53 protein-coding genes (1 of these 53 running past the window's edge) are annotated in these 57,671 nt (G+C 46.1%); 45 read left to right on the top strand and 8 right to left on the bottom strand.

Translation table 11 applies throughout. The annotated features are described in order from the left end of the window. The 5 genes from ACMN7X_RS08715 to holA all read left to right on the top strand — a co-directional run. Window positions 1-475 carry the 3' portion of a response regulator transcription factor gene (locus ACMN7X_RS08715; RefSeq protein WP_418747078.1) on the top strand. 215 nt of this gene lie to the left of the window's left edge, so 475 of the gene's 690 nt are visible here — the last part of the coding sequence; its start codon lies off the left edge, out of view; it ends in the stop codon at window positions 473-475. Beyond that, window positions 420-1,940, top strand: a complete 1,521-nt coding sequence (locus ACMN7X_RS08710; protein ID WP_418747077.1) for a sensor histidine kinase — start codon at window positions 420-422, stop codon at window positions 1,938-1,940. Before ACMN7X_RS08715 ends, ACMN7X_RS08710 begins: the two co-directional genes overlap by 56 nt. After that, window positions 1,927-3,048, top strand: a complete 1,122-nt coding sequence (locus ACMN7X_RS08705; RefSeq protein WP_418747076.1) for a GerMN domain-containing protein — start codon at window positions 1,927-1,929, stop codon at window positions 3,046-3,048. Before ACMN7X_RS08710 ends, ACMN7X_RS08705 begins: the two co-directional genes overlap by 14 nt. Before the next feature lie 3 nt (window positions 3,049-3,051). Further along, window positions 3,052-5,331: a DNA internalization-related competence protein ComEC/Rec2 gene (locus ACMN7X_RS08700; RefSeq protein WP_418747075.1), complete on the top strand. Its 2,280-nt coding sequence runs from the start codon at window positions 3,052-3,054 to the stop codon at window positions 5,329-5,331. 132 nt (window positions 5,332-5,463) lie between these two features. Next, a complete protein-coding gene (gene holA / locus ACMN7X_RS08695) occupies window positions 5,464-6,438 on the top strand; it encodes a DNA polymerase III subunit delta (RefSeq protein ID WP_418747074.1) in 975 nt (324 codons plus the stop codon). 13 nt (window positions 6,439-6,451) lie between these two features. On the opposite strand, the gene ACMN7X_RS08690 is transcribed toward holA, so the two are convergent. After that, window positions 6,452-6,979: a TetR/AcrR family transcriptional regulator gene (locus tag ACMN7X_RS08690; RefSeq protein ID WP_418747073.1), complete on the bottom strand. Its 528-nt coding sequence runs from the start codon at window positions 6,977-6,979 to the stop codon at window positions 6,452-6,454. A 72-nt stretch (window positions 6,980-7,051) separates the two neighbouring features. Here ACMN7X_RS08690 and ACMN7X_RS08685 point away from each other — a divergent pair, with 72 nt between their 5' ends. The 4 genes from ACMN7X_RS08685 (at window position 7,052) to ACMN7X_RS08670 (ending at window position 10,498) form a co-directional block, all read left to right on the top strand. Next, window positions 7,052-7,735, top strand: a complete 684-nt coding sequence (locus ACMN7X_RS08685) for a response regulator transcription factor (protein WP_418747072.1) — start codon at window positions 7,052-7,054, stop codon at window positions 7,733-7,735. 121 nt (window positions 7,736-7,856) lie between these two features. Continuing rightward, complete coding sequence (locus ACMN7X_RS08680; protein WP_418747071.1) at window positions 7,857-8,780, top strand: ABC transporter ATP-binding protein; 924 nt, start codon at window positions 7,857-7,859, stop codon at window positions 8,778-8,780. After that, a complete protein-coding gene (locus tag ACMN7X_RS08675) occupies window positions 8,777-9,553 on the top strand; it encodes an ABC transporter permease (protein ID WP_418747070.1) in 777 nt (258 codons plus the stop codon). The genes ACMN7X_RS08680 and ACMN7X_RS08675 overlap by 4 nt, the downstream gene beginning before the upstream one ends. A gap of 27 nt (window positions 9,554-9,580) precedes the next feature. Then, the gene (locus tag ACMN7X_RS08670) at window positions 9,581-10,498 is read left to right on the top strand and encodes a sensor histidine kinase (RefSeq protein ID WP_418747069.1); all 918 of its coding nucleotides are present in this window, start codon (window positions 9,581-9,583) and stop codon (window positions 10,496-10,498) included. A gap of 108 nt (window positions 10,499-10,606) precedes the next feature. Here the strand turns inward: ACMN7X_RS08670 and rpsT are convergent, their stop codons facing one another. Then, entirely contained in the window at window positions 10,607-10,870 is a 264-nt protein-coding gene (rpsT, locus tag ACMN7X_RS08665; protein WP_418747068.1) for a 30S ribosomal protein S20, read from the bottom strand. A gap of 177 nt (window positions 10,871-11,047) precedes the next feature. Here rpsT and gpr point away from each other — a divergent pair, with 177 nt between their 5' ends. The 5 genes from gpr (at window position 11,048) to lepA (ending at window position 17,782) form a co-directional block, all read left to right on the top strand. Then, on the top strand, window positions 11,048-12,004 hold the full coding sequence (gene gpr / locus ACMN7X_RS08660; protein WP_418747067.1) for a GPR endopeptidase: 957 nt from the start codon (window positions 11,048-11,050) through the stop codon (window positions 12,002-12,004). Between the two features lie 85 nt (window positions 12,005-12,089). Then, on the top strand, window positions 12,090-13,283 hold the full coding sequence (locus ACMN7X_RS08655) for a stage II sporulation protein P (RefSeq protein ID WP_418747066.1): 1,194 nt from the start codon (window positions 12,090-12,092) through the stop codon (window positions 13,281-13,283). Window positions 13,284-13,439: 156 nt separating this feature from the next. Next, entirely contained in the window at window positions 13,440-14,144 is a 705-nt protein-coding gene (locus ACMN7X_RS08650) for a response regulator transcription factor (protein ID WP_418747065.1), read from the top strand. Further along, window positions 14,119-15,795, top strand: a complete 1,677-nt coding sequence (locus ACMN7X_RS08645) for a sensor histidine kinase (RefSeq protein WP_418747064.1) — start codon at window positions 14,119-14,121, stop codon at window positions 15,793-15,795. Before ACMN7X_RS08650 ends, ACMN7X_RS08645 begins: the two co-directional genes overlap by 26 nt. A 175-nt stretch (window positions 15,796-15,970) precedes the next feature. After that, window positions 15,971-17,782 carry a translation elongation factor 4 gene (gene lepA / locus ACMN7X_RS08640; protein WP_418747063.1) on the top strand — a complete coding sequence of 604 codons (1,812 nt, stop codon included), beginning with the start codon at window positions 15,971-15,973 and terminating at the stop codon, window positions 17,780-17,782. Window positions 17,783-17,798: 16 nt separating this feature from the next. Here lepA and ACMN7X_RS08635 read toward each other — a convergent pair whose 3' ends face one another. Further along, entirely contained in the window at window positions 17,799-19,220 is a 1,422-nt protein-coding gene (locus ACMN7X_RS08635) for a sigma-54 interaction domain-containing protein (protein WP_418747062.1), read from the bottom strand. A 251-nt stretch (window positions 19,221-19,471) separates the two neighbouring features. Here ACMN7X_RS08635 and ACMN7X_RS08630 point away from each other — a divergent pair, with 251 nt between their 5' ends. The 4 genes from ACMN7X_RS08630 (at window position 19,472) to ACMN7X_RS08615 (ending at window position 24,177) form a co-directional block, all read left to right on the top strand. Next, complete coding sequence (locus ACMN7X_RS08630; protein WP_418747061.1) at window positions 19,472-20,356, top strand: MaoC/PaaZ C-terminal domain-containing protein; 885 nt, start codon at window positions 19,472-19,474, stop codon at window positions 20,354-20,356. Window positions 20,357-20,458: 102 nt separating this feature from the next. Beyond that, the gene (gene hemW, locus ACMN7X_RS08625; protein WP_418747060.1) at window positions 20,459-21,670 is read left to right on the top strand and encodes a radical SAM family heme chaperone HemW; all 1,212 of its coding nucleotides are present in this window, start codon (window positions 20,459-20,461) and stop codon (window positions 21,668-21,670) included. A gap of 44 nt (window positions 21,671-21,714) precedes the next feature. Beyond that, window positions 21,715-22,788: a mandelate racemase/muconate lactonizing enzyme family protein gene (locus ACMN7X_RS08620; protein ID WP_418747059.1), complete on the top strand. Its 1,074-nt coding sequence runs from the start codon at window positions 21,715-21,717 to the stop codon at window positions 22,786-22,788. 15 nt (window positions 22,789-22,803) lie between these two features. Next, entirely contained in the window at window positions 22,804-24,177 is a 1,374-nt protein-coding gene (locus tag ACMN7X_RS08615) for a transglutaminase-like domain-containing protein (RefSeq protein WP_418747058.1), read from the top strand. Between the two features lie 143 nt (window positions 24,178-24,320). Here ACMN7X_RS08615 and ACMN7X_RS08610 read toward each other — a convergent pair whose 3' ends face one another. Beyond that, window positions 24,321-27,971 (bottom strand): response regulator, encoded by a 3,651-nt coding sequence (locus ACMN7X_RS08610; protein WP_418747057.1) that lies wholly within the window; start codon window positions 27,969-27,971, stop codon window positions 24,321-24,323. 214 nt (window positions 27,972-28,185) lie between these two features. Here ACMN7X_RS08610 and ACMN7X_RS08605 point away from each other — a divergent pair, with 214 nt between their 5' ends. From ACMN7X_RS08605 to ACMN7X_RS08565, 9 genes are all read left to right on the top strand, one after another. Further along, window positions 28,186-28,977: a hypothetical protein gene (locus ACMN7X_RS08605; protein WP_418747056.1), complete on the top strand. Its 792-nt coding sequence runs from the start codon at window positions 28,186-28,188 to the stop codon at window positions 28,975-28,977. Between the two features lie 29 nt (window positions 28,978-29,006). Continuing rightward, the gene (locus ACMN7X_RS08600; protein WP_418747055.1) at window positions 29,007-29,669 is read left to right on the top strand and encodes a response regulator transcription factor; all 663 of its coding nucleotides are present in this window, start codon (window positions 29,007-29,009) and stop codon (window positions 29,667-29,669) included. Window positions 29,670-29,671: 2 nt separating this feature from the next. Beyond that, a complete protein-coding gene (locus tag ACMN7X_RS08595) occupies window positions 29,672-31,090 on the top strand; it encodes a sensor histidine kinase (protein WP_418747054.1) in 1,419 nt (472 codons plus the stop codon). Window positions 31,091-31,521: 431 nt separating this feature from the next. After that, window positions 31,522-33,093: a DUF6034 family protein gene (locus ACMN7X_RS08590; RefSeq protein ID WP_418747053.1), complete on the top strand. Its 1,572-nt coding sequence runs from the start codon at window positions 31,522-31,524 to the stop codon at window positions 33,091-33,093. A 2-nt stretch (window positions 33,094-33,095) separates the two neighbouring features. Next, window positions 33,096-33,722, top strand: coding sequence for a hypothetical protein (locus ACMN7X_RS08585; protein WP_418747052.1), 627 nt, complete (start codon window positions 33,096-33,098; stop codon window positions 33,720-33,722). After that, a complete protein-coding gene (locus tag ACMN7X_RS08580; protein ID WP_418747051.1) occupies window positions 33,715-34,608 on the top strand; it encodes a hypothetical protein in 894 nt (297 codons plus the stop codon). Before ACMN7X_RS08585 ends, ACMN7X_RS08580 begins: the two co-directional genes overlap by 8 nt. Before the next feature lie 16 nt (window positions 34,609-34,624). After that, the gene (locus ACMN7X_RS08575; protein WP_418747050.1) at window positions 34,625-35,260 is read left to right on the top strand and encodes an ABC transporter ATP-binding protein; all 636 of its coding nucleotides are present in this window, start codon (window positions 34,625-34,627) and stop codon (window positions 35,258-35,260) included. Continuing rightward, entirely contained in the window at window positions 35,251-36,834 is a 1,584-nt protein-coding gene (locus tag ACMN7X_RS08570) for a COG1361 S-layer family protein (protein ID WP_418747049.1), read from the top strand. The genes ACMN7X_RS08575 and ACMN7X_RS08570 overlap by 10 nt, the downstream gene beginning before the upstream one ends. Then, on the top strand, window positions 36,831-37,619 hold the full coding sequence (locus tag ACMN7X_RS08565; protein ID WP_418747048.1) for a hypothetical protein: 789 nt from the start codon (window positions 36,831-36,833) through the stop codon (window positions 37,617-37,619). Before ACMN7X_RS08570 ends, ACMN7X_RS08565 begins: the two co-directional genes overlap by 4 nt. Before the next feature lie 96 nt (window positions 37,620-37,715). On the opposite strand, the gene ACMN7X_RS08560 is transcribed toward ACMN7X_RS08565, so the two are convergent. The 3 genes from ACMN7X_RS08560 to ACMN7X_RS08550 form a co-directional block, all read right to left on the bottom strand. Beyond that, window positions 37,716-38,240, bottom strand: coding sequence for a hypothetical protein (locus ACMN7X_RS08560; protein WP_418747047.1), 525 nt, complete (start codon window positions 38,238-38,240; stop codon window positions 37,716-37,718). Window positions 38,241-38,900: 660 nt separating this feature from the next. After that, window positions 38,901-39,290, bottom strand: coding sequence for a hypothetical protein (locus tag ACMN7X_RS08555; RefSeq protein ID WP_418747046.1), 390 nt, complete (start codon window positions 39,288-39,290; stop codon window positions 38,901-38,903). A 59-nt stretch (window positions 39,291-39,349) separates the two neighbouring features. Further along, on the bottom strand, window positions 39,350-39,817 hold the full coding sequence (locus ACMN7X_RS08550; protein ID WP_418747045.1) for a YbaK/EbsC family protein: 468 nt from the start codon (window positions 39,815-39,817) through the stop codon (window positions 39,350-39,352). Window positions 39,818-40,014: 197 nt separating this feature from the next. Between ACMN7X_RS08550 and hrcA the strand changes: the two genes are divergently transcribed. From hrcA to thiI, 8 genes are all read left to right on the top strand, one after another. Beyond that, a complete protein-coding gene (hrcA, locus tag ACMN7X_RS08545; RefSeq protein ID WP_418747044.1) occupies window positions 40,015-41,049 on the top strand; it encodes a heat-inducible transcriptional repressor HrcA in 1,035 nt (344 codons plus the stop codon). Between the two features lie 13 nt (window positions 41,050-41,062). Then, window positions 41,063-41,716, top strand: coding sequence for a nucleotide exchange factor GrpE (gene grpE / locus ACMN7X_RS08540; protein ID WP_418747043.1), 654 nt, complete (start codon window positions 41,063-41,065; stop codon window positions 41,714-41,716). Window positions 41,717-41,771: 55 nt separating this feature from the next. Next, window positions 41,772-43,634, top strand: a complete 1,863-nt coding sequence (gene dnaK, locus ACMN7X_RS08535; protein ID WP_418747042.1) for a molecular chaperone DnaK — start codon at window positions 41,772-41,774, stop codon at window positions 43,632-43,634. A 114-nt stretch (window positions 43,635-43,748) separates the two neighbouring features. Continuing rightward, entirely contained in the window at window positions 43,749-44,960 is a 1,212-nt protein-coding gene (gene dnaJ, locus ACMN7X_RS08530) for a molecular chaperone DnaJ (protein ID WP_418747041.1), read from the top strand. Between the two features lie 19 nt (window positions 44,961-44,979). Beyond that, a complete protein-coding gene (gene prmA / locus ACMN7X_RS08525; RefSeq protein ID WP_418747040.1) occupies window positions 44,980-45,933 on the top strand; it encodes a 50S ribosomal protein L11 methyltransferase in 954 nt (317 codons plus the stop codon). A gap of 14 nt (window positions 45,934-45,947) precedes the next feature. Then, complete coding sequence (locus ACMN7X_RS08520) at window positions 45,948-46,688, top strand: 16S rRNA (uracil(1498)-N(3))-methyltransferase (RefSeq protein ID WP_418747039.1); 741 nt, start codon at window positions 45,948-45,950, stop codon at window positions 46,686-46,688. 1 nt (window position 46,689) lies between these two features. Continuing rightward, window positions 46,690-47,910, top strand: a complete 1,221-nt coding sequence (locus ACMN7X_RS08515; RefSeq protein WP_418747038.1) for a cysteine desulfurase family protein — start codon at window positions 46,690-46,692, stop codon at window positions 47,908-47,910. After that, entirely contained in the window at window positions 47,910-49,094 is a 1,185-nt protein-coding gene (gene thiI / locus ACMN7X_RS08510) for a tRNA uracil 4-sulfurtransferase ThiI (protein ID WP_418747037.1), read from the top strand. The genes ACMN7X_RS08515 and thiI overlap by 1 nt, the downstream gene beginning before the upstream one ends. Before the next feature lie 72 nt (window positions 49,095-49,166). Here the strand turns inward: thiI and ACMN7X_RS08505 are convergent, their stop codons facing one another. Next, complete coding sequence (locus tag ACMN7X_RS08505) at window positions 49,167-49,397, bottom strand: HPr family phosphocarrier protein (RefSeq protein WP_418747036.1); 231 nt, start codon at window positions 49,395-49,397, stop codon at window positions 49,167-49,169. Between the two features lie 198 nt (window positions 49,398-49,595). Between ACMN7X_RS08505 and mtaB the strand changes: the two genes are divergently transcribed. From mtaB to ACMN7X_RS08455, 10 genes are all read left to right on the top strand, one after another. Then, window positions 49,596-50,966, top strand: coding sequence for a tRNA (N(6)-L-threonylcarbamoyladenosine(37)-C(2))-methylthiotransferase MtaB (gene mtaB / locus ACMN7X_RS08500; protein ID WP_418747035.1), 1,371 nt, complete (start codon window positions 49,596-49,598; stop codon window positions 50,964-50,966). A 52-nt stretch (window positions 50,967-51,018) separates the two neighbouring features. Further along, entirely contained in the window at window positions 51,019-51,279 is a 261-nt protein-coding gene (locus ACMN7X_RS08495; RefSeq protein ID WP_132088519.1) for an IreB family regulatory phosphoprotein, read from the top strand. Window positions 51,280-51,283: 4 nt separating this feature from the next. Next, a complete protein-coding gene (gene ruvX, locus ACMN7X_RS08490) occupies window positions 51,284-51,727 on the top strand; it encodes a Holliday junction resolvase RuvX (protein WP_418747034.1) in 444 nt (147 codons plus the stop codon). Beyond that, window positions 51,728-51,997, top strand: a complete 270-nt coding sequence (locus ACMN7X_RS08485) for a DUF1292 domain-containing protein (protein ID WP_418747033.1) — start codon at window positions 51,728-51,730, stop codon at window positions 51,995-51,997. Between the two features lie 106 nt (window positions 51,998-52,103). Further along, window positions 52,104-53,786: a ribonuclease J gene (locus tag ACMN7X_RS08480; protein ID WP_418747032.1), complete on the top strand. Its 1,683-nt coding sequence runs from the start codon at window positions 52,104-52,106 to the stop codon at window positions 53,784-53,786. A 96-nt stretch (window positions 53,787-53,882) separates the two neighbouring features. Next, window positions 53,883-54,227 carry a YlbF family regulator gene (locus ACMN7X_RS08475; RefSeq protein ID WP_418747031.1) on the top strand — a complete coding sequence of 115 codons (345 nt, stop codon included), beginning with the start codon at window positions 53,883-53,885 and terminating at the stop codon, window positions 54,225-54,227. 14 nt (window positions 54,228-54,241) lie between these two features. Then, window positions 54,242-54,718 carry an endolytic transglycosylase MltG gene (locus ACMN7X_RS08470; protein WP_418747030.1) on the top strand — a complete coding sequence of 159 codons (477 nt, stop codon included), beginning with the start codon at window positions 54,242-54,244 and terminating at the stop codon, window positions 54,716-54,718. Next, window positions 54,715-55,356: an O-methyltransferase gene (locus ACMN7X_RS08465; protein ID WP_418747029.1), complete on the top strand. Its 642-nt coding sequence runs from the start codon at window positions 54,715-54,717 to the stop codon at window positions 55,354-55,356. The genes ACMN7X_RS08470 and ACMN7X_RS08465 overlap by 4 nt, the downstream gene beginning before the upstream one ends. 37 nt (window positions 55,357-55,393) lie before the next feature. Next, on the top strand, window positions 55,394-56,617 hold the full coding sequence (locus tag ACMN7X_RS08460; RefSeq protein ID WP_418747028.1) for a peptidase U32 family protein: 1,224 nt from the start codon (window positions 55,394-55,396) through the stop codon (window positions 56,615-56,617). 36 nt (window positions 56,618-56,653) lie between these two features. Further along, on the top strand, window positions 56,654-57,547 hold the full coding sequence (locus ACMN7X_RS08455) for an MBL fold metallo-hydrolase (protein ID WP_418747027.1): 894 nt from the start codon (window positions 56,654-56,656) through the stop codon (window positions 57,545-57,547). Window positions 57,548-57,671: the final 124 nt, after the last annotated feature.

Below are 57,671 nucleotides of genomic sequence, written 5' to 3'. Positions count from 1 at the left end.
GGATGTTCCGATTATTATGTTAACGGCTAAAGGTGACGATATGGATAAGATACTTGGGCTGGAATACGGGGCGGATGATTATATTACAAAGCCGTTTAATATTCTGGAGGTGAAGGCGCGGATTAAAGCCATCATGCGCCGGACCCGGGTGAAAGAACCGGAAGTAGTGAATCCGCGGATGATCACATCAGGGGATATGCGGATCGATCTGGACAGCCGGCGGGTATTTATTTCGGATAAAGAGGTGAATCTGACGGCCAAAGAATTTGATCTGCTTGAGCTGTTGATCACCAATCCGAATAAAGTTTACAACCGGGAGAATTTATTGAATCTTGTCTGGGGATATGATTATCCGGGGGATGTGCGGACCGTGGATGTCCATGTGCGGCGTCTCAGAGAAAAAGTGGAAGTAAATCCGAGTGAGCCACGTTATATACATACAAAATGGGGTGTTGGTTATTTCTTCCAAAGCTAAAAAGTCCAGAAAAAAGAAAAACGGTTTTTTTTACAGCATGCGTTTATGGTTGGTAGTTGCCCTGATTGCGGTAACTATCAGCCCTTTATTTATTATGCGGCTGGTTGCTTTGAATAATATTGAGGTTCAACTCCGTACTCGGCGGGGAAATGAACTGTCAAATTATGCATTGATCCTTTCAAATCAGATTGTGCGGAGCAATTATTTTCGCGGTGAAAACATGGATATTGTTCATTCAGATATGAATCAGAGTGCATCCATGTATAACGGGCGGATTCTGATCATAGATAATCAATATAAGATCATCAAGGATACCTATTCTACGCTGGATGGTCTGACTTCGATTTCTCAGGAAACCGTACAGGCCATGAGCGGCGAAAGTGTTCGGAATTATAACAGGGATGATGGAATGTTGGAGCTGGCGGTGCCAATCACCACGGAGGATAAGAAAGAAGTGCTTGGCGTTATTCTTTTTTATTCATCGCTTCAGGATATTCAGAAAACCTGTGATTCCATCGGGCGCTCTTATAATGGCATTACGACGGCTTTGGTGGGACTTTGTATTTTACTTTCCCTGATCATCGCCAATCTTTTTACCAAGCCGCTGAAACGGGTGGCGAATTCCATTGACAGAATGGCGGAGGGGCATTTTGATGAGGAGATTCATCTCCGGGGATTTTCCGAGATAAAACTGATTTCGGATTCCTTTAACACAATGCTCGGAAAGATGCAGAAGGTGGAGAATTCCCGGCAGGAGTTTGTTTCAAATGTATCCCATGAGTTAAAGACGCCGATCACTTCGATAAAGGTACTGGCTGATTCTTTAAATATGCAGGAAAATGTGCCGACGGAAGTGTATAAAGAATTTATGCAGGATATTGTTGTGGAAATCGACCGGGAGAATCAGATCATTAACGACCTGCTCTCGCTGGTTAAAATGGATAAGGCAGTGGCTGAGATGAATATTTCACTTGTCAACGTCAATGACACGCTGGAGATGATTCTGAAACGGCTGCGGCCGATCGCGGCGAAACGCAATATTGAACTTGTATTTGAGAGCTTCCGCCCGGTGACTGCGGAATGTGATGAGGTAAAATTGAATCTGGCGTTTACGAATCTGGTGGAAAACGGCATTAAATATAATGTAGCCGGCGGATGGGTCAAGGTATCTCTGGATGCGGACCATAAATATTTTTATGTGAAGGTGGCGGATTCGGGAATCGGTATTCCAAAGGAATATCAGGATCAGATTTTTGAACGTTTTTATCGCGTGGATAAAGCCCGTTCGAGAGAAACCGGCGGTACAGGCCTGGGTCTGGCGATTACGAAAAATATTGTATTGATGCATGATGGTGCGATCAAAGTGTTGAGCAAAGAGGATGAAGGGTCTACCTTTGTTGTGCGGATCCCTTTGAAACATATTCAGGAAGACTCGAATGGAGGGGTGAAAAATGAGAAAAAGTAAATTTTTTGCCGTTCTGATTTTAAGTCTCCTCATGGTGATCCCGCTGGCCGGATGCGATTTGATCGAAGATATTCTCTGGCATTGGAGCCGCAATAAAAATGTGGAGGTTACGACCACGGAGGCCTCCCATGGCGTTTATCAGATGAATCTCAATGAGACCCGGCTTATAAAAGCGGCGTATGATCTGACGACGGATTCGCCGGATGAATTGATTTCAGCCTGCATAGAAGGAATGAAGCAGGCGCCTTCCGATAATGCGTATAAGTGCCTTATCTGCGGTGATGTCCAGGTGACCGATTATACTTATGACAGCGACAGCCGCCTGGTCACCCTCTATTTTGACCCGGCTTACAATAAGCTTCCGGCGTCCAGGGAAATATTAACGCGGGCGGGGATTGTTAAGACGCTGACTCAGTTTAGTGACGAGATTCAGTATGTTTCTTTTGTTATTGGCAGTGAGCCGATGACAGCGGAGGACGGCACGTCTTTACTGATGCGGGGAAAAGATTTTGTTGACAGTATCAGCGGTAATATGGAATATGTCCGGGAGGACTATGTAACGATGTATTTTGTCAGCGGGGATGGAACAAAGCTTCAGGCTGAAGATGTCATAGTGAAATATCTGAGCAAAATTAATCTGGAAACAGCTTTGGTAAACAGCCTTGTTTCCGGGCCGATCACAGAAGGACTGAAGCCTTCCCTGTCGCCGGATACGACAGTGAATAAGGTCAGTATTCGGGAGGGAATCTGTTATGTCGATGTGGATAAGACCTTTCTTGAAAGGGTAGACGGTCAGAGCTTTGAACTGAATATTTATTCGGTGGTGAATACGTTAACCCAGATGACGGGAGTCAGCCGCGTCCAGTTTTTAATTGACGGGTCCATCTTTACAGGGACTGTGGAAGGGGTGCATATTGACGGAATGTTTGAGAAAAATATGTCCCTTGTGTATCGGCCGGAAAAGGAGGGAACGGTTCCGCCGTCCCAACCCGCAGAAAATGGCGACGCGCTGAAAAAAGATATTGAACAGCAGGTGAAGGAGAATCAGATGAGTTCTGAGGAAACCGGACCGGGTGAAACGGAAACAGATGAAAGTACAGGAGAATAACGCATGAAACGTCCACTGATGGGTGCAGGTATCGCCTTGGTGGCAGGAACGGCGGCAGCTTTATCCGGAATATCTTGTGTGTGGATAGCTGTGACGGCTGTGGTGTGCGGTGTATGTGTATTGAAATGGACAGAAAGTTCCTTAACTTATGTTTTGGGACTTTCTGTCTTTTTGATTGTCGGATTTTGTCGTGTTTTGTCAATAGATGATGCGGGGGAGATTGTTCCGGCAAAACAGGAAATCCGGGGTGAGATATATAAAATCCAGGAAAAGGAAAACAGCCGATGGATTTATCTGAGGACCGAAGATAATTTCAGGGTGCTGGTTCTCATTACCGATTCGGCGGAAAGGGAAAAGAGCTATTATAAGGGCCAGATTTTAAAGGTTTCAGGGGAGGCGGAAGCTTTCAGACATTCTGCCAATCCGGGACAGTTTGATGAAAAGAATTATTACGCCTCGCAGGGGGTGTCCTATCGGTTCTGGGCAAAAGAGATCTATTGTGTCAGTGAAGGACGCTGGTTTTATCGTAAATTGCGTATTCTGGAAAAGCTAAGGCAGAGACTGGCGTTGTTCTACAGGGGGACAATGAGTGAATCCGGGGCAGGTGTGGTCATGGCGGCGGTGCTGGGCGACCGCTCCGGGTTTCAGGCGGATCTGCGCCGGTATTATCAGGAAAATGGATGGATTCATCTGGTGACGACTTCCGGACTGCATTTATCATTTATTGCTATGGGATTTTATCGGCGGCTTCGAAAATCTACTTTTTCCATACTTCCGTCCACGGCGGCGGCATTGATCGTCATGGCGGCTTACGGTTATATGACAGATTTTGGGGATTCCATGCTGAGGGCTATGGGAATGATGATGCTTTTGCTTATCGGCAGGCTTCTGGGCCGAAAAACGGATGCGCCGACAGTAATTGTTCTTGTTGCGGATATACTGCTTATGCTTCGGCCGGAACGACTGATGTCGGCGGGATTCCAATTGTCTTTTGGAGCGGTTATCGGTGTGGAAACGGGAAAATCCATGTATCGCCGGTGGAAAATTCCGATGGGAAAAGGGTTTCGGGAAAAACTTCAGGAAACATTTTGGATACAGACTGGTATTTTTATAGTGACCCTGCCGGTGATATTGTGGCATATGTATGAGGTTTCCGTGTTTGGATTTTTTTACAATTTTTTTATGATTCCGCTTATTTCTTTGATCGTCCCGGCGGCCTTTATAACCGGCCTGCTTGGGATCAGCCCTTTGGGCCTGCTGACGGGTCCGGCATCAAAAGTGATGTGGGGGATCGATATGCTTTTAACATGGGTGCATAAGCTGCCGTCCAAAACATTTATATGCGGACGGCCCCAATGGCGGCAGATTTGTTTCTTTCTTTTGATCTGCGGACTTGCTGTTCTTTTAGAAAGACTTCATTTTGCGTTCTCAAGATCATTCGGCCCGGTTTTGATCGTTCTGGCCTGCTTTCTGCTGATGGCTGTGCGGGTGCGGGAGGATCGGATCCTATGTGTGGATGTGGGGCAGGGAGACAGTATCTGTATTTTGAGCAAAGACGGCCATGCCATACTGGTGGATGGCGGAAGCTCGGATGTGAAAAAGGTTTATTCCTATCGGATTGAACCGATGCTTAAATATTATGGCGTCCGAAAAATCGATGCCTGGTTTTTAACTCATGGAGATTCGGACCATGTATCCGGGATTGAAGAGGCCCTTGGCGGAGGCTCCATTTCGATAAAACAGGTTATCCTGCCGGATATTTCCGGGGATGAAACGCTGGAGGAGATTCGTACATTGGCAGAGGAAAGAAAAATAACCGTTCAGAAAATACATCCGGGGGACCGGCTGACGGCCGGAAATTTCAGGCTGGATTGTCTTTACCCGGAAAATGGGAACTGTGCGGGGAATAAAAACAATGCTTCTCTTGTATTATCTTTGACACGAAGGATGAAGATCGGAAATTTTGTGATGCTTCTGATGGGGGATTTGGAGAAGGAGGGAGAAGATGTGCTGCTCCGGGAGGGAACATTGCCGGATTGCGATGTACTGAAGGTTGGGCATCACGGCTCCTCCGGGGCAACTTCAGATGCTTTTCTGGCGGCAGTTTTGCCGGAGTGGGCATTTATATCCTGCGGGGAGGATAATCGCTATGGGCATCCCCATGATGAGACGCTGGAGCGTCTTAACAGCATCGGCTGCAGGTATCTTACCACAGCCGGGCAGGGGGCTCTGGGAATTATCTTTTCATCCGAGATCTATCAGGTGTATGCATGGCAAAAATAATGGCATGACGCCTTAAGGTATGTTATAATGTGAACAGTTAGCGAGGTATTCCATGAGCTTCGTTGACATGGTATCATCCGTATATATCGGAGAATCTGAAAAAGTATTGAGCTGCAAAAAGGAGAGACAGCCGTGAAAATATTAAGTCAGCATATAAAATCCGGAGAGTTCAAATCGGTGTATTTGATTTATGGATCTGAAGATTATCTGCGAAAGCAATATAGAGATAAAATGAAACTGGCGATGGTCGGCGAGGATACGATGAATTACAGTTATTTCGAGGGAAAAGGAATTTCTGTGAAAGAGCTGATCGATTTGGGGGAAACTCTGCCCTTTTTCAGCGAGAGACGTTTGATCATCGTGGAAAACAGCGGTTTCTTTTCGTCTTCTCAGGATGAATTGGCATCTTATCTGAAGGAAATGCCGGAGACTACGTGTTTTATCTTTATTGAAAAAGAGGTGGATAAGCGGAATAAATTGTTTAAAACGATTTCTTCTCTGGGGTATGCGGCAAATATGTCGCCGCCGGATGATCGGACATTAATGCGTTGGATCGCCGGACTTTTAAAGGGGGAACGGCGACAGATGTCGGAGAGTACCCTGCGTTATTTTTTGGAGCGGATAGATACGGATATGGAAAATATCCGTCGGGAATTGGACAAGCTGGTCGTCTATACGGATGGGCGAAATGAAATTGTACGGGAAGATATCGACGCAGTCTGTACTATTCATACGGAAAGCAGAGTGTTTGATATGATAGAAGCCGTCGCGGAAAAAAAGCAGGCAAAGGCGCTGCAGCTTTATTATGAGCTGATCGGGCAGAAAGAGGCGCCGATGCGGATCCTTTATTGGATCACCCGGCAGTTTAATCAGCTTTATCAGATAAAGGATTTACAGGGAAAGGGATACCCCGGACATGTCATTGCGGAACGTTTGGGGGTGCGGGATTTTGTGGTACGCAAGAATGAAAAGTTATGCGAACAGTTTTCCCTGGCAGAACTCCGGCGGGCGGTGGAAATCTGCGTGGAACGGGAAGAAGATGTAAAAACCGGGCGGTTAAACGAACGTATGGCTGTGGAATTATTAATTGTGCGTTTTTCTGTTTAGAAACGGGTTTGTTTCAGAGCAGTCCGTCCATATACTGGCAGAAAATATTGGAGAGTTCGCTGTCGTTTTCAGTCATACCGCCCGCGTACCAGCGGATCAGAAGGCGGAAAAGGGCCCCGGAAAACAGATAGGCCGGATAGGTGCGGCGGCGGTCCAGGGACGGAAAATGAGAACAGGAAAGAATCAACTGGTCAAGGCCGTCCTGAATCTGACTGTCCATACCCGCCTGATGAAGAAGATTGAATATGGCGGCATTTTCTCTGGCAGTATGGAAGAAGACCGTCATCACACGGCGTGTCGGCGTGTGGCCCGGAACGGCGTTGATCTCCTCGGTGAATCTGGCCATCAGATCGTTAAGACTCCCGATAAGGATATCCTCTTTGCTGTCGAAATTCCGATAGTAAGAAACGCGGGAAACCCCGGCGCGGGCAGTGATTTCGGAAACTGAGATAGCATCAAAACTTTTTTCTTTCATTAAATCAATAAGGGCATTGATAATACTTGTTTTGACGTGTAGATTTGCTTCTTTCCTCTTATCCATATCCATTTCTCCTTTGTATAAATATGATACAAGTGTAGCATTAAAAAAGAGGAAAGTCAAGGAGGCGGTTGTGTGCAGTATAAAATATTTGTTGTAGAGGACGAACCGGATATCAGCGGATTGCTGGTTAAAATACTGGAAGAAGCGGATTACCGGGCAGTGCAGGCTTTTTCGGGGACGGAAGCCGGTCTCTTGCTGGAGAGGGAAATGCCGGATTTGATTTTGCTTGATTTGATGCTCCCGGGAATGTCGGGGGAAGAATTGCTGGCAGATATCCGCGAAAATAGACAGAGCAATGTACCGGTTTTAATTATTTCGGCAAAGGATGCGCTGAGTGACAAAGTGGCGCTTCTGCAGGGCGGCGCGGATGATTATATTACAAAGCCCTTTGAGCCGGAGGAAGTTCTGGCGCGGATTCAGGCCGCTTTAAGGCGTGTCGGAAAAGGACCCGCCGGTGAGAAAATTCTTACATATAAAAATTTAAAAGTTTATATGGATTCCCGAAAAGTGACGGTGGGCGGAAAGGAAGTCGGCCTGACTGCCCATGAATATGACATTCTTTGCCTGCTCATGCAGAATCCGGGAAAGGTATATTCCAGAGAAACTCTTTATGAAATGATCTGGCACGGCGGTTATTACGGTGAAAATAACACAGTGAATGTCCATGTGAGCAATCTGAGAAAAAAGCTGAAGGAGAAGGATGAGGGAGAGGAATATATTCAAACCGTGTACGGCATTGGTTTTAAACTTCAGTAAAAATCTTTATAACTTCTTTAAAAGTTCTTTATGACTTATTAAAGACTGAAATGTTAGAATACGTTTGTCAATGAAAGATACAGAAAATTGGCAGACGTATTTTCGTAATGGAGGTAGACAGATGAATGAATATGTCATAGAGACAAAGCAGATCACAAAGTCTTATGGTTCTTTTATTGCGCTGGACCATGTGAATCTGCATGTGCGGCGGGGAGAGATATACGGACTTATTGGCGATAACGGCGCGGGGAAAAGTACTCTTTTGAAGATACTTGCCGGACATAGTTATGCGTCGGAGGGCGAATTAAGTCTTTTTGGAAAGTATGAAGAAAAGGAACTGGCGAATTCAAGAAAGAAAATTGGCTTTATGGTCGAACAGCCGGGTTTCTTTCCAAATATGACCGTGGAGCAGACATTGACTTATTACTGCATCCAAAAAGGAATTCCCGACAGAAAAAAGGTGGATGCTATGCTGAAACTGACGGATATCGCCGGAAAGCGGCGGAGCAGATGCAAGGAACTTTCCCTTGGACAAAAGCAGCGGCTTGGCCTGGCCATTGCAATGATGGGAGAACCGCAGGTCTTAATTCTTGATGAACCGATCAACGGTTTGGATCCGAGCGGTATTCTGGAATTCCGAAGTCTGCTGCATCGCCTGAATGAAGAAAAAAATATAACCATCCTGTTGTCAAGCCATATATTGTCAGAATTACAACAGATTGCAACCATGTATGGTTTTTTAAATAAGGGTATTTTGATCGAGGAAATTTCGGCTCATGAGCTGCAGGAAAAATGCTCGGACTGTATTGAGATTATCCTGTCGGATGTGGAAAAATATGCGGTTTTGATGGAAAAGAATTTTCCGAAGGAGACCTATAAAGTGCTTCCCGAAAATCATATCCGCATTTATAAGCCGGGCTTTCAGGCGGAAGCCTACAGTAAGCTTGCCTCTGAAAACAGCATTTATATTACCGGGATGCAGACAATACAGACATCTTTGGAGGACTATTATATGGAGTTAAAGAAACGGGGTGGCGCGCAATGATGAACTATATAAAAAGTGAACTTTATCGGGTATTTCATGGCAGAGAAATTTATGGTTTTACGGGAATTCTGGCGGCTCTGGCTGTTTTGTTTAATGTGGTTTCCCATATATTTCAGATAATTGATGTGCAGTTCCTTTACGGAAATACGTCGTTTTCATATTCAAATATCGTTGCTTCTCCGATGCTTTTCGGTATGATGGGGGCTATTGTTGCGATGTCTTTATATGAGGGGAACCGGAGAAACGGTAATTTAAAAAACACGGTGGCCTTTGGAATTTCCAGAACAGAAATATTTATTGGTGAATGTGTGGTAAGTTTGTTGGCCTCGATTTTTGCAATGATCTTTATTGTTGCCCTGTATATTTTGAGCGCCGAGACCCTTCTGGAGCACGCCGGGCCGGTGGAGCTGAAAGATCTGCTCACAGAGATTCCAGCAGTTTTTCTGGTCGCTGCAGCCTGTGTGATCTCAGCGATCGTCTGTATTGAAATGTTTGCAAAAAGTACAACAGGAATCATTGCGTGGGTGGCAATATGGTTTTTTATTCCGAGCATTTTCTTTTATCTGGGGTTACGCTTTGATGCGGTTTATAAACTGGCTATGTGGCTGCCGCATAATTTTCTGAGCAGTCGGGGGATGATCGTCAATATGCGGCAGTGTATTACAGCCTGGGGAACGGCTCAGGGGATGATAAAATGTTTAATTACGGGCGGAGTAAATACATTGTTCTTTTTGATCGCCGGGACTGTGTTGTTAAGAAAAAGGGAATTGTGATCGTAAAAATTGTTTTGGAGGGGTAAAATGAAAGATTTAATTTTGATCATTCTGGCTGTCATCGGACTTTACTGCACCTTTCGTTATTTATTCTTGCTCTATGCTTTTCATAAGCTCACAAAGGAAGTAAAGGAAGTGCGGCAGGACCTCACTCAGAATCAAATACTTCATTTGCCTCTTCCAAACCGGCACCTGGCGGGGCTGATCAGTGAATTTAATTACACTCTGGAGGATATTCAAAAGGAGCGGCAGAAATATGAAAAAAGAGAAAAGGAATTCCAAAAGCAGATTGAAAATATAAGTCATGATCTGCGTACACCGCTGACGGTCATTCTGGGATATCTGAAATTCGTTAAAAATAAAAATTATGCGGCGCAGGATGAGGAATTAAGAGAGATATTAGATATTATCGAACTTAAGGGGGAGACCATGAAAAACCTTGTCTCACAATTTTATGAATTTTCCAGGTTAAATGCAGGGGACTATACGATAAAACCGGATAGGGTGGATGTGTCCAGAATTTTGAGGGAATCCCTTCTGGGAAACTGTCAGATTTTAGAAGGCACCAGTCTGGATATAAATATAGACCTTCCGGAGCATCCTGTCTGGGCTGTGGCGGATGCGGCGGCGCTGGAGAGAATCTTTTTGAATCTGCTGCAAAATGCCGGACGGTATGCCCATACTTATCTGAACATTCGGCTGAGCGAGACAGAAAAAGATATTGCCGTTTTCTTTGATAATGATGCGGAAGAATTATCTCAGGAGGCATTTTCCCGTTTATTTGACAGATTTTATACACAGGATATTTCAAGAAATCAGGGCGGTACAGGCCTGGGATTGACCGTGGCAAAATCTTTGGCAGAATCGATGGGCGGGACCTTGGAAGCCCATCTGGGAGAGGGACGTATTTCCTTTGAACTCAGAATGTGCGGCATAAATAACTGATCGGGAGCAGGCGAAACACCAAAAGAGGTATAAAAAAAGAACTGAGATGTGAGGGTGTATATCTCAGTTCTTTTAAATTCCATTTTCCGTTTTCGCAATGTTCGTTGCTTACGCCATTTTGTTGACAGCGATGTTTAAACGGCTGATTTTTCTGGAAGCAGTATTCTTATGGTAAACGCCTTTGGAAGCTGCTTTATCTATAGCGCTGGTAGCTTTTAATAATTCAGCTTTAGCCAGCTCTTTATCATTCGCTGCGATAGCTGCGTCTACTTTTTTGACAGCAGTTTTAACAGCGGATTTTGTCATCTTATTTCTTAAAGCCTTTGTCTGAGTTACAAGGATTCTTTTTTTTGCAGATTTGATGTTAGCCAATCTGGACACCTCCCTTTACTGAATATTTTTCATGTGTATATTCATTAAAGCCGGACACGGACGTTCTAATGTAAACATACTCTTATATAATAAGAGAATCTTTTATAGTTGTCAATACATATTCTGAAAAGTTTTGGAAAAAATTCATAGTAAAATGCAGAGAAAAGGGGCGGTTTTATGAATCCGGCGGTACGTACAGATTTAGCTATAGAGAACGCGGAAATGTTTCAGGAAACAGAGGAACTTCAGGGGATTCGAATCGAGGAAGAGGTCGGCCGGACATCGGGGATCCGGGTTACCTGGGTGACAGTGGAAAATGAGCAGGGAGCGAAAAAACTGGGGAAAGCGATTGGCGATTATGTGACCCTTGAGGTTCCCATGCTGGATGAAACGGATGTGAGTTATCACCGGGAGATTACAAGCGAGGTTGCCGGGCAAATCCGGCGGCTCATTCCCGATATGAAGCGCAAAAAGATTTTGGTTGCCGGTATCGGGAATCGGGAGATGGCACCGGATGCCCTGGGACCGATGGTGGTGGATAATCTTTTTATTACCCGGCATCTTATTCAGGAATATGGGACCCATTCGGAGGTCACGCGGGGCATGGGATGTGTCAGCGCTCTGGCGCCGGGAGTGATGGCTCAGACGGGAATCGAGACTCGGGAAATTTTGCTTGGTACTGTCCGGGAGACCCGGCCGGATGTGCTGGTTGTCATTGATGCGCTGGCTGCCCGGAGTGTCCGGCGGTTAAATAAGACGATTCAGATCACGAATACAGGGATAGCGCCGGGGGCCGGCGTGGGAAACCGGCGTTTTGGCATTGACGCGGAAGCAATGGGAATTCCGGTGATCGCCATCGGGATTCCGACAGTGATCGATGCGGCGACGATCGTCAATGATACGGTGGGGAATCTTTTGACGATCATGGATGAAACCCGGAACCGCTTATCCGAAAGAATCCGGGAGGGTGTGGCCTCATTTGATGAGCAGGAGCGGTATCAGCTGGTGCGGGAATTGATGGCCCCGGAAATGATGAATATGTTTGTCACGCCGAAGAATATCGACGAAATTGTCCGCCAGATGAGTTACACCCTTTCAGAAGCCCTGAACAGTATCTGCCATTCAATGGTGTAGCTTTTCATGGTATAGCTTTTTTTTCGTCACATATAATAGTGATGGTACTTAAAGGACAAAACGAAAATAAAGGCGGTCGATGCGGTTGGGCAAAAAAATTTTTTATTTGTTTGAATTGGTGTGCGGAATTCTTTTCCTTTGGCTGACAGGGCTTCTAACCGGTAAAAATGTATGGCTAAACAGTATGAGCCCGGTTGTCTATGGGAGGAATACTTATATATCGTTTTCCGGAATTGCGGGCAGTGTTTCTGATGGACTGATCGGAAGCTGGATACCGCTATGGCTTGTGGAAAGGGACAGGGCGATGTATGCCGGAAATGATATCTGCGAGCTTTATCCTTCGGATAGTGTGCTCGCGGCGGTTTATGCGGAGAATAATCAGAATTCGGGAAATGATGGGGCCGAAAATTCGGGGACAGGCACCGCCGGTGAAAATGCCGGGTCAGACTCTCAGGAGAATACAGCGGTTCAGCCGGCCAGCGCCCCGGTGGCCAGCAGCGAAGGCATTGTATATACGGTGGATATGCTGAAAGATTATAATTATTTTGTCAATCAGTTTTATGCCATCGACAGCACAACCTATGCGCCGGATGGACTTTTGGATGCGGAGAATTTTATGAATATGGATCTGAGTATTGACTTGCAGGGGGATTCCCCGAAGGTATTGATCTATCATACCCATTCTCAGGAGGCATTTGCGGACAGCCGCCCGGGAGAATGGCAGGATACGGTCGTTGGTTTGGGAGAAACGCTGAAAAACAATCTGGAGAGCCGTTATGGCGTGTCTGTGCTTCATTTGACCGATACCTTCGATGTGATCGATGGGGTAACTGACCGCAGCGCCGCCTACACCTATGCCGAAGAAAAAATATGGGAGGTGCTTGAAGAATATCCGTCCATCAAGGTGGTGATCGATCTGCACAGGGACGGAGTGGCGGATGGGACCCGGCTGGTGACTAATATCGGCGGGAAAGACACGGCCCAGCTGATGTTTTTAAACGGCCTCTGCCGGACAGCGGCCAACGGTCCGATCGAATATCTTCAAAATCCTTATCTGGCAGAAAATCTGGCTTTCAGTTTTAAACTGCAGGCCAAGGCAGCCCAGTATTATCCGAATCTGATGCGGAGGATTTATCTGCGTTCTTATCAGTATAATTTACATATTCTTCCAAGGAGCCTGCTTGTGGAATGCGGCGCTCAGACGAACACGGTGGAGGAGGTTCAGAATGCCATGCCCCTTCTCGCCGATCTGCTTTATCTTGTTTTGTCGGGAAATTAAGCGATATACGGTGGAATTCTCAGAAAAAATAGGCTATACTGAAAAGGCAGATGCGGGCTGTATGAAATGATGTAAGAAAAATGAAAGAAATCCATAAATTTAATTTTTATAAATACCTGATACAATGAATGCACAGGATAGATAAAGGAGAAAACCATGAAGAAACAGATAATACTTGTAGTGGATGATGACAGAGAAATTGTTCGGGCAATCTCGAAACTTCTGGAACTGGAGGGGTATGAGACGCTGAAGGCATATGACGGGCTGGAGGCGCTGGATATTCTGATGGATCATACGGTGCATTTGATTATTATGGATGTGATGATGCCGAGATTGAACGGCCTGTCCGCCGTGATGAAGATTCGTGAAACAAAAAACATACCGATCATTATTTTATCGGCCAAGACGGAGGAGAGCGATAAAATCATCGGTTTATCCATGGGAGCCGACGATTATGTCAGCAAACCATTCAGTACGGAAGAACTTGTAGCCAGAGTGAAGGCACAGCTGCGCAGATATATGACGTTGGGCTCTGCCTATGATTCGGAACCGGGAAGTGAAGAAATTCATCTGGGAGATCTGGTGCTGAATAAGGATCAGAAGCAGATGTATGTCAATGGCGAGGAAGTCCGATTGACGGCAACAGAATATCGGATCGTTGAACTTCTTATGTCCTATCCGGGACGCGTTTTTTCTTCGGAGGAAATTTACAGCCGGGTTTGGAATGAAGATGCCTATGCGGTGGAAAATACGGTGATGGTGCATATACGCCGGATTCGCGAGAAGATTGAGATCGACCCGAAAAATCCAAAATATTTAAAGGTGGTGTGGGGTATTGGCTATAAGATGGAAAAAGTATGAAATGTACGGCCCGAAAAAACCGGGATTGATTAAAAAGTGTTTTTGGTTTTGCAAAGAAAAATGTACAACTATGACCGGGCTTTACTGTGTATCGGTCATTTTACTGATGATTTTTATGAATATATTTATTGAATGGGTTTGTTATAGAGATTATACGCTGACTCTGCCTTTATATTTGTTTGGGATCATCAATGTGGTTTTCTGGATCTATATGTTGAAACGGATTGACCGGAAAACATCCAGGCCGTTTTTTATGGAGTGGCTGAAACACTGGGATTGTGACATTTTAATATTGCTGTATGTCGCACTGCTGTTTTTTTCGATGGCTGTTATGGCTGCCAGTTATGAGAATTTCCGGATACCGGAATTTGACTGGCATGGAGAATATGTGGGATATTATTTCTCGTCAGGCATGTTTATGGTTGCTTTCTTTCCGATTGCCCTGGTAAATAACGCATATATGATGATGGTCATACGGCATTTAAAAACCCCGGAACTGCGGAAGGCGACATTTTGCAAAAAGACTTATCAGAAAATCCGGAGTTGGGTGCGGGAGAGAAATTTGCGCTATCAGAAAAAATATCCTTTTGAGCGGAAAATGCAGCTGGAGATGACGGTGATGTCGGGAATTTTAATTGCCATTGGAGTTATCAGCCTGCTTGGGCTTAACGCCTGGGGATTTTCAAGGCTTGTGACAGCAATGCTTATTCTGATGGGAGCGGCGGTTTTGTTTATATGGCTTCATCAGCACAAAATTTTTTTGACGGATGTCGGCACCCTGGTGGAAGAGATTCATGAAGTTTCCGAGGGCAATACGCTGAAGATCAGCGCCATTCCGGAGGATTCCATGATTTATGACGCGGGAGAGGATCTGACCCATGTTTTTGAAAATCTGAGTGACAGCGTGGAGAAACAAGTAAAAAGTGAGAAGATGAAGATCGATCTGATCACGAATGTATCCCACGATTTGAAAACGCCCCTCACATCGATCATCGGTTATATCGATCTGCTCAAAAAAACCGAATTAACGGATGAGGCCAGAGATTATGTGGATGTTTTATCAAGAAAATCCGAGCATTTAAAACATATGATCCAGGAAGTATTTGAGGTGTCTAAGGCCACCAGCGGGAATATGGAACTTCATATTGAAACCGTAGATATCTGCACCCTGATCCTGCAGACGCTGGGCGATATGGAGGAACAGATTGAAGATTCCCATCGGGTTATTCGGAAAACACTGGCAGCGGAGCCGCTGTATGTGCTCAGCGACGGACAGCGCCTTTATCGGATATATCAGAATCTTATTGAAAATGCGCTGAAATATTCACTGGAGGGCAGCCGCATTTTTATTGACGCCTTTGGCGATGAGAAAACGGTAACGACTATTATTAAGAATACATCTTCTTATGAAATGGATTTCACGGAGGAAACGATCACAGAAAGATTTACCCGTGGAGATATCAGCCGTACAACAGAGGGACACGGCCTCGGGCTGGCGATCGTCAAAAGCTTTGCCGAAGCCTGCGGCGGGAAATTCCATATAGATATCGATGGCGATTTATTTAAAGCTACGGTTTGCTTTCCGCGTCATATCCCGGGGCCAGATGAACTTTTAGCCCTTGAACCTTTGGATACTCAGGAAGCCTCCTGAAAAAACATATGACAAACCCCAACCTTCATGGTATACTGTGAACAGTTAGCGAGATGTTTTCGAGCTTACTGAGAACGCATACCTGGAAACTTAGCGAGGTCTTCCACGAGCTTAGTTGACATGGTATACTTCTATATGGATAAAATATGGTATATGGAATGGAGGTAAGACCAGGATGGCAGCAGACCAGAGTAAAATCCGTAATTTCTGCATCATTGCCCATATCGATCACGGAAAATCCACCCTGGCAGACCGTATTATTGAGATGACGGGTACCCTGACAAGCCGGGAAATGCAGGCCCAGGTCCTGGACAATATGGATCTGGAGCGGGAGCGGGGGATCACGATCAAATCTCAGGCGGTGCGGATCGTATATAAATCGCAAGATGGTAATGAATATATTTTTAATCTGATCGACACACCGGGACATGTGGATTTCAACTATGAGGTATCCCGAAGTCTGGCGGCCTGTGACGGCGCGATTCTTGTTGTGGATGCGGCCCAGGGCATTGAGGCTCAGACGCTGGCAAACGTATATCTGGCTTTGGACCATAATCTGGATGTAATGCCGGTGATCAATAAGATTGATCTGCCGAGCGCGGAGCCGGAGCGGGTAAAAAGTGAGATCGAGGATGTGATCGGGATTGAGGCGGAAGATGCGCCGCTGATCTCAGCGAAAAACGGTATTAATATCGAACAGGTGCTGGAGCAGGTAATCGAGAAGATCCCGGCGCCGGAAGGCGACCCGGAGGCCCCGCTGAAAGCGCTCATTTTCGATTCGGTTTATGATTCTTATAAAGGAGTTATCGTATTTTTCCGCGTCAAGGAAGGAACGATCCGCAAGGGGACCCGGGCTAAAATGATGGCGACGGGCGCAGAGTTTGAAACGGTGGAAGTGGGCTATTTTGGCGCGGGCCAGTTTATCCCATGTGATGAATTATCCGCCGGGATGGTCGGCTATATGACAGCCAGTATTAAAAACCTGAAAGATACCCGTGTGGGCGATACGATCACAGATGCGGATAATCCGTGTGACGAAGCTCTTCCGGGATATAAAAAGGTCAATCCGATGGTTTACTGCGGTATGTATCCGGCGGATGGCGCCAAATATCCGGATTTGAGAGATGCACTGGAAAAGCTGCAGCTGAATGATGCTTCCCTTCAATTTGAGGCGGAAACCTCGGTTGCCCTTGGTTTTGGCTTTCGATGCGGTTTTCTCGGACTGCTTCATCTGGAGATTATTCAGGAACGGCTGGAGAGGGAGTATAATCTGGATCTGGTGACGACAGCGCCTTCGGTTATCTATAAAGTGCATAAAACTAATGGTGATGTCATTGATCTGACGAATCCAACGAACCTGCCGGATCCGTCAGAAATTGAATATATGGAAGAGCCGATCGTGGCTGCCGAGATCATGGTGACCACAGAGTTTATCGGGCAGATCATGGAGCTGTGCCAGGAGCGGCGCGGGACCTATCTCGGCATGGAATATATGGAAGAAACCCGTGCCCTGCTGAAATATGACCTGCCTTTGAATGAGATCATTTATGATTTCTTTGATGCTCTGAAATCCCGATCCAGGGGTTATGCGTCCTTTGACTATGAGATGAAGGGATATGTCCGCTCAGAACTTTGTAAGCTGGACATCCTCATCAATCGGGAGGAAGTGGATGCACTGTCCTTTATCGTGCATAAGGATTCGGCCTATGAGCGGGGACGCAAAATGTGCGAACGGCTGAAAGAGGAAATTCCGAGACATTTGTTTGAGATTCCGATTCAGGCGGCCATCGGCAGCAAGATTATCGCCCGGGAGACCGTTAAAGCGATGCGTAAGGATGTTTTGGCAAAATGTTACGGCGGCGATATTTCCCGTAAGCGTAAGCTTCTGGAAAAACAGAAAGAGGGAAAGAAGCGGATGCGCCAGGTGGGCAATGTGGAAGTGCCGCAGAAGGCGTTTATGGCTGTATTGAAGCTGGATGATAAATAATATAGGATGGAGTGTGTCAAAAATGACACACTCCTTTTTTGATAGAGATATTAAATTTTTTCATCTTTTTATAGAGGAGGCTCCGTTCGATGCCGAGATGTCTGGCTGCGGCGGTAATGTTGTAGTCATATTTTTTCAGAGTTTCCCGGATAATGTCTGCTTCATATTGGTTGACCAGGGATTTCAGGGTTTCCTGGTTTTCTTCCGCCGGGATTTCATGGCGGACCGCATCGGAAATCTTTGACGGCAGATCGGACAGGTCGATCATCATCTGATCGCTGGAGATAAAGGCGCTGGAAATGACATTGTCCAGTTCCCGGACATTTCCGGGCCAGCTGTATTTTAGAAGACAGCGGCCGGCATTTTTAGAGAAGAGGACATTTGTTTTAAATTTATGATTGAGCTGCTGGAGGAACACATTGGCGTAGAGCATGATATCCTCCGGGTGTTCGCGGAGGGGAATCGTATCGATGGTGACGACCGCCAGGCGGTAATATAAATCGGCCCGAAAAGTGCCCTCCTCCATCATTTGCTGAAGGTTTTTACGGGTGGCGGCAATGATGCGCACGTCGACAGGGATGGGCTTGGTGCCGCCGACCTTTTCAATTTCGTGTTCCTGCAGGACCCGCAGCAGTTTTACCTGCAGGGGAAGGGGCAGATCACCGATCTCATCCAGAAAAAGAGTACCATGGTTCGCCAGCTGGAATTTGCCGATCTTGCCGCCCTTGCGCGCACTTGTAAAAGCGCCTTCTTCATAGCCGAACATTTCAGATTCCATCAATTCCATGGGAATAGCGCCGCAATTGACGCACACCATCGGCTCATTGGCCCTGTCACTTTCGATATGGATGGATTTTGCGATCAATTCTTTGCCCGTACCTGTCTCGCCGGTGATCAATACGGAAAAATCGGTTTTCGCCACCTTCAGGCCCATTTGGCGCAGGGCATTTATCTTGGAGTCGTTGCCCAGGTATTTATCAAAGCCGCTTGTGTTCAGCATTTGATTCTGATACTCGGATTTATAATAGGCATGTTCTGCCTTCAACACCTCATGGGCGATATCCAGAGAACGCTCCTTAAATTTCATCTGGGCCATGGCGCCGATCAGCTGCTCATTTTCGTCGAATATGCAGAAGCGGTTGGCGATGGCATAAGTATGGCGGGAGCCTTTTGTTTCGCTGGCAATATAGGGGTGCATATAGATGCTGCCCTGATCGTCTCCCCGCTGGCGGCGGTTCATAACATCGTACATGGATGTGGTGGAAATAATCTGCTCAATGGGATGTCCGAGGATATTTTCTTTTCTGCGGCCGAGAAAGTCGCAGTATTTGTCATTGATATCCGTGATAACGCCGTGGGAATCGATGACAATAAATCCATCCTCGCTCTTATCCATCAGTTCTTCAAAAATCAGCTTATATCTGTGGTCTTCTGACATAAATAGTTTCCTCCCAATGAAATTGTTTGCTATAATCATATCATAAACACATGAATAAAGCGAATCAAATTTGGAAAAAATGACACACTTTTGGATTAAATGACACGAAAATCATTGGACTTTTTTCGGGAAAATGAGTAAGAAAAAATTTTTTTCTCTGAGTTTTTAGGCATTTTCAGAAAACGGCAGAAAAGTTGGTATGAAAAATGCTGTTATATAATTAACAAAACTAAGGAAAGGACGATGCGACTATGACAAAAGTAAATTTGGAAGAGTTGTTAGTTGGAAAGAAAATGGAGCCGCGTTATCTGGAGTATAATTGGAGAGACGTAGCCCTGTATGCGCTGGCTGTCGGCGCCCACAGAGAAGATCTGCAGTATACTTATGAGAAGTATCTGAAAGCAATTCCAACCTATGGCACGATTCCATACTGGGGCACAGTCAATGTAAAACCATATCAATGGATGCCGTTGCCTGCTTCTATGCTGGCGGATGAGATCATCAAGCCGACGGTAGCCTTCCTGAATATGGATCACGAAATTATCTGGTATCGGCCGATCGACCCTATCAAGGGAACATTTCAGTGGCAGGACCAGATTACGGATGTTTACGACAGAGGAGAGGGCAAAGGTGCTGTTGTAAAAACAAAAGTAGATGTTCGTGATGAAGCGGGAAATCTCGTATGTACGAATTATTCTACAACATTTTTCCATGAAGCCGGCGGTTTTGGCGGAAAACCAATGCCGAAGAATCCGATCGTTATTCCGGACAGAGCGCCGGATGCGGTGGTGGAGGATTATATTTCTCCTGTTCAGAACCTGCTTTATCGGCTGACGGGTGATACGAATCTGATCCATGTAGACCCGGAATATGCAAAAGATCATAAATTTGACCAGCCGATCATTCAGGGACTCTGCTCCTTCGGATTCTCATGCCGTATGGCGATTGACGCTTTAATTCCGGGTGAGCCGGAGCGCGTAACACGGATGGCCGCTCAGATGCGTAATGTACTTCTTCCGGATACGCCGGTGGCTCTGCACATCTGGAAGGAAGAAGAGGGTAAAGCCCTGTTCCAGTTTATTGACACAAAGAATAACCGGCCGGTGCTTGACCGCGGTGTATTTGAGTGGAAATAAGCTCTTAATCTAAATCGTTTGCAGGATATTTTTTGTTGAATACTTTGTGAAAACAGACCTTCCATGGTATAATATGATATGTTATTGATGGGAGGTCTTTTTTTGCGTTCAGATATTAAGAGTGCGAGACGGCGGGAACTGGAACTTTACATACATATTCCTTTTTGCGTAAAAAAATGTAATTATTGTGATTTCCTTTCTTTTGGCATGGAGGACGCGCGGTTGTCGGGGACACCGTGTCATCCGACAAGGCAGCTTCCGGTGCCGGAAATCTATGTGGACAGGCTGTGCCGGGAAATCCGATGGTATGGACAAAAAGAGGAATTTTGTCATCGGCCGGTGGTTTCCGTATTTTTTGGCGGCGGAACGCCGAGTCTTCTCTCGGAAACCCAGATTTTCCGGGTGATGGCGGAGCTTCGGGCCGGTTTTTTGATACAGCGGGATGCGGAGATTACGATGGAGGCCAACCCGGGGACATTGACACCGGGAAAGTTAAAGCAAATGCGTTTCTGCGGCGTCAATCGTCTCAGCCTGGGACTTCAGTCAACGGCAGATAAGGAATTAAAAGTGTTGGGGCGGATCCACAGCTACGGTGCATTTTTGCAGAGCTTTAAATGGGCCAGGGAGGCCGGGTTTAAAAATATCAATGTGGATTTAATGACGGCCCTGCCGGAGCAGACGATGCCGTCCTATCAAAAAAGTCTGGAGCAGGTGACGGCTCTCGGGCCGGAACATATATCGGCCTACAGTCTGATCATAGAGCCGGGAACGCCCTTTGAGGCGATGGAGACTCAGGGAAAACTGGCATTGCCCGATGAAGATGAGGAGCGGGAAATGTATCATTTGACCCGGAAATTTCTGTCAGAGATGGGATATGAGCGGTACGAAATATCGAATTATGCCCGGCAGGGATATGAGTGCCGGCATAACATCGGTTATTGGCGTGGAAGGGATTATCTCGGATTGGGACTCGGAGCATCCAGCCTCATCAATGGACGCCGTTTTTCAAATAAAACGGAGATCGGGGCGTATATGGCAATGGCAACGGGGACTGAGGACTGGTATGAAGCGGCGGAAACGCTCACTTCGTCCGCTAAAATGGAAGAATTTATGTTTTTGGGTCTGCGGATGGTACGCGGAGTTTCGGAAAAGGATTTTTATCGAAAATTTGGCGTAAAAATAATGTCCGTTTATGGCGAAGCTGTTCGGAAAAACGAAGCGGAGGGTCTTTTACTTCGAAAAAACGGGCGGCTGCGGCTCACCGAATTGGGCATGGATCTGGCCAATAGGGTGATGGCCGACTTCATTTTATAGTATTTTTATGTTATAAAATAAATATTTTCACGGGGGAATTGAAAATGAAGATTACAGGAATTAAAGTAAAGCAGGTTGAGGTACCGTTAATCGAGCCGTTTCGCATTTCACTTGGTGTGATCACCCATTCCCGAAGCGCTGTTGTTGCGATTGAGACCGATGAGGGGCTTGTGGGTTATGGCGAGGGTGCGCCGGCAATTTTGATCACCGGAGAAAGCCTGTCGGGAACGGCTGATGTGATTCGCGCGTTTGAAGATGAGTTGATCGGCGTGGATCCGACAGATTTGGAAAAAGTGTATTGGATCATGGATCGCACAGCCGCCCATTCCGGCTGCGCGAAGGCGGCAGTTGATATTGCGTGTTATGATCTGCTCGGAAAGAAAGCGGGACTCCCCGTATATAAACTTTTAGGCGGTCATCAGAATCATATCGACACAGATATGACTGTGGGCATTGACAGGCCTGAAATTATGGCCGCTAAGGCAAAGAAACATGTGGAAGCAGGTTTTGATACCATTAAGACGAAGGTGGGAACAACTTTTTCGGAAGATCTGGCCCGCATCAAAGCGATTCGAGAAGCTGTCGGTGATGATGTGAAGATCCGTGTGGATGCAAATCAGGCATGGCATGCCAAAGAGGCGGTTCGCCTGATCGAGCGCTTAAATGAATATGATATTGAATTGGTAGAGCAGCCGGTGCCGTATCATGATATCGCCGGACTGGAATATGTCACCAAACATTCAATGGTTCCGATCATGTCGGATGAGAGCTGCTTTAACTCAAAGGACGCCCTACGCCTTGCAGAGCGGCGCGCTGTGGACTATTTGAATATTAAGCTGATGAAATGCGGAGGTATTCGCGAAGCCCTGAAAATCAATGCCATTTGTGAGGCGGCCGGCATTGAATGTATGCTCGGATGTATGGTAGAGGAAAGCAATTTGGGAATTACTGCTGCGGCCAGTCTTGGAGCCGCAGTGAAGAATATTACCCGTGCGGATCTGGATGCAACCTTTTCCTTAACGGATTTTCCTTTCAAGGGCGGTATGCGTGTTGAAAATACAAAAAGGCTTGTATTGTCAGAGGAACCGGGTTTCGGTTTTATAGGATTTGAAAAATAATGGAGGAATAGACAAATGTATCAGGATTTATCATATATGAGAATACCTCTGCCGGAGGATGTATTAAAGCTGAAAAATTTTGGCGATTTTGAGGGTGCTTTGAAAATGATCGATCATTTCCTGAGTAAAGATATTCCAAAGGCTCTTCGCAAACGATTGGAGATTGAGAAAGAGATTATCCGGGTGGTGAGCAATGATGAGTACCCATATACCTATGAAGAAGCTTTGAAGATTATGGCCGGTCATATAAAGGATTTCAAAGAAGAAGAAATGCGATATCTGAAGGAGATCAGTGCGGCTGACTGGATTTATATCGATGGAACGGTGCATTTTCAACGCCGTTTTTATGAGAATCTTATTAAGACCCGGCCGGATCTGGCAGCGCGGGTGATGGTTGAGGATGCGGAGGATGCTCAGGCTAATGAGCTGAACCGGAAACTTTTGAATGATAATATAAAATATATGAAAGAGCATGGAGGCCGCAGTGTGCGTACTCAGATCCGCGCGACCATCAAAGCAAAAAAAGAATTTGAAGAAATCGGGCGTAAAGTTCGCGTCCACCTGCCTGTTCCAAAAAAATGTCAGCAGGTTTCCAATATTCAAATTCTTGCCGCATCACCGGAAATTACCTATATTGCGCCGGAGGATGCACCTCAGCGGACCGTATATTTTGAGACAGAACTTCAGCCGGATCAGGAATTTATGGTAGAATATGCCTATGATTATCATATAGATTATGTGGAATTGGACCCGGCAAAAGCAATCGGGGAGCGGCCGGATTTCTGCCTGGAGGAACAGGCACCCCATATTATGTTTACGCCTTATCTCAGAGAACTCAGAGATGAACTGGCAGGAGATGAGACAAATCCGATCATTCTTGCGCGGAGATTCTATGATTTTGTGACGACAAAGGTGATGTATTCCTATATGCGTGAATATTTTACCCTTGAATGTATTCCGGAATACTGCGCTGTAAATCAGAAAGGCGATTGCGGCGTACAGGCATTGCTTTTTATCACACTTTGCCGGATGTCGGGTATTCCGGCCCGGTGGCAGTCCGGACTTTATGCGACCGAATATGATACCGGCTGCCATGACTGGGCACAGTTTTATGCGGCGCCTTACGGGTGGGTATATGCGGACCTGTCCTTTGGAGGCAGCGCATGGCGTTCCGGCAGCATCGAACGCTGGAATTACTATTTTGGCAATTTGGATATCTTTCGTATGCCGGCCAACTCCGAAATTCAGATGGAATTTATGCCGGAGAAAAAATGGCTGCGCGGTGACCCGATTGACAATCAGCGCGGTGAATTTGAATATGAGGATCATGGTCTTCTCTATTCCCAACTGGATGTCCATCAGAAACTTATATCCATGGAAGAAATTTAAAAAAATGTGGGGAACAAGATGATTTTCTTCACGGAAAGCTGCCGTTTTTATACGGCTGCAGGAGGACCGTCATGAGAAAATATCTCTCTTGACACGTCCTCCTGTATTTTTTTAGTTGCTTTTTGCGGCAGCTTCAAAATGTTTTACAGATATTTTTTCAGAACCGAGCCGAGCGCATCAAAGTCGATAGGTTTGGCCAGATGTTCGTTCATCCCGGCGGCCTTGGCGGCTTGAATGTCCTCTACAAAGGCATTGGCAGTCATAGCGAGGATAGGAATCTGCTGTGCATCCGGGCGCTTCAGCGCACGGATAGCCGTCGCGGCGTCATAACCATTCATGACAGGCATTTGAATATCCATCAGAATCAGGCTGTAATAGCCGGCTTCGGAGGCGGAGAACATGTCCACGCCGATCTGACCGTTTTCAGCCTCCTCAACGGTAAGCCCGGCCATCTCCAGAACTTCTCGCGCAATTTCCCGATTCAATTCATTATCTTCAACCAGAAGGACCCGGCGCCCGGAAAAGTCATTTTGTAAAAGAGGTTCCAGCGGGGAAGTCCGACTGGAATCTTCGGGTGTCTCGTTTTTCAGGGATTTAAATACCCGGATCAACCCGGATTTAAATACAGGCTTGCTCAGGAACGCATCTACGCCGGCGGCGCGAGCTTCCATCTCAATATCGGACCAATCATAGGCCGAGAGAATAATAATAGGAAGTGTGTCGCCGACCAGGCTCTTAATAGCCCTGGCGGTGTCGAGACCGTCCATGCCGGGCATTTTCCAATCCAGAATAGCAGCGTAAAACGGGAGAGCCGTATTCAGCGCGCGCTGAACCGCTGCAACGGCATCCTGGCCGGAGGTGCAGCCTTCACTGCGCATTCCGATTTCATCAAGTATGGTGCAGAGGGATTGGCAGGCACATTCATCGTCGTCTACCACCAGCACCGAAAGGTCTGCCAGTTCCGATGTATCAATGTCCTGAGAATCCTGGAGCTTCAGGTAAATGGTTACAGTAAATTCAGAGCCCTTGCCGAGCTGACTTTTCACGGTTATATTGCCGTTCATCATATGTACGATGTTCTGGGTAATGGCCATGCCCAGACCGGTACCCTGTATCTTGCTGGTACGCAGATCCTCTGCCCGGCTGAACGGCTCAAAAATGTGCGTCAAATACTCCTCGGACATTCCAATGCCGTTGTCCGCGACGATGAATTCATAGCAGCCCGTGGAGCTTATAGGCACTGCCTGCTCCCTTACGGTGAGGCTGATCTCGCCGCCATCCGGGGTGTATTTTACGGCGTTGCTCATAAGGTTCAGAAATACCTGTTTAATACGCAGACTGTCACCGATCACATTCTCGTGCTGAATATCCTGAATGTGAACATGGAGGCGATGTTTGTGCGTTTGAATCTGGGGCTGGATCATCAGGAGCATACTGTTGAGCAGATCGGACAGGCTGAATTCTTCCGCAGCCAGGCTGATGGTGCCGGATTCGACCTTGCTCATATCCAGGACTTCATTGATGAGGCCCAGCAGATGCCGACTGGAAGAGGAAATCTTGCTGAGGGCGTCCCGCACACGGTCAGGATTTTCGGCATGGGCGGCCGCAATGGCGGTCATACCGATGATGGCGTTCATAGGAGTACGAATGTCATGGGACATTTTTGACATAAAGTCGGACTTGGCGGCGCTTGCCCGGTTGGCAGCCTCCAAAGCGTCCTGCAGAAGCTGCTTTTGAGTCTGTTCCTCATGAACGGCTTCATCCACACAGCGGATGCCCAGAACCATTGCGTGTTCCTGCTCATTTTCGCTTACATCCACAAAGTGCATTTCAAAGAACTCCTGATTCCAGTGGTTTGGAAGGATGCGATAGCGGACGGCAAAGCCCTTTTCTTCCCGGAACCGGCAGATAACTGCCTGGGGATCACACAGTTCCAGCAGAGGGTCCCTGGTGTCCGGCTGCACATAGGCGTTGAGAAAGCTTTGCATTGCCTCAGAATACCGGTGGACGATCGGAACATCTGTATCCGGAGTATCCCGCAGTCCTTCTTCCTGTCGGACTGCCCTGCTTTGATTCCGATCCAGATCCACATAATAGATCACAGAGTAATCCTGGCTGAGGGCCGCCAATATTTGCAGCTGATATTTTTCCCGATTTTGAATAGCCTCTTCCGCAGCTCGCTGCCTCCGGCGGGTAAGTCCTATCACCACAAGGATGATAACAATGGCCAGAATAGAGATGGACACGGTGCTGAGCACCAGCCGTGAGGCGTACAGCTGATCTGCCAGGGTGTAAGAATCATACGGCATGTTGAGGTAGCTGCTGATGATAGAGCTGGTGCGATCAGAGGAGAGTTGTTTGATCGCTTTGCTGATGATGGAGAACATAGGGCCGTTCGGATCCGCTGTCGTGACCAGGCCTACCTCGGAAGGAGATTGAAAATCCTGCCACTGGATCAGATTGGCAAAACGGTCATTTTTTGATTGATAGTTAAACTCCAGATTATTGATCAGCGTTGCGTCAGCATCACCATGGGCCACGGCCAGCAGGCATTGACGTGCGTTGGTGTAGTATTGAACATCAATATCCTTTTGTAAAAGCTCCGGCAGAGATTTCGTCCAATAGGAGCGTCCCTGGGTCAATGCGATCACAGGAGTGTCCAGGGCGCTGAATACACAGCTTCGCTGCATGATGAGGATATTCTCATATTCCAGAATCGCGTTGGTGGCATATAACTCATTGTCCTGACGGACAAAATTTTCTGAAGCGCCGATGTAGAAATCGAGTTCACCGTTTTTCAGCAGTGCTTTCCAGTCCTGGGAGCGGCTGATAGGGCGCAGGGTCAGATTCAGACCGGAAGTGTCCTGAAGACACTCCAGAAGCTTCACATAGATGCCGCTGTAGGACCCGTCCTCCTGTACGTAGGCAAGGGGTTCGGTTTCTTCATAAAAACCTATAACAACCTCAGGATCCGAGGCTATATAGGCCCGTTCCTCATCAGTCAGTGCAAGTGCGTTAGTGTTGTTGCCCACAAGGCATTTCCGGGCGGTTTCAGCCACTAACTCAGGCTCGCTGGTGATCAACAGCTGCATCCCACGGTTTATCTCATTGAGCAGTCCAGTATTGCCTGCTTTGACGGTGAAATAGAAGGGAGAAGCATCCAATACAGACAGCAGTACCGTATCGGGAATGTCATTGGAGGCAGTGGCCAGAAGCATATCGATCTGACCTGCTTCAAGCGCCTGGATCTTTTCGTCCAAAGAATTCAGATAAACGGGGGTATAGGTAAAGCCGTGAGCCTCGGCAAAATCAGCCAGGGCCTTCTCATTGGAAGAACCGGGGGTCACTGCGATGCGGGCGCCGTTGTAGGCGCTGAAATTCTCATAGCCATAGCTGGTGTCAGACCGGGCAAACAGACCGCTGGAAGTATAACCGGCCGCCTGTGTGGAGAAATCCATGGTGTCCTCCCGTTCCGGCATATAATTGGTGGGAAAGAGAATGTCCAGTTCGCCGCGTTCCAGCATGGCTACCGCATCGGCCCAGGTGCAGTTAACGTACTCATAGGTCCAATTGTTGAGTTGAGCCAGTTCATTGAGATAGTCCACACAATAGCCTGTAGGCTTGCCGTTTTCATCCAGGCGAAGCAGATCATTGATCCCGCAGGGAATCCGGATGATCCGTGTTTCTGCCTGTGCCGCCCCGGCATCCAGGGCGGGAACGGTATAGAACAAAAAAGCTGCTGTCATCAGCCAAATGGCTATGCGCCATATGTACGATTTTATTGCTCGTTTCATGTTACGTTCCCCTTACGTTTGAAATATATATATTAATATTATATATCTGCTTCAAAAAACTTGTCAATCCATGTTGGCGTATCAGATAGGACAGTAAAATGGAGCCAACTTGTTTTTTTGGAGAGGGTATAGTAGAATAGAGGAAACTATTACAGAATTTTTGATGTGATATTTGTCGGGGCTTTAAGAAAATAATCGGGAAGGAAAATGTTCTATGGTGAAAAAGATAATTATCGGGATTCTTGCGGTTGCCGGGGGAATTCTTCTTGTTTTTGGAATGATCGTCGGCTTTTTTCTTGTTTCTGATTTTAAACAGGAGGACAAGCTGGAGGCAGAGATAGAGGGATTTTGGGAAATGACATATAAGCTTGAAACGCTGGACTATGAAGAAGTTTATGCGCGGGCCGACCGGGTAGTTACCAAGGGGGATTATGCCCTTGTGGAAAAAGCCATGAAGGCTTATATATGGGATATTTTTGAGAATAATGTCGAAATTCTGAGCCTTTTGGCGGATGAAAATATATCGAATGTCCTTTCTTCGGAAAATTATGCGGCGGACGGCCCGGATTTCCCGAAGACAAAAGAATATATCCGCCGTATGAGAAGCGAATTCCAGGAATGTAAGCGGGAACATAAAGACCTTGCGGCGGAGGATAGGATGATGTCCTACATTGAAAAATATGATCTGGACAGTTATTATCTTGATTTTTACAGGGAACGGATGGATATTGTGCGAACCTGGGATTCCGACGGGGAATTTGAGGGCCAGATAGATATCCTGCTGGACTGGATGGACAGCTTTGAGGCCGTGATAAGTTTTCTGGAGGAAAATAAAGGAAAATGGGAGATTGTGAATGATTATCTTACCTTTGAGAGTGACGAATTGACGGAGCAGTATGAAATGCTCATCGACGGTATTTTTGAGGATGAGACGCCGGAGGAGGATGTTGAGGAATCCTATGAAGTTCCTCTGGATGAAGAGGGAACAGGCTTTATTCAGTTATAATATGATGCACAGAAAGACGGGAGAACGGGATGGCAAAGAACAGAATTTTAATTGTTGAGGATGAAGAGGCAATTGCAAAAATGATTGCTATGAATCTGGAGGTTTCAAATTATAATACGCGGATTTATTATAACGGCCTGGATGCTGAAAACGGGCTGGTGCAGGATCATGATTATGACTTAGCCCTTTTGGATGTGATGGTTCCGGGGAAAAACGGATTTGAACTGCTTGAGGATATGAAAAAATATGATATACCGGTCATTTTTCTCACAGCGAAGGATGATCTTGGCTCAAAAATCCAGGGACTGAAGGGCGGAGCGGAGGACTACATTGTAAAGCCTTTTGAGATACTGGAATTGCTTGTCCGCATGGAAAAGGTGCTGGAGCGGGCCAATAAGCTGAGCCATACGATTAAGATTTTGAATATGGAGATCAATTTTGAAGAACATTCGGTGAAACAGGATGGCCGGGAGGTTCTATTAAAACCAAAGGAATTTGAGCTTCTGAGTGTTCTGGCAAAAAATAAGAACATTGCCATTTCCAGAGAAAATCTTCTGCGCATGGTTTGGGGAATTGAGTATATGGGGGAAACCCGGACAGTAGATGTGCATATCGGACAGCTGCGTAAAAAACTCGGTCTGGCGGACCATATTAAGACCATATCCAAAATGGGATATCGTCTGGAGGAATAACTATGAAATTAAGGACAAGAATTTTGTGGATCAGCTGTATTGCCCTTTTGGCGGCGTCTTTGCTTGCGGATGTCCTGATTTTGAGAGTTACCGGGAAAAGCCTCAGAAATGAAGCGATGATTCAGGCGTATCAGGATTTTTACGGGGTTGTTAATGAATTAGAGAAGGGACTGGAGAAGGGAGTTGCCCCGGAGACAAAGGCAGTTTACCTCCAGTATTTTTTTAAGAACCTGAAAAAAGACAGAAATCCCCAATATCAAAATATCCTGTGCTTTTTGAAGACCGGGAGTGAGGAAGAAGGGTATGATGTTCAGGAAATTTATAATCACACGTCCCTTTCTTTAGAGGAACTTTCAGGGATGGTATATACCAGTCACAGTAAATATAATATAGGTTATGCAGATTATTCCCGGGGAAGAGGGGATTATGTGGTCTTTAATACTTATGTTCAGAGTGACATCATTCTGTATTGTATGGTGTCGATGGAGGGTATGAAGGACAGTATACATCAACTTACCGGTTATATTCTGGCGATCACTTTAGGAATTACGGCTGTAACCATGCTGATTTTGTATGTTGTATTAAAACATATTCTTCAGCCGCTTCAGGAATTGAATGAGACGACAAAGCGGTTGGCCGAGGGAAACTATGATCAGAGAGTGGTTGTCCGGCGAAAGGATGAAATTGGAGAGCTGGAGGAGAGTTTTAATAAAATGGCGGAGGCTGTGGAGACGAGTACACGGGATCTGGAGGAGTCTGAACACCGGAAAACTTTGTTCATGGGAAATTTGACTCATGAGTTAAAAACACCGATGACAGCCATGTCGGGTTACGCCCAGACATTGCTTTCAACCAAACTCAGCCCGGAAAATCAGGAAACGGCTCTTCTCTATATTTATGAAGAGTGCGGCCGTCTGGAACGGCTGTCCAAAAAGATGATGGTACTTCTGGAGTTGGACCGGGAAACCGAGCTGATTTTGACGGACACGCCGGTGGAGAAACTGTTTGAAGCGGCATCTGCTGCCTGCCGGGTGATTTTAGAGGAAAAACAGATAACCCTGGAATGTATTCAGCAGGGAGAACACTTCCCGATGGACCTGGATTTAATGACGGATGTGCTGATCAATCTGATCGACAATGGAGTGAAAGCCAGCGAGCCGGGCGGGAAAATCATTCTCCGGGCTTATGAACACTGCATTGAAGTTCAGGATTTCGGACAGGGAATTCCGGCGGATGAGCAGGAAAAAATCATGGAACCCTTCTATATGGTGGATAAATCCAGAAGCCGGAAGAGCGGCGGCGCCGGTCTTGGCCTTGCCCTGACGGCCCTGATCGCCAAACGTCATCATATAACGATACGGATTGACAGCAAAGAAGGGGAAGGCACCCGGATGATTTTACAATTTGTGAATTGCCTTTGACATTTTCGGTATATTTGGTATAATATACTTAACAAGGGAGCCGGAAGGTGAGCGTGTATCACCCGACCCGGCGAAATTTAATAGTTGCTATAAGAATAGCCGTTCCTAAACTTTGACGAGAGCAGGACGGCTATTTCTTATGTGTATAGTTCAGAATGGCTACAATTAGCAAGGCAACGCTTACAATCAGGCTTAATTCCTCATATGTACTCATAATGATCACCACCCTCCGTAAGGTCTCGGATTGGGTGAGAGCACGTCCCCCGGTTCCCCAGGTAAATATATTATTATTTCACATCTATAATAGCAGATATAATTTACAATTTGTTTAAAAAACGATGAATACTTGATGTAGGAACTCATGTTAGGATAGTATCATACAAATCCTGATATGGGTTCTTTTACATATAAAGCGGAAGGAGAAATGAGTAATGAAAATTCGTGCGAAAAGGTATACACGCATTGCTGTCTGCATAGTGGCTGCGGCGATGCTGCTTTCGGGGTGTCAGAAAAATCCGGATTCCTCGATGGTTGTCAATAAAGATATGGATCATTTGATTGAGGAAGCAAAAAAAGAAGGGGAGAGCGCGGTGAATATGGAGAATATCGCCGGGGCTTATGAAACTTATCAGACAACGCTTTCCGATGACTCTCTCGGTGTTTCGGTAAATGTGAACGCGAAGGTAGATATTCCTCAGGCAGAGCAAATGTCTGTGTTCCGGGTTCAGCAAAAGAGGATCAGTCAGGAGTTTTTGGATAAGGTGCTTGCAGAGCTGACCGCCGGAGAAACCTTATATGATGCCGGAGTGACGCTGGGCGTGAAGACGCGAAGTGAAATCGAGGAAGAACTCAGATATTGTAAAGCCGAGTTGGAGACGGTGAGAAACAGTGATCAATCGGATAAGGATGGATATATTGAAGAATATCAGCAGTATATTGACGAACTGCAGGAGGATTATGAGAATGCGCCGGAGCAGCCGGTGTGGGAAGGCAATGAATCTGACGGACTCCTTCATTCGACAGCGGAAATGACGGAAAAGGCCGGCGGCGAGGATTTCTATGGATGGGAATATAGTTTGAATCAAAACGGTGAGATTTTTTATGCAGCCAATAACGGGGCTAATGACAACTATATTTCAATCACTGCCCAGAATAATGACGAGCGGGGCAATAAGCTGAGTTATCGGCGGGGAAGGCACGGATATGACTTTACATCAGTAGCAATCGTGGAGATAACAGCGCTGGATGACATTGTCAGCGGCGTATGGCCGGCGGATGAAGATCGGTCGCAGGATTATGCGGAACAGATGCTGGGCGGAGAAGTGTCCTTTGTTGAATATACGGATGAGCCGACAACCATTTCCGAGGAAGAAGCACGGACAAAGGCAGATGATTTAATGCAGAAGCTGGGGCTGAGCGATACTTATCAGTGGTATGAGGGCGGCCTGTATTCTGAGATTCCGGATATTCGAAAGGGCGGAGATGGAGAACCGGGATATCGAAAGCTCTACATCTTCCGCTATATGCGCAGTACAAATGGTGTGTTTACAACCTTTGATTCGACAGGCAAGCATGAAGAGGGATGGAACGGCGATGATTATGTGAAGAAGGACTGGCCGCTTGAATGTATTGAAATTCGGGTGAATGATTCGGGCATTGTAGGATTTGATTATAATGCGCCCCTGGAAGTCACGGAAACCGTTGTGGAAAACTCAAATATGAAAAGCTTTGACGAGGTCAGGGGTACTTTTGAGCAGATGGTGATGATTGCCAATGCAAAAACGGATTCAGAGGTGGATGGCAATGTGGCTATCGAAATCGACCGGGTTGTCCTTGGTTATGCGAGAATCAGTGAAGCAGACAGTTATGATACGGGGCTGATGGTACCGGTTTGGGATTTTCAGGGAAAAGTGACAGATGAGTACGGCATGGAATATAAGGGTGGCATTATGACAATTAACGCCATTGACGGTTCAGTGATCGACAGGAGTCTGGGATATTAAATATGAACAGTTTCGAAACGGATGTGGGGCGGGCCATTTGCTCCGGGGGTTTTATTGTGGGTGTTCTGCTGGAAATCGGAATATTATTTGCAGCGGGTTTTGATTCAGATATTTTTCGGATGACTGTCCCGGTTTTATGTACGCTGCCCTATTCAACGGCCTGGCTGGCAGATTATCAGAGCGGCTTTATCAAAGCTTATCTGCCCCGGACCGGGGTGGCGTCCTATATATTCGGGAAATTTTTTGCCAGCGGTCTGAGCGGTGGCGCGGTGGAACTTCTGGGAAGCTGGATTTATGTTCTTCTGAAAAATGATGAAAATATTCAGTGGAGTCCCCTTCTGATTTTTGTATCAGGGATGCTCTGGGCAGTTGTGGCAGCCGTCTTGGCTGCTATGTCAGACAGCCGCTACATCGCTTATGGCGGGGCTTTTGTATTTTATTATGTCATGGTTATTTTGCACGAGCGCTATTTCCAGTCGCTTTACTGTTTATATCCTTATGAATGGCTGGCGCCGGAGCACACGTGGATATTTAATGAGTGGGGAATCGTGTTCCTTCTGGCAGGACTTATCCTTGTTCTGCTCTGCGTTTATGACTTGATTCTCAGGAGGTGTATCGAAAGTGTATAGAATTCGGCAGATTTGGCTGGTGGCCATGGCAAATTTCCGGCGGTGGCGGAAAAATCCTCAAATTTGGCTGGCTTTCGCCCTGGGCTTTGTCGTCTGCTTTCTGCTTTCAGATAAGGTGCTTGTTTTTGCAAAAGAGCATGACACGATTGTTCAGATATTGGAGCCGTTTATATGGACTTTCGGTGATGCAACATCGATTCTGGTCATTTCTTTATTGCTTTTGCTGCTGTTTGCTGATATGCCGAATCTGGGAAATGAGGTGCCCCTCTTTCTTGTGCGGATCAACCGCAAAGTCTGGCTTTTGGGACAGATTTTATATCTTGTTCTGGCGACCATGGGGTTTATGTGCTTTATCCTCCTTTCCACCTGTGTGCTGGCGGGAGCAAGAGCCTACACGGCAAACCTCTGGAGTGATACGGCGGCCATACTGGGCTATTCGAGTATCGGAGAAAAAATTGCGGTTCCCGCCTTTGTCAAGGTGCTGGAGCTTTCTTTCCCTTATACATGTATGATACATATTTTCGGTCTGATGGCCGGATATTCGGTGCTGATGGCCAGCCTGATCCTTTATCTGAACCTCTGGAAAGGAAACGGCGGCATGGTGGGCGGCATTATCTTCAGCGGTTTCGGGTTTCTTATGAATCCGGAACTCATCGCAAAAATACTGCATTTATCCCAGGAGCAGAGAAAGACGGCGAACATTGTTTTCGGCTGGATATCGCCGTTGAACCATGCAACCTATTATATGCACAATTTCGGCTATGACAATCTGCCGAAGCTGTGGGTGTCTTACGTTTTTTTTGCATTGGGAAGCCTCGCTTTGTTCGGACTTTCCATCTGGAAGATCAGAAATTATTCCTTTGATTTCACGGGGACACAAAAGTAATTTTCGGGGTGAGAAAATGGAGCAGCAAACAGGAATTATCGTGGAGCATGTCTATAAATCCTTTGGAAAAGAGCATGTCCTGAAGGATGTGAATCTGACGATACCGCCGGGGAAAATTTACGGTGTTGTCGGCAATAACGGCAGTGGAAAAACGGTATTGATGAAATGTATCTGTGGTTTTATGAAGCCGGATTCGGGAAATATTGTTGTCAATGGACAGCGGGTCGGAAAAGACTGTGATTTTCCGGACAGACTGGGTGTTATCATCGAAACGCCGGGATTTCTGCCGAATTTGAGCGGATTTAAGAATTTGAAGATTTTAGCGTCATTGAAAGCCCGGATTGGCAAGGAGGAAATTATAAAAACTCTGAAACAGGTCGGCCTGAATCCAAAGATGAAAAAGCCGGTGTCCAAATACTCCCTCGGAATGCGTCAGCGGCTCGGAATCGCCCAGGCGATTATGGAAGATCCGGGAGTTCTTATATTGGACGAACCCTTTAACGGGCTGGATAAAACAGGAGTTGCACAGATGCGGGAGCTGCTGAAAGATTTAAAAAATCAGGGCAAAGCCATACTTTTAGCCAGCCATAACGTACAGGATATCGAAGAATTGTGCGATGATGTCCATGAAATGGAGGAAAAATGGAAATGAGAATTTTGAAAAAAATTTTTTGGATATTCTGTGCAGTGGGGATACTGGCAGATGCCTTTGTCATGAAGGCCTGGGCGGCCCCGGAGGTTATACCGGAGATTGAGGTTGACGAAGAAAATCTCTATACGGGGATGGATAAAACCTATAAAGACGGATATCGGCCAAGGGTGGAAAATGATACGGCCCATATGGTTGTTCCGCTGGTATATGCCGATTCGGTAAAAAATAATATTTTGAAAGTTTCCTTGAATCTGGGAAACGGTAAAGATATTCCCTTTGTTTCGGATACCTATGAAAAAGAATTTTCTCTCACCCGGGAAAAAATCAACGGCAGCGAGCAAACCGCCGACTGTTATCTGGCGGTTTTTGATCTGAAGCTGAAAGGCGACAGAAAAAACGGTGAGTATCCGGTGATTTTGACGGTGCAGGCGGAAAATGCAGACGGCGGTCCGATACATAAAGAGTTTACAGTCAAAGTGACGATCACGGATGAAAAAACTCCGGCCACTGAGCCGTCCAGCGAAGAGCCGTCAACAGGGGAACCCTCAACAGAGGAACCGACAACAGAACCGTCAACCAAAGATCCAACCAAAGAAGAACCAACCACGGAACCGCCGGCAGAGGAACCGAAGGACGATCTGAATGGTGCAGTTGACGTTACAGGGCCCTCCGGCGGAGGCTCTGGCGGTGCATCTTCCGGCGGCGGAGGCGGTTCGGAAGCGCCCACATTTGCACCGAAGATGATCGTGCAGTCCTGTACCTCTTCAAAAGAAGACATTCAGGCCGGAGATGAAGTGACCCTGGATATTACTTTGCGGAATACAAGCAGTTCGGAATCCGTTCGGAATATGACGGTAACCATCGGTGATGAGGGCGAATCTTTAAACCTTCTCAGTCCGACGGATACTGTTTATGTCGATTCTGTTCCGGCAGGGCAGACTTGCGTGGTGAGTTACAAATATAAGATTCTGGCCTCGGCTGCGCCGGGAGCCTATGGCTTGACGGTGAGTATGGACTATGCAGATTCTAAGGCGGCTTCCCAGTCCGCCAGCGGAAAGATCAAGATGATGGTTGCCCAGGCAGTAAAGATGGAATTTGACACCCCGGTGCTGGATGCGGAAGTACAGGTGGGCGACGTGGTGAATGTCCAGATGCAGGCAATGAATCTTGGCCGGGGAACGGTTTATAATGTGCGGGCAGTCATTGAGGCGGACGGCCTTGCGCCAGAAGGGACGCTTTTTATCGGCAATATTGAGGCGGGAAAAACGGCCTCCGGAAGTACAAAGGTAAATGTTTCCGGTTTATCCGGTGCAAACCTCTATGGCAGAACGGAAGGCACGGTGACCTGCTATTATGAAGATGAAAACGGAAAAGAATATGAGAAAAAAATGGATATCTCAACGACAATCAAAACGCCGTTTTCAAATAAGGAAGAAATGAAAACCGATGATACCGGCCAGTGGTGGACGGTGATGGCTGTGATCGGCGGCATTTTGGTAGTTTTTGTCGTGACTATCGTCCTCAAAAGTATAAAGCGGAACCGGAAGGACGAGGCGGAGGAAGAGAGTGAATGAAGTGGTGGCGTGAATTCTGGAGATTGAGAAAACAAAGTGACAGGGTAAAAGTAATGTTTCTGTTTTTTCTGGCGGGGATTTTCTTTTTGGCGGATGCCATTCATGGCGGAATAGAGGTGTACAGCCTGGTAAAAAGTCCGGCGGAATACGTTGTAAAAAACGGCGCTGCGGATGAACTGACATCTTATCAGATGAATGGTATCGAATCTATTCCGGATACGGGCGCTATAAGCCGGCAGAGAACATCCCAATTGGCATTGAAGGCCCCGGAGGGAGAGATGACGGTGGAATGTCTGGAACTTTCGGAAGACTATCTGATTTTCGCCTATGGAGTTTCGGAGGAGAGCGCGATGAAGACCATTTATCTGAATCAAACCGCCGGTGAACAGCTTTTGCAGGCTTTTCAGAAGACAGAAATCGAAGAAAATTATCAGACGGAATATATACTTGGAGAGCAGGAGGAAACCGGAATGGCGAAAATCCGAGTTCTTTCAGAAAAACTTCCAAATGATACGCCCTTGGCTTTTTGTGCCTCCGACAGTGTTCGGCTTTCCGAAGGCGGAGGGACTGTGCGGGTATTGATGAAACGAAAAGATCTGGATGGAATGAACGACAAGCGGCTGGCTACGCTTGGACTTCAGGTGGTCAACGCCGCCGATATGGAAAAGACCGCCATGCAGCAGGAAATGAAATTTATGCAGATCAAATACGATATGATCGCATTGGCTTTATGCCTGGGGGCGCTGTTTAGCCTGAAAAAATTTACCTTATCGCGCAAAGCCTGATGAAGCGCGCCCGCCCCGTAGGGGCATGTATTACGGTGTGCCCGAAAGGGTATACCCATGCGGGATGAACGCATGGGTGAAAGTTTTATAAAATAGTTATTCCTTTTTTGACATAACAATTTGGTCTATTATCTTTTTTTGCTCAGAAGAGTGTAAAATACTAATGAAGGCATTGGTTTTATCTTTATAATATATTTTTAGTTTCGTATCACTTAATCTCTTAACTTTATAAATATCTGTCCATTTTATACGATTTCCTTGATATTGAATACTGTTTTGGTAAAATACGGTGGGTTGTAAGGCATTTATAAAATACCAAAGCAAAAAGCCGCTTGCTATGATTAAAATCGGTCTGGACTGTTTTAAGGTTAAAATTCTGATTTTTGTGTATGTATTGATATCCATATTAAAATTTATACTGAATAGAATGAATAAAATGATAAGGATAATGTTTATAATGCCTAAAGAAAAAATCACCCTTTTTTGCTCTTCGGACGGTTTAATAATAAGTTCCAAAATGTCTGTAGATTTGTTTTTATTTTTTGCTTTATAATATAGATATACTATATAAAGAATATAAACAAGTGAAATCAAAGCAATCTTAAAGAATTCATGATACATAGTAGTTTTTATTTTCTCCTCAATCATTGTAATGTATTATATAGCAATTTTTATTCCCTATGTTCAAATGGATTGTTTGTGACAACATATTTTAAATGAAGGTAAATTAAAGAGATAAAAATTATACTCATTTTTATGTTACTATAAATCCATTTGATGAGATATTCTGTTGTGATGTTCGGCATATCTGTCACAAAGTTAAAGGCAGATGGGAAAATAGAAGGTAAAATACATTGTCCAATAATTTTGTCTATAATTTGTAAAGCGAAAAAAACAATAAGTAAGTAAATACCAGCTTTTGGAATGAATATGTTTGCAGGTATTGATCTGGATATCATTTTCCACATAATAAAAACAACAAGTGGTACAAATAAAACATCGAATATAAAAGCTGAATAGCCAGATAGATGTTTATTTATACTTAAAGAGATAATATATAATACATTAAAACAAATCATCCATGAGATGAAGGTTTTTACCATTTGGTTGATTTTTATTTTTCTGATAGAGCGTCCCTCCCTTTGATCACTGTTTCTTCGATAAAATTGCAGGTTGAGTAATCATCATCACAGATAGCTATTTTCATAAGTATCACCTCAACATGGATATATATGTCGAAAAAAGGCGCTGGTTTTGCGAGCCAACGCTTTTTAAAGTTATTTATGAATTAATTTCTTTGAAAACACCAACGGTGTACAGCACAGGGAGTATCAGGCCGATAAGGGATGAAATAATGCTTTCCCCGTCGGCGAGATTATTGATGGTGGAAATAGCGGCTAAAACAATCAGGATAATACCTAATGTTTTGCAAAGTCCAAGATTTTCAGCTTTCAGTCCGGCAAATCCGGCGATGAGTCCGAGGATAATACTGATCAGGCTGAAAACCATAAAGAAAGCAGCCAGAGCCACCCCGGCGCCAACGCTGCCTGCGGCGCCGCCGATCAGGACGCCAAGTCCCAGCGAACCGGCAACGACCATAATTCCGCCGATGATGTTAAAAACAATATAGAGAATACTTACGACTTTTAAAAGTGTATTTGGTCTATTCAAATATATCCCCTCCCTTTACCTTTAAGTATAAAGGATGGTCGATATTTGTCAAATGACTCTTATTGAATTTTGCACACGTCAACCCAGGCTTTATAGCCGGAATATTGTTCCAGCTCCAGGATGGTCAGCTTGATGGCGCTGTTGCTGCTTCCGGCGGCCGGATACATATAGTCAAAGCGTTTCATGGATTCATCCAGATAGACTTCGACACCCTCGTTAATGCCGAAAGGGCAGACGCCGCCGACGGCATGTCCGATGCGTTCCACGACCTCATCCGGCGACAGCATTTTTGCCTTTGCGCCGAAGGCGGCTTTATATTTTTTGTTGTCGATTTTGGCGTCCCCGGCTGCCAGGATCAACAGTGTCCGCTCGTCAATTTTAAATGACAGGGATTTGGCGATGCGGGCCGGTTCGCAGGAAAGGGCCTGGGCGGCCAGTTCCACCGTGGCGCTGGATACATCAAATTCCAGAATCCGATTTTCCATATCATATTTTTTAAAGTAAGCTCTTGCACGTTCAATAGACATTTTATTCACACTCCTGATTAAAATTATATTTTTATATGGAAGAAATCCTTTCACAAAGTAGAGTATAGCATAGATAGGAATAATTTTAAAAATAATTTTTGAAACTATTGACAAATGGGAATGATAGTGCTATCTTAGTGAATAGATATTAGCACTCTAGCCAATTGAGTGCTAATAAAACAGAAAGGAGTGGTCTGGTGGAACTGGATGAAAGAAAGATAAAGATCTTAAACAGTATTATTCAAACATACTTGATTACCGGCGAACCGGTGGGTTCCCGGACCATTTCGAAGTATACGGATTTGAATCTCAGTTCGGCAACGATTCGAAATGAGATGTCCGATCTGGAGGATTTGGGATACATTGTTCAGCCCCACACCTCCGCAGGGCGTATTCCTTCAGATAAGGGTTATCGCTTTTATGTGGATAATCTGATGAAGGAAAAGATCGCCGAAGTCGATGAGATGAAAGATGTTCTTATCGAAAAGGCGGATAAGCTGGACCATCTGCTGAAGAATGTGGCGAAGCTTCTGGCAGTGAATACGAATTATGCAACGATGATCTCGGCGCCCCAGTATAAACGGAATAAATTAAAATTTATTCAGCTTTCCAGGGTGGAAGAAAATCAACTGCTTGTCGTAGTCATGCTGGAGGGTAATCTGATCAAGAACCGGCTGATCGAAGTGGATGAGCGGGTCAGCGAGGATGAAGTCGCCAAGCTGAATATTTTGATCAATACATTTCTTCAGGGGTTAAATCTCCAGGAGATCAACATGGAACTGATTCAGCGTATGAAAGCCCAGGCCGAAGGTTACGGCCAGATCATCGGGCATATCATCGATGCGATCGCCGTGGCGATTCAGGAAGAGGATGATTTGGAAATCTATACAAGCGGTGCGACAAATCTTCTGAAATATCCGGAATTGGGCGACAGGGAGAAGGCCAGCGAGCTGCTCTATACGATGGAAGAGAAGAAAGCGCTGAGTGAATTGATCGTTGACCAGGAGGATTCCGGTGAGGAAAATAAAAATCCGATTCAGATTTATATCGGCTCCGAATCTCCGGTAAGCACGATGAAGGATTGCAGCATTGTCACGGCCACCTATGAACTGGAAGAAGGGGTTCAGGGGACGATTGGTATTATCGGGCCGAAGCGGATGGATTATAAAAAGGTTGTTGGTAATCTTCAAACGATGATGAACCAGCTGGATGATATATTTAAGAAAAAGTAAGAGGTGATGTGAAGTGTCAGAACAGGAAAAGATGAATGAAGAAATTCAGGAAGAAGATATAGAAACAACTGCGGAAGAAGCCGCGGAGGCAGAAGCTGCAGAGGACAATAAAGCGGAGGATGAGACATCCGAAGAAAAGGCAGAGGCATCTGAAAAGGAAGAAGCTCCGGAAGAAGAAGCTGAACAGAAGGAAGAAAAGAAAAAAGGCTTTTTCCATAAAGAAAAGAAAGATAAAAAAGATGAAAAAATTGCCGAATTAAATGACCGCCTGATACGTCAGATGGCTGAATTTGATAATTTCCGCAAACGGACGGAAAAGGAAAAACAGCAGATGTACGGCATTGGCGCAGCGGATGTGATTGAAAAACTGCTTCCGGTCGTTGATAATTTCGAGCGGGGACTTGCGGCGATGACGGAAGAGGAAAAGAGTACATCCTTTGCTCAGGGCATTGAGCTTGTTTACAAGCAATTGATGACAACGCTTGAAGGCCTTGGAGTTACAGCCATTGAAGCGGTCGGCGTGGAATTCAATCCGGATTTCCACAATGCCGTGATGCAGGCGCCGAGCGAGGAATATGAATCCGGTATTATAACCCAGGAATTACAGCGGGGTTATTTATATAAAGATAAAGTAGTCCGTCACAGCATGGTGATGGTTGCTGAATAAAAAAAGTCTATTAACAACAATTTAGATATTAGCAGATATTTAGGAGGAAATAATTATGAGTAAGATTATTGGTATTGACTTAGGAACAACAAATTCATGTGTAGCAGTTATGGAAGGCGGCAAACCGGTAGTTATCGCAAACACAGAAGGCGCAAGAACAACACCATCGGTTGTTGCTTTTACGAAAAATGGCGAACGGCTTGTCGGTGAGCCGGCAAAACGTCAGGCTGTAACTAATGCAGATAAGACCATTTCTTCCATTAAGAGACATATGGGTTCTGACTACAGAGTAGCGATTGACGATAAGAAATATTCTCCGCAGGAGATTTCCGCAATGATCCTTCAGAAGATGAAGGCGGACGCAGAAAGCTATCTGGGTGAAAAAGTCACAGAGGCAGTGATCACTGTACCGGCTTACTTTAATGATGCTCAGAGACAGGCAACAAAGGATGCCGGCAAGATCGCAGGTCTTGATGTAAAACGTATTATTAACGAGCCAACCGCAGCAGCTTTGGCTTACGGCCTTGATAATGAAAATGAACAGAAGATCATGGTTTACGATTTGGGCGGCGGCACATTTGATGTTTCCGTTATTGAGATCGGTGACGGCGTTATCGAAGTACTGGCAACATCCGGCGATAACCACCTGGGCGGCGATGATTTTGATAACAAGCTGACTCAGTATATGATCGATGAATTTAAGCGCAATGAAGGCGTTGATCTTTCCGGTGATAAGATGGCTATGCAGCGTTTGAAAGAAGCCGCTGAAAAAGCAAAGAAAGAGCTTTCCAGCGCAGCCAATACAAACATCAACCTGCCTTTCATCACAGCAACGGCAGAAGGTGCAAAACATTTTGAAATGAATCTGACTCGTGCGAAATTCGATGAATTGACAGCAGATCTGGTTGAAAGAACAATCATTCCGGTTCAGAATGCGCTGAGAGATGCAGGCATTACAGCTTCCGAGCTGAGCAAAGTTCTCCTTGTCGGCGGTTCCACACGTATCCCGGCTGTTCAGGATAAAGTAAAACAGCTGACAGGCAAAGAGCCGAGCAAGAACCTGAATCCGGATGAATGTGTTGCCATCGGCGCTTCCATTCAGGGCGGTAAACTGGCCGGTGATGCAGGCGCAGGAGATATCCTTCTTCTTGATGTTACACCGCTGACATTGTCCATCGAAACAATGGGCGGAATCGCAACACACCTGATTGACAGAAATACAACCATTCCAACAAAGAAGAGCCAGATCTTCTCTACAGCGGCAGATAATCAGACAGCCGTAGATATCAACGTTGTACAGGGTGAGCGTCAGTTCGCTAAAGATAATAAGAGCCTCGGCCGCTTCCAGTTAGACGGAATCGCACCGGCTCCGAGAGGAATCCCTCAGATTGAAGTTACTTTCGATATCGATGCCAACGGTATTGTTAATGTATCCGCTAAGGATTTAGGAACAGGAAAAGAACAGCACATCACGATCACAGCCGGTTCCAATATGTCCGATGCCGAGATTGATAAGGCTGTCAAAGAAGCAGCTGAATTCGAAGCTCAGGATAAGAAACGTAAAGAGGGTATCGAAGCAAGAAATGATGCGGATGCTATGGTATTCCAGACAGAAAAAGCTTTGAAAGAGGTTGGCGACAAAGTCAGCGCAGACGACAAAGCAAAGGTTCAGGCTGAAATCGATAACATGAAAGCTCTTCTTGAGAGAACAAATATTGACAACATGTCCGATGCGGATGTGGATGAAATCAAAGCTGCCAAAGAAAAATTGATGGAATCTGCACAGGGCGTATTTACAAAAATGTATGAAGCAGCCGGCGCAGCCGCAGGACAGAATGCAGGACCAAATCCTTCTCAGAATGCAAACGGCAGCTATCAGGCCGACGATGTGGTTGACGCAGATTATAAAGAAGTGTAATATAGACAGAGTTGGGTATAACCAAAGATAGATAAAGAGGCTGTTTCGGCACCGGCATTTTTTCCGGTGTCGGGGCGTCCTCTTTCGCTACGTTATAAAAGAAGGTGATTGGATATGGCAGAGACGAAGAGAGATTACTATGAGGTTCTGGGTGTATCAAAGTCAGCCACAGAGGATGAGTTAAAGAAGGCTTATCGTAAACTGGCTAAAAAGTATCATCCGGATATAAACCCTGGAGATAAAGAGGCAGAGGCAAAATTTAAAGAGGCATCGGAGGCTTATGCGGTATTGAGTGATGCGGAGAAGCGTCGCCAGTATGATCAGTTTGGTCATGCGGCCTTTGAACAGGGCGGCGGCGCCGGAGGATTCGGCGGATTTGATTTTAACGCGGCGGACATGGGTGACATTTTCGGCGATATTTTCGGTGATTTCTTCGGCGGCGGCCGGAGCAGCCGGGGAGGCGCCTATAATGGCCCGATGCAGGGCGCTAACGTAAGAATCAACGTGCGGATATCCTTTATGGAAGCCGTATTTGGTGTTAATAAAAAGTTCGAGATGAATTTAAAAGACGAGTGTCCGCATTGCCATGGAAGCGGCGCCAAACCGGGAACTCAGCCGCAGACCTGCAGCAAGTGCGGCGGCAAGGGACAGGTTGTCTATACACAGCAGTCTCTGTTCGGCATGGTTCGAAATGTTCAGACATGTCCGGACTGTCATGGAACCGGTAAGATTATTAAGGATAAATGTCCGGATTGCGGCGGAACCGGTTACATTCGGAATAAAAAGACGATTGAAGTGTCAATTCCGGCAGGTATCGACAGCGGTCAGAGCGTGCGTATTCGCGGCAAAGGAGAACCCGGAACAAACGGCGGCGCCCGCGGCGATCTGCTTGTCAATGTCACTGTGGATCGCCATCCGATTTTCCGTCGTCAGGAATACGATATTTATTCTACGATGCCGATTTCCTTTGTTCAGGCGGCATTGGGCGGAGAAATCACGATTAAGACAGTGGACGGCGATGTCACCCAGACAATCAAAGCGGGAACCCAGACGGATACGCGGATTCGCCTGAAAGGCAAGGGTGTTCCTACGATCCGTAATAAGAATATCCGTGGTGACCACTATGTCACGCTGGTGGTACAGGTGCCTGAGAAACTCAATAACGAGCAGAGAGAATTACTTCGAAAGTTTGATGATTCTTTAAAAGGAATCCGCCCACAGGAAGATAAATCGGAAAAATCCGAGGAGCCAAAGGGCAAAGAGGGTAAAAAGAAAAAGAGCTTTATGGACAAAGTCAAAGAAGCCTTTGACGATCTGGATGAATAAAACGAGGATATAGATCAATATGAAATGGAATAAATATCGCCTGGCAACCACCACAGAGGCGGTGGATCTGATCAGCTATACATTGGCCGAGATGGGCATTGAAGGAATTGAAATTGAAGATAAGGTTCCCCTTTCCGAGGAGGATAAAAAAAGAATGTTTATTGATCTGCTTCCGGATCTGGAGGAGGATGACGGCAAAGCCTACATTTCCTTTTATATTGAACCGGAAAAGGATCATGATTCCACTCTGGAAGAAGTGCAGGCCGCAGTCAGAGAACTGGCCGACTTCGTGGATATCGGAGAGGCTGCGATCGAAAAATCCCAGACGGAAGATATCGATTGGATGAATAACTGGAAAAAATACTGGAAACCTTTTAAGGTAGACGAACATATTATTATCAAGCCGACCTGGGAAACGGTGGAGGATGTGCCGGAGGATACGCTGGTTGTGGAATTGGATCCGGGAACCGCCTTTGGAACGGGAACACATCATACGACCCGCCTGTGTATTACCCAGTTAAAGAAGTACATGCAGCCGGGGCAGAGCATTTTGGATGTGGGCTGCGGCAGCGGTATTTTATCTATCATTGCTCTTCTCCTTGGGGCAAAAGAGGCATCCGCCACAGATGTGGATGTGCATGCGGTGGAGGCTGCGCTGGAAAATGCCGGGGTAAACGGTATTCAGAGTGACGTCTATACGGTACTTACAGGCGATGTAATTTCCGATGAAGACTTCCGCCATAGGGTGGGCGAACATAAATTTGACATGGTGCTGGCAAATATTTTTGCCGAGATCATCATTCCGCTGAGCGGCGTGGTAAAAGAAATGATGAGGCCGGGGGCGCTTTTTATAACTTCCGGGATTATTGATGAACGGGAAGAAGATGTAAGAAAAGCCCTGACAGAAAACGGATTTGAGATTATGGAAGTGACTCATTCCGGCGGTTGGGTATCCTTTACGGCAAGGGCCTAGACAGGAGAAATGATATGCCGAGATTTTTTGTAGACCCGTCACAGGTGCGGGGAGACTGTATCGTCATTCAGGGAAATGATGTCAATCATATAAGAAATGTCCTCCGGATGCGTCCGGGGGACGAATTGTCATTAAGCGACGGCCGGGGGACCGACTACTTTTGTCGGATTCAATCGATGGAGCGGGAGGAAATCTGTCTGTCCATTGAAAATTCCTGGAAATCTTATGTGGAACTTCCGGTAAAGCTTTATCTCTTTCAGGGGCTCCCTAAAGGGGATAAGATGGAGTTGATCATCCAGAAGGCCGTAGAACTCGGGGTATATGAGATCATCCCTGTGCGGACGAGCCGGGTGATCGTTAAATTGGATGAGAAAAAAGAATCGAAGAAAATTGCCCGATGGCAGCAGATTGCCGAAAGCGGCGCAAAGCAGTCCGGGCGCGGGATGATTCCGGAGGTAAAACCGGTGATGGGATTGACGGAAGCTCTGACTTATGCCAAATGCCTGGATGGGGTTTTGATTCCCTATGAAAAGGCAGAGGGTATTAAAAAGACAAGAGAGATCATCGCCGGATTAAAAGGCAGGAAATCTGTCGGGGTTTTTATCGGCCCGGAAGGCGGTTTTGACGAGGCTGAGGTGAAAGCGGCCATGGCGGTCGGCGCCATGCCGGTGACTCTCGGAAAACGAATTTTAAGAACAGAGACGGCAGGATTGACCATGCTGTCCATATTGATGTTTGAATTTGAAGAGGAATAATATGGAGATCAATTTGGGCCACAGTGCCGTTACAAAAGAAATATATTTGGATAATGCCGCGACGACAAAGGTCTATCCTTCCGTGTGTGAGAAGATGGTTGAGGTGATGTCAAAGGATTATGGCAATCCGTCTTCATTGCATATGAAGGGCTTTGCTGCCGAGCAGTATGTGAAGGAAGCAAGAAAGACCATTGCTTCAGTGATGAAGGTGGATGAAAAGGAGATCGTGTTTACTTCCGGAGGCACCGAGTCGAATAATATGGCGATCATCGGCGCGGCCATGGCAAATAAGCGGCGGGGAAAGCATCTGATCACCACGTCGATTGAGCATGCTTCGGTATATAATCCGTTTATCTGGCTGGAGGGGCAGGGCTTTGAAGTGACCTATCTTCCGGTGGATAACCACGGGATAGTTTCGACGGAGGCTTTGGAAGGGGCGCTCAGGGATGATACGATTCTTGTGTCTGTTATGGCGGTCAACAATGAAATCGGTACGATTCAGCCCTTGGATGAAATCGGAGCCGTGATCAAGAAAAAAAGCCCGGAAATTCTCTTTCATGTGGACGCGATTCAGGGATTTGGAAAAATAGAAATATATCCGTCAAAGCTTCGAATCGATTTAATGTCGGTCAGCGGACATAAATTGCACGGTCCGAAGGGCATTGGATTTTTATATATTAAAAATAAAGTGAAGGTTCAGCCTTTGATCTTGGGCGGCGGACAGCAGAAGGACATGCGTTCCGGCACAGAAAATGTTCCGGGAATCGCGGGCCTTGGCGAGGCCGTGTGCCGTGTGTTTGAAAATTTTAAAGATAAGCAGAGAAATTTATATACTCTCAGAGAGCAGTTTGTGAGCCGTTTAGAGCAGATGGACGGGGTGAAGATCAATGGATTTGCCCATCAGGTATCGGATGTGAATCTGCATCAGGGACCGGCACCCCATGTGGTGAGCGCGAGCTTTGAAGATATTCGTGCGGAAGTGCTTCTTCATGCGCTGGAAGAGAGGGGAATTTATGTGTCTTCCGGTTCGGCCTGTTCGTCGAATCATCCGGCCATCAGCGGTACTTTAAAAGCAATTGGTACAGAAAGAAAATTTTTGGATGCGACAATACGGTTCAGTCTGTGTTATGATACTACAGAGGAAGAATTAAATACCTGCTGCGAGGTGCTGGAGGCGCTGCTTCCGATGCTGCGCAGATTCACACGGGGAGGAAGAAAGTAATGTTTAAAGCCTTTTTAATAAAATATGGCGAGATTGGCATAAAAGGGAAAAACCGATATCTTTTTGAGGATGCACTGATTAAGCAGATCAAATATGCCTTAAAGGATGCGGCAGCCTTTGATGTGACCAAACAGCAGGGACGGATTTACGTTCATATGCTCAGCGATTATGATTATGATGAAGTGGCAGCGGCTCTGACGCGGGTCTTCGGCATCGTGGCAATATGCCCGGTGGTGATCTGTGACGATCCATCCTGGGATAATTTAACAAAAGTGGTGGGAGACTACATAGATGAGGCCTATGAAGACAAGCATTTTACCTTTAAAGTGGATTCCAGAAGAGCTGACAAGCGCTATCCGAAAAAATCTATGGAGATTAGTGCGGATATCGGTGAATATCTTTTGCAGCGGTTTCCGGAGATGTCGGTGGATGTCCATAAGCCGGATGTAATGTTGAATATTGAGGTCCGCGAGAAGACCTATATTTATTCGAAGAGTATCAAAGGGCCGGGCGGTATGCCGGTGGGAACCAATGGCAGGGCGATGCTTCTTCTGTCCGGGGGGATTGACAGTCCTGTGGCCGGATATATGATCGCAAAACGGGGTGTGGTGATTGATGCCACTTACTTCCATGCACCGCCTTATACGAGCGAGCGGGCAAAGCAGAAGGTTGTTGATCTGGCCCGTATCGTGGCCAGATATGCAGGACCGATTCGGCTGAATATTATTAATTTTACGGATATCCAGTTGGCCATCTATGAAAAATGTCCTCATGATGAGCTGACGATAATCATGAGGCGGTATATGATGCGGATTGCGGAGCAGATCGCAAAGGAGGACGGCGCCCTCGGGCTGATCACCGGTGAGAGTATCGGCCAGGTGGCCAGTCAGACACTTCAGAGTCTGGCGGCAACGAATGCAGTGTGTACCATGCCGGTATTCCGGCCGGTGATCGGATTTGATAAAAATGATATTGTTGAGATTTCCGAGAAAATCGGCGCTTTTGAGACATCCATTCAGCCTTATGAAGATTGCTGCACTATTTTTGTTGCGAAACACCCGGTCACAAAGCCGAGTATTCGGGTGATTGAACGATCGGAACATCATCTGGCGGATGTGATTGATGGAATGATGGAAGAAGCGGTTCGCGGCCGTGAAGTGATTGTCTGCGAGTCTGATATATAGGAGCTTCTGAACAAAAAAAGGGGCCTCGCATCACTGGCATATACCAGTATGCGACAGCCCCTCATACATTATCTATTGAACAAGGAACGGCTTTAGGCTTTCCATAATTTCGGCGTCATCATCATTATAAATGGTAAGGCTGATCGGTTTGGATAAATCCAGACTGAAAATCCCCATAATGGATTTGGCGTCAATCACGGACCGGCCGGACATAAGGTCAAACTCGGTATTGAATGTGTTAACGGAATGTACAAATGCCTTTACTTTATCAATGGAATTAAGATTAATTTGAACTGTGTGCATTGGAAAAACCCTCCCTGAAATACAATGCTAGCTTAATTTTTTATATGTATATAATACAATTTATGAATTAAAAAGTCAATACAATTTGACAAATTAATCAAAAATTAACCCACATAAAACTATAATTTTGAAAAATGACGAAAAAAGAAAGAAATATATTCTGAATTGTCAGAAAATATCAAAACTGGAGGAGACAGGATGAAAAGTGTCGCTTTTTGTACGCTTGGATGTAAGGTAAATCAATATGAAACAGATGCCATGGAAGAAATCTTCCAGAAGGGCGGATACGAAATCCGGGATTTTCATGAGAAGGCGGATATCTATGTTATTAATACGTGCACGGTGACAAATATGGCTGACAGAAAATCCAGGCAGATGCTTCATAGGGCCAGAAAGAAAAATCCGGAGGCAATCATTGTGGCCGCCGGGTGCTATGTTCAGGCGGCAAAGGAAGCGGTTGAAGCGGACGAAGCGATTGATCTGATTGTCGGAAATAACTGTAAAGGACAGATTTTATCTTTGGTGGAGCATTTTGCTGAGGAGCGGGAAGCCGGGAAACCGCAGCCGGGGGTAGCCGGAGCGGCTATGGAGCCGGAACCGCAGGCAGTTTCCGCCGGTTGGCTGGATATTAACCAGCCCTGTGAGTATGAGACGTTATCTATTACAAGGGTTTCGGAGCATACAAGGGCTTACATTAAGATTCAGGACGGCTGTAATCAGTTTTGCTCCTACTGTATTATTCCCTATGCGAGAGGCAGAGTGCGAAGCCGCAGGCCGGAAGATATCATTTCGGAGGTTTCGGCATTGGCTTTGGCAGGATATAAAGAAATTGTTTTGACCGGAATTCATATTTCATCTTACGGAAGAGACTTTAATGATGGAAATGATCTGATTTCACTGGTTGAAAAACTGGCAGCCGTTGAAGGGATTGAGCGGATCCGCTTTGGTTCGCTGGAGCCGGGAATTATTACGGAGGATTTTGCTCAGAGGCTGGCAAAATTGCCGCAGATCTGTCCGCATTTTCATTTATCTCTGCAGAGCGGCTGTGAAGATACCCTGCGGCGGATGAATCGCCACTATACGCCGGAGGAGTATGCGGCGCGGTGCGAACTGCTCAGAAAATATTTTGACCGTCCGGCCTTCACAACGGATGTTATCGTCGGATTTCCGGGAGAGACGGAGAAAGAATTTGCGCAGACAGAAGCCTTCCTTGAGCAGATTCATTTCGCAGAGATGCACATATTCAAGTATTCTCCGAGAAAGGGAACCCGGGCGGCGGTTATGCCGGATCAGATAGATGAGCGGGTCAAAACAGAGAGGAGCGGGCGGCTTCTCAGGCTGGCGGAGAAAATGTCGCGGGATTACCGGGAGGACTGTCGGGATAAGGCGCTGGAAGTCCTTATTGAAGAAGCAGTGGAAGTGGATGGCGAAACGGTATGGACTGGGCAGAGTCGGGAATATATAAAATGTGGAGTAAAATCTGACAAAATCAGATCAAAAGACATCGTGAGCTGTCGAATGACTGGGGTAAAGAATGAAGATTTTGTGTTTTGTGAAATAATTGATTGAATTATTTTATGATTTATATTAATATAGTGAGTAAGTGTAAGGAAGTGATTTTATGGAGAACATGGCAAATACACAGTATTTTAAAGTAAGTAATAATGCTGAGATAACTGTAAAGGATATTTTGGAGGCGGTTTATATCGCTTTGACGGAAAAGGGATATAATCCGGTCAGCCAGATCGTCGGCTATATTATGTCCGGGGATCCGACCTATGTGACAAGCTATAAAAACGCCCGGTATCTGATCATGAAGGTGGAGCGGGACGAGCTGCTGGAGGAACTGTTGAAGAGTTATATTGATGTGAATCTCAAGTAAAGCCATGCGTATTTTAGGATTGGATTATGGTTCAAAGACTGTGGGCGCAGCAGTCAGCGATGAACTCGGATGGACGGCCCAGGCGTTGGAAACAATTACCAGAAAAGACGAAAATAAACTGCGGAAAACGCTGGCCAGGATTGAAGAACTTGTAAAAATTTACAATGTGGAAAGGATTGTTCTGGGATATCCAAAACATATGAATAATGATGCGGGAGAGCGCTGTGCGAAAACAGAATCCTTTAAGGAGATGTTGGAACGTCGGACAGGCCTTCCGGTGGTTTTGCAGGATGAACGGATGAGTACTGTTTCTGCAGAACGGATTCTTATGGAGGGCGGCGTCCGCAGAGAAAATCGTAAAGATTATGTGGACAAGATGGCGGCCGCCTTTATTTTGCAGGCATATATGGATCGGATGGCCCATGAACAGAAAAATCAGGTGATTTAAGTGTCGGAGAAACCGGAAAAGATTACATTTTATACGGATACAGAGAAAGTAGAATTTTATGTCATTGAGCAGACATGTATTAATGGCGTTAATTATATATTAGTTGCGGAGTCAATGGAGGATGAAGCGGAAGCTTTTATTTTAAAGGAAACTGTGAACGAAGAAGACGCCGAGGATGTGATTTACAGCGAGATAGAGGACGACGGTGAGCTGGAAGCCATAACCCGGGTGTTTTCGGAAATGTTGGATGATATTGATATTGAAATGTGAACGGATAAATTCTAAAAAACGGTCAGAGGACGATAGGCTTTATTAAGCGTATCGTATTTGTCGTGAGTATCTATCATCCTTTGTGTATGATATCGGAGGTTAAATATTGAAAACAAAAGTAGTAAAGAAAGAAAACGAAGGCGTAAAAGTCATTCCATTGGGCGGATTGGAAAGTATTGGAATGAATATTACCGCTTTTGAGTATGGTGACAGTATTATTGTAGTGGACTGCGGACTCTCATTTCCGGCGGATGATATGTTGGGGATTGATCTGGTTATTCCGGATGTCACCTATCTTGAAAATAATATTGATAAAGTTAAAGGTTTTGTTATTACCCATGGACATGAGGATCATATCGGCGCTTTGCCCTATGTTTTGAAGAAGGTGAATGTCCCGGTGTATGCAACGAAACTTACGATGGGAATTATTGAACATAAGTTAAAAGAACACAATTTGTTAAAGACGACCCGCCGCAAGGTGATCAAACATGGTCAGTCTATTAATCTGGGATGTTTTCGAATTGAATTTATAAAGACGAATCACAGTATTGCCGATGCGACGGCGCTGGCGATCCATACGCCGGAGGGCATTATTGTCCATACCGGTGACTTTAAGATCGATTATACGCCGGTATTTGGCGAGAGTATTGATCTGCAGCGGTTTGCCGAACTTGGCAAAAAAGGTGTGCTGGCTGTTATGATGGATAGTACCAATGCGGAACGTCCGGGATTTACCAATTCGGAGCGGACGGTCGGCCAGTCCATTGACCGTATATTTGACGAGCATCGAAGCGGGCGGATCATTGTGGCGACCTTTGCCTCAAATGTGGACAGGGTGCAGCAGATCATCAATTCGGCCTATAAGTTCGGACGGAAAGTTATCGTGGAAGGCCGGAGTATGGTCAATATTATTTCCATTGCATCGGAATTGGGATATATTCAGATTCCGAGTGAGACATTGATCGATATCGATCATATGAGGAATTATCCGGATGAACAGCTTGTTCTGATCACAACCGGAAGTCAGGGCGAAACGATGGCGGCCCTTTCCCGTATGGCTAATAATACCCACCGTCGGGTATCTATTAAACCGGGAGATACGATCGTCTTCAGCTCCAGCCCGATTCCGGGAAATGAAAAGGCTGTGTCCAATATTATCAATGAATTGTTCCGCAAGGGCGCGGAGGTTATCTTCCAGGATACCCATGTTTCAGGTCATGCCTGTGCGGAGGAGATTAAGTTGATTTATGCGCTGACCCATCCGAAATTTGCCATCCCGGTGCACGGTGAATACCGTCATCTGAAAGCGCATGCCAAACTGGCGGAAAAGATGGGTATTCCGAAGGATCATATATTGATTCTTTCTTCCGGAAATGTGCTGGAATTAAAGGATGAAAAAGCGAAGGTTATCGGCCAGGTGCCTCACGGCGGAATTATGGTCGACGGACTCGGCGTCGGCGATGTGGGAAATATTGTGCTGCGTGACCGCCAGATGTTGTCTCAAAACGGTTTGCTTATCGTTGTGCTTACCCTTTCCAGATATGACAATCGGCTGCTGGCCGGACCGGATATTGTCTCCAGAGGTTTTGTCTATGTCCGTGAGTCTGAGATGCTTATGGAAGATGCCCGCAAAGTGGTTGACGCGGCAGTGCAGAAATGTCTGGACGGGCGGGTCAGCGACTGGAGTAAGATTAAGAGTGTGATTCGGGATACTCTCAGCGATTATGTCTGGAAGCAGACGAAGAGAAATCCGATGATTCTTCCAATTATTATGGAAGTCGATGTTTAGACTTGATAAATTGAAGAGAATTCTTTATAATGGTAATGTTAATGCTAATGGTTAACATTACCATTATAAATATGCAGGAGAAAGGCCCGGTGGAGGATGAAAAATGTAGAATATCAGACCCGGCAGCTAATTCGGGAAATTAAACGCAGTAATGTGTATAATCAATACCGCCGTCTTCAGATAAAAATTGTCAGAGATGAGGCGTTGAACCGAAGAGTGGATGAGTTTCGAAAAGCATGTTTTATGATACAGAATGGGCCGTCAGAGCCGGAGGATATGCGGCGGCTGGAGGCATTGAATGAGGAATACAGGGATATTCTGCAGAATTCAGATGTGATAGAGTTTCTGACAGCGGAACAAAGTCTGGCGATGATGATGAACCGGGTGACGGAGCAGATTTATAACAGCCTGGATTTTGATGTTTCGTTTTTGGATAGCTAGAGGAGGACACAGACATGAAGAAAGTCATTTCTGCCATTTTAGGACTTGGTGTAAATATTATTATCTATGTGGTAGCCATTTTTATTCTCTTTCGTGCCGGGGCGTTTGCCTATGATTTTTCATATGAGGTTTTTGGGGAACCGGTGGTATCTGAATATAATGATGAGGAAGTTCGGATTGAGATTCAGAGCGGCGACGGAAGCAAGACGGTGGCTAAGAAGCTGAAAGATGCAGGCGTGATCAACAGCGAGTGGGCATTTATCTTAAAGTCCAGTTTGAGTAAAGCGAATCTTATGCCGGGTGTTTATGTGGTGAAAGCTAATATGTCTGCCGATGATATGATCGCGTTGATGGGAGATGCGAAAAACTCTGTCGTGCAGCAGCCGACGGCGGAGGAACTGGAATCTCAAACCGGTGAAGAGACCGGGGAGAATACAGAGGGCAGTGATGAAAACGCGGAAGATACGGGTGAAGGAGAGAATGGCCAGTGATAGTTGATGAAAGAATGCTGGACTATATCCTTTCGCTGGATAAGGATGAGAGTCCTCTGGTCCGAACAATTGAACAGGAGGCTGTCAGAGATTATGTGCCGATCATCCGAAAGGAGAGTCGGAATCTTCTGAGAGTTTTGTTGAAAATAAAGAAGCCTGGGGCTGTTCTGGAGGTTGGGACAGCCATAGGCTTTTCCGCTGTTTTGATGGGAGAGTGTCTTCCGGAGGGCAGTCATATAACGACTATTGAAAAATATGAAAAACGAATTCCCATAGCCCGGGAGAATTTTCGCCGGGCCGGCATGGAGAAAAAGATCACTCTGCTGGAAGGGGATGCCGCCGATGTGCTGAAGGGGCTTGAGGGGCCCTATGATTTTATCTTTATGGATGCGGCGAAGGGGCAGTATATCCATTTTTTGCCGGAGGTTTTAAGACTTCTGGCGCCGGGAGGTATTCTTGTGTCGGATAATGTTCTGCAGGACGGCGATGTGGTGGAATCCCGGTATGCGGTCGTGCGCCGGAATCGAACGATTCACAGCCGGATGAGGGAATATCTGTGGACATTGAAGCATATGGACGGACTGGAAACGATTGTTTTGCCGATCGGCGACGGTATGACTGTCAGCGTAAAGGCGTGAAAATACACCGGTGCAGCAGTATATGAGGAGTAGAAATATGAAAAAACCAGAGTTATTAATTCCGGCCAGCAGTCTGGAGGTTTTAAAGACGGCGGTCGTATTTGGCGCGGACGCCGTATATATCGGAGGCGAGGTATTCAGTCTCCGGGCAAAATCAAAAAATTTCTCCATGGAAGACATGAGGGAGGGAATCAACTTTGCCCATGCCCATGGAGCGAAAGTTTATGTGACAGCGAATATTTTGGCGCATAACGGAGATTTGGACGGTGTGGAGGCCTATTTTCATGAATTAAAGGAAATCGGGCCGGATGCCCTTATCATATCCGATCCGGGGGTTTTTCAGATTGCAAAGGAAGTCTGTCCGGAGATTGAAATTCACATCAGTACCCAGGCAAATAATACCAACTATCGGACTTACCGGTTCTGGCACAGCCTGGGCGCTAAGCGTGTCGTTTCTGCCAGAGAATTGTCGATGGAGGAGCTTCGGGAGCTTCGGGCAAATATTCCGGAGGATTTGGAGATTGAGACGTTTATCCATGGCGCCATGTGTATTTCCTATTCGGGGCGCTGCCTTTTGAGCAGCTATTTTACCGGCAGGGATGCGAATCAGGGGGTCTGCACTCACCCATGCCGATGGAAATATGCCATTATGGAGGAAACCCGTCCCGGCGAATATCTGCCGGTTTATGAAAATGAGCGGGGAACCTATATTTTCAATTCTAAAGATTTGTGCATGATCGAGCATATCCCGGAGTTGGTGGAAGCGGGGATTGACAGCTTTAAGATCGAGGGACGGATGAAAACGGCCCTTTATGTGGCGGTGGTGACCCGGACTTACCGGCAGGCCATCGATGATTATCTGAAGGATGAAGCCCTTTATCGAAGCAGGATGGAATATTATAAGGAAGAAATCGCAAAATGTACTTATCGGCAGTTCACAACAGGATTTTTCTTTGGAAAGCCGGATCATGATACGCAGATTTATGACAATAATACCTACATTAAAGCGTATACCTATCTGGGATTGATCGGCGACCGCCGGGATGATGGCTTTTATGGGCTGGAGCAGAGAAACAAATTTTCTGTGGGTGAAACGATAGAGGTTATGAAGCCGGACGGCCGGAATGAGGAAGTGACAGTGCGGGCTATGACGGATGAGGAAGGCCTGCCATTGGAGAGCTGTCCTCATCCGAAACAGAAGATTTATGTGGATCTGGGGATAGAACTTTCACCTTTTGATCTGCTTCGCAGAAAAGATTGAAAACAAAAAGGATTGAGACAGATGAGGGATGGTAGTATGGGCGAGTATTTTAAAGTCTTTCAGTTGGCAGAGAATGTTTATCATATTTATGAGCCGGGAGGCGTGGGCAGCAGTCTGATCGTCGGCCGACGTCAGGCTATGCTGATCGATACCGGCTATGGATTTGCCGATATTTCGGCGGTGGTGCGTAAAATCACAGATTTGCCGCTGCGGGTAGTGAATACCCACGGGCATACGGATCATGCCGGCGGCAATCGTTTTTTCAATAAAGTATGGATGAATCCGGCGGATAAGGCAACCTATAAGGACTATCAAAAGCATCAGAAACCGCTGGTTGCCGCCCTGTTTGAGTCAAAGCGGAAAGCTGCGGGAAAGGGGCCAATCTGGCCGGAGGACTTTGATCGGATGGCATGGTATGAAGCGGGGACGAAGGAGTTTTGCTGGCTGATCAACGGGCAGACCTTTGACCTGGATGCGCCGGAGGAGCGCTGCAATCAGACCTTTGATTTTGAGGAGGCTTCGGAGGAAAATCATTTGATTGAAGCCATTTTTATGCCGGGGCATACCGTCGGCAGCGTGATGTTTTTTGACTGGAAAAATCATATTCTTTTCCCGGGGGATGACCTGGATTACAGCCTCTGGATGCAGTTTGATACAAGCGCACCGTTATACACTTATAAAAAACGTCTGCAGCAGTTGGAGCAGTATCCAATCGAGGCAATTTTGCCGTCTCATAAAAAACAGCTGTTGTCCACCTGGATTTTAAAACGGATGCCGGAAGCTATCGAGCATCTGTCGCTGGAAAAAAGCCGTCGTTTTTTTCATCCGAGAACAGGACAGCCGGGCTGGCTTTATAAAGAACCGTTGAACGGGGAGAGCCCGGACGGCCAGGACACAATTTATATCACCTATCAGATAAATAATATGTAAACTGTCAGGGACAGACACAGCATCCCAAAGCGGCGCATACATTAAAATAAAGGTCGCATAGGGGTGCTTTTTTCTTGCAGTCATTTCCAAAACCGTTGAGCAGCGAAGAAGAAGCCTATTATCT

This window comes from Frisingicoccus sp. (assembly GCF_048388605.1).
Taxonomy (GTDB): domain Bacteria; phylum Bacillota; class Clostridia; order Lachnospirales; family Lachnospiraceae; genus Frisingicoccus.
This window is presented reverse-complemented; position numbering and strand designations above follow the sequence as displayed.

Coding starts and splice junctions, on each gene's coding strand:
- ACMN7X_RS08595 (WP_418747054.1), top strand. CDS start 29,672: ATGAAATTAAGGACAAGAATTTTGTGGATCAGCTGTATTGCCCTTTTG.
- ACMN7X_RS08670 (WP_418747069.1), top strand. CDS start 9,581: ATGAAAGATTTAATTTTGATCATTCTGGCTGTCATCGGACTTTACTGC.
- ACMN7X_RS08475 (WP_418747031.1), top strand. CDS start 53,883: ATGAAAAATGTAGAATATCAGACCCGGCAGCTAATTCGGGAAATTAAA.
- ACMN7X_RS08495 (WP_132088519.1), top strand. CDS start 51,019: ATGGAGAACATGGCAAATACACAGTATTTTAAAGTAAGTAATAATGCT.
- ACMN7X_RS08705 (WP_418747076.1), top strand. CDS start 1,927: ATGAGAAAAAGTAAATTTTTTGCCGTTCTGATTTTAAGTCTCCTCATG.
- ACMN7X_RS08700 (WP_418747075.1), top strand. CDS start 3,052: ATGAAACGTCCACTGATGGGTGCAGGTATCGCCTTGGTGGCAGGAACG.
- ACMN7X_RS08550 (WP_418747045.1), bottom strand. CDS start 39,817: ATGTCTATTGAACGTGCAAGAGCTTACTTTAAAAAATATGATATGGAA.
- thiI (WP_418747037.1), top strand. CDS start 47,910: ATGTTTAAAGCCTTTTTAATAAAATATGGCGAGATTGGCATAAAAGGG.
- ACMN7X_RS08575 (WP_418747050.1), top strand. CDS start 34,625: ATGGAGCAGCAAACAGGAATTATCGTGGAGCATGTCTATAAATCCTTT.
- dnaK (WP_418747042.1), top strand. CDS start 41,772: ATGAGTAAGATTATTGGTATTGACTTAGGAACAACAAATTCATGTGTA.
- ACMN7X_RS08690 (WP_418747073.1), bottom strand. CDS start 6,979: ATGGATAAGAGGAAAGAAGCAAATCTACACGTCAAAACAAGTATTATC.
- ACMN7X_RS08470 (WP_418747030.1), top strand. CDS start 54,242: ATGAAGAAAGTCATTTCTGCCATTTTAGGACTTGGTGTAAATATTATT.
- ACMN7X_RS08600 (WP_418747055.1), top strand. CDS start 29,007: ATGGCAAAGAACAGAATTTTAATTGTTGAGGATGAAGAGGCAATTGCA.
- ACMN7X_RS08505 (WP_418747036.1), bottom strand. CDS start 49,397: ATGCACACAGTTCAAATTAATCTTAATTCCATTGATAAAGTAAAGGCA.
- gpr (WP_418747067.1), top strand. CDS start 11,048: ATGAATCCGGCGGTACGTACAGATTTAGCTATAGAGAACGCGGAAATG.
- lepA (WP_418747063.1), top strand. CDS start 15,971: ATGGCAGCAGACCAGAGTAAAATCCGTAATTTCTGCATCATTGCCCAT.
- ACMN7X_RS08620 (WP_418747059.1), top strand. CDS start 21,715: ATGAAGATTACAGGAATTAAAGTAAAGCAGGTTGAGGTACCGTTAATC.
- ACMN7X_RS08675 (WP_418747070.1), top strand. CDS start 8,777: ATGATGAACTATATAAAAAGTGAACTTTATCGGGTATTTCATGGCAGA.
- ACMN7X_RS08610 (WP_418747057.1), bottom strand. CDS start 27,971: ATGAAACGAGCAATAAAATCGTACATATGGCGCATAGCCATTTGGCTG.
- ACMN7X_RS08630 (WP_418747061.1), top strand. CDS start 19,472: ATGACAAAAGTAAATTTGGAAGAGTTGTTAGTTGGAAAGAAAATGGAG.
- ACMN7X_RS08615 (WP_418747058.1), top strand. CDS start 22,804: ATGTATCAGGATTTATCATATATGAGAATACCTCTGCCGGAGGATGTA.
- ACMN7X_RS08605 (WP_418747056.1), top strand. CDS start 28,186: ATGGTGAAAAAGATAATTATCGGGATTCTTGCGGTTGCCGGGGGAATT.
- ACMN7X_RS08520 (WP_418747039.1), top strand. CDS start 45,948: ATGCCGAGATTTTTTGTAGACCCGTCACAGGTGCGGGGAGACTGTATC.
- ACMN7X_RS08460 (WP_418747028.1), top strand. CDS start 55,394: ATGAAAAAACCAGAGTTATTAATTCCGGCCAGCAGTCTGGAGGTTTTA.
- ACMN7X_RS08585 (WP_418747052.1), top strand. CDS start 33,096: ATGAACAGTTTCGAAACGGATGTGGGGCGGGCCATTTGCTCCGGGGGT.
- ACMN7X_RS08565 (WP_418747048.1), top strand. CDS start 36,831: ATGAAGTGGTGGCGTGAATTCTGGAGATTGAGAAAACAAAGTGACAGG.
- ACMN7X_RS08570 (WP_418747049.1), top strand. CDS start 35,251: ATGGAAATGAGAATTTTGAAAAAAATTTTTTGGATATTCTGTGCAGTG.
- ACMN7X_RS08590 (WP_418747053.1), top strand. CDS start 31,522: ATGAAAATTCGTGCGAAAAGGTATACACGCATTGCTGTCTGCATAGTG.
- prmA (WP_418747040.1), top strand. CDS start 44,980: ATGAAATGGAATAAATATCGCCTGGCAACCACCACAGAGGCGGTGGAT.
- ACMN7X_RS08560 (WP_418747047.1), bottom strand. CDS start 38,240: ATGTATCATGAATTCTTTAAGATTGCTTTGATTTCACTTGTTTATATT.
- ruvX (WP_418747034.1), top strand. CDS start 51,284: ATGCGTATTTTAGGATTGGATTATGGTTCAAAGACTGTGGGCGCAGCA.
- ACMN7X_RS08680 (WP_418747071.1), top strand. CDS start 7,857: ATGAATGAATATGTCATAGAGACAAAGCAGATCACAAAGTCTTATGGT.
- dnaJ (WP_418747041.1), top strand. CDS start 43,749: ATGGCAGAGACGAAGAGAGATTACTATGAGGTTCTGGGTGTATCAAAG.
- mtaB (WP_418747035.1), top strand. CDS start 49,596: ATGAAAAGTGTCGCTTTTTGTACGCTTGGATGTAAGGTAAATCAATAT.
- ACMN7X_RS08515 (WP_418747038.1), top strand. CDS start 46,690: ATGGAGATCAATTTGGGCCACAGTGCCGTTACAAAAGAAATATATTTG.
- ACMN7X_RS08635 (WP_418747062.1), bottom strand. CDS start 19,220: ATGTCAGAAGACCACAGATATAAGCTGATTTTTGAAGAACTGATGGAT.
- ACMN7X_RS08455 (WP_418747027.1), top strand. CDS start 56,654: ATGGGCGAGTATTTTAAAGTCTTTCAGTTGGCAGAGAATGTTTATCAT.
- ACMN7X_RS08650 (WP_418747065.1), top strand. CDS start 13,440: ATGAAGAAACAGATAATACTTGTAGTGGATGATGACAGAGAAATTGTT.